We start from the raw sequence: 57,671 nt of genomic DNA, 5'->3' as shown, positions 1-57,671 counted from the left end.
TTCGCCAGCGGCATTGCCCACAACTTCAACAATATCGTCGGGGCGATCCTCGGTTACGTCGAGCTCGCCGACACCGGCATCAAATCGGGAACCCGGCCTGCGACGAGCCTCGCCGAGATCCGCCGGGCCGGCGAGCGGGCGAGCGAGCTTGTCGGCCAGATTCTGACCTTCGGCCGGCGTAGCCAGGGACGACAGGAGCGCATCTGCATGAGGACGCTGGTGGCGGAAACCCAGGCGCTGCTTGCCGCATCGTTGCCTGCGCATGTGAAGCTCGTGGTCAGCCAGCGCGCCGAAGGCATCACCGTCTCCGGCGAGCCGGCGCAATTGCAGCAGGTCATTCTCAACCTATGCAACAACGCCGCCCAGGCAATGGAACAGCCCGGCTTCATCGACCTGCAGATCGCCGAACGGGAGGTCACGCATCCCTTGTCGATGGGGCGAACCGAGTTGCTGCGTGGACGGTTCGCCGTCATCTCGGTCTCCGATCCGGGGCCGGGAATGGACGAAGCGACGCTGGAGCGGGCGTTCGAGCCGTTCTTCACGACGCGCTCGGAAGGCAACGGTCTCGGGCTTGCGACGGTCCGGGAGATCGTCGAGCAGCACGGCGGCGCCGTGGCCGTGCGGAGCACGCTTGGCGCCGGGACGCGCTTCGACATCTGGCTGCCGTGCGGATCGCCGGACGAGCCGATATCGGTGCAGCACGCGCCGTCGCTCGCGTTGCGCGGCACTGGGGAAACCGTTCTGGTGTTCGAAGCGGACCGCAAGCGACTGCTGCGCTACGAGGAAATTCTCGCCGCGCTAGGTTACGAGCCGGTCGGATTCTCGGTGCTGGCCGAGGCCGAAGCGGCCTGCCGCGCCGCGGGGACCCGTTTCGACGTGGCGCTGGTGTGCCACGTGCCGGGAGGCTCCTCGCTCGATCTTGCCTACCTGCTGCATGATGCGGCGCCGTGTCTGCCGATCATTCTCGCAAGCCCCTCGGTGCATCACTTCGCTGCGCCTTTGCTTGCGACCGCAGGCGTCACCGAACTCGTCCATCATCCGCTGATGTCGGCCGAGCTCGCCGCGGCGCTGTCGCGATGCCTCGCAGCGTCGGCAGGCAAACGAGTGAAGCGCATAGCCACCGCCGGCTAGCGATTGCCGAACGGTGCATCACCCGTTTCACCGGTAACGCGATATTGCGGGCGCGAAGCCTTCATGTAGCTCCGTCGTTCTATCCATCGCATCAGGTTGCTCGTCTCGAAGTGACCCAACCCAATGCGATAGGAGAATGATGATGTCCAACCGATGTGGTCCGATCGTCGTCGCCGTCTTGCTTTTGTTCGGCTCTTCCACCAACGGCGCAGATGCCGAAACGATGACAGGCGCGCGGATCCGCAAGATTGCGTCCGCCGGCGACATGGCTTCGGACGAGCGATCGCGGGCGCCGATAGGTCACCGGCAGCCGCGCCCAATTGACATTCCGCTGAGCGCCGGATTGTCATCGATCGACGCCGAGCTGCGGCGCCTCGACGCTGAGGTCGACAGGAAGCTGATCATCTGCCACGGCTGCTGACCCACGGTTGCCGGTGGCGGCCGAGGGCATTTTGCTTGCCGTGCGTCAGCCGGCGGTCGACGGACTGGTTCGCGGCGACAAGCCGGCCGATGGAAATCTGCTCGTCAAGGCTCGGGTCTTCGGCTGGACACGCGATCCGTCGATCACCTCGAGCCGGCCGCAGCGGTTCAGCGTGTGCAACTTCCGGCCCGGCCATGCCGGTCCGGGCTTGATGGAGTGGCGGATGACCTGCCTGAATGTCGTCGGCGACAGTTCGACGATTTCCGCAAGCGCGAGCGCTGCGCCGTAACCGGCGGCACAATCCTGAACCGGGCGCCACAATTTGTCATCGATGGTGACAAAATTCCCTGCCGGTCGCGTGCTCGCGCGATCAATCAGGACCGGGTTGCTGGCATGGGGCAACCAGGGGCCCAGGAGACGGTCGGCGTAATAGATCGCCAGCGAGTCCGAATAGCCGCCGGTTCCGTCGCGCCAGGCGCCAAACAGATAGTGCAGGCCATTGTGTCGCGTGATCGTGACATCGGCGAGTTCGAGGCCGGACAGCAGCGTCGCGTGCCGCTCCCATTTGTCCGGAAAACGAATGCATTTGTAGAGCGCGACGTCGCCGTGGACCGAACTCTCCGGGATCATCCACAACGCGCCGTCGTTCTCGATCAGGAACGGATAGGAGAGGTGCCAGGGCTCCTCCAGCACCGGGACGACCTCGCCGACCGGTCCGGCGGCACCGAATTCGATCGCCGAAATGATTCCTTTTCCGATCCGATGATCGAGATCCTCGAAGAAGACGAAGGTTCGTCCCCGCCAGGTGATCGGGAAGGGATCGGCGTAGAAATGATTTCCGGGATCGCCGAGGACGTTCCAGGGGGGCCCGGAGAGATCTCCGGTCTGCCAGACGCCGGCGCCGTCGTTGAAGCGCCATCCGACATGCCAGTGCGGCGCATAGCAGCAGAGGCGATAGATCTCCTTGGCGATCGATACGGCAAGGCCGCGCAGGACATAGGCCGCCGGCTGCCGGCCATTGCCGCCTGCTGCGGGGCGTGTGAGTTGCGGCACGATCCGCGGCCGCTCCGAGAGGATCGCGGCCACCATGGTCAGGGTTCGCGCCATCACCGTTTCGAGCGCGCCGCTCAAGCCTGCCGCGACTTCTGCGGAAGGATGGCCGCGATCAAGCACTGTGCCATCGACCTCGTTGACGATCTCGATGACCGGCAGATCGCCGGCGAGAATGGCGGCGAGTGCGGCGTTCTCGCCTGCTGCTCCATTGAACAGCGGACGGAGATACAGCCGGGCCGAGCAGTCGGCGGGTCGCGCTGCAGTCGTGAAATCGACGATCAGGTCGACTGTGCCCGTGCGAGCCTGCGTCCGTTCCGGAATGACCTTCAGCTTGCCGGCACCGCTGTGTTTGCCCCTGTGCAGCACCATGCGTTCGAGTTCGAACAGTGCGTCGAGACCGGTGGCGCGTGGCTGCGTCGTAACCGTCCAAGCAACTTGAACAGGGACATCCCTGCCGTCGATCGACAGCGTCTCGCGGTTCATCCACCGCCGCGCATGCTCACGTTCACAGCGAAACTCGATGATCATGTCGAGCCAATCTATTCCAACGCGTCCCGTCAAATGACTTGGCTGAGAAGTCGAACGTATTCCTCAACCATGGCATCGACCGAATAGCGCGATTTCAAGCCTTTGGCGTTTTGCCGCAGTTCGTCGCTCAGGGTTTGATCCGTCAGAATTTTCGAAACGGCTGCCGACAGCTTCGCATGATCGGAGGCGTCGACGAAGAGTGCAGTCGGTTTTCCCTCGAAAGACAACACTTCGCGCAACACCGGAAGATCGGTGACGACGGAGGGAACACCGGCGTTTGCAGCCTCGACCGCAGCCAGGCCGAAGGTTTCAGCCTGCGTCGGGAATACGAACACGTCCAGACAGGCGAGAAAGTCCGCCATCCGGCGCGGGGGGATTTCGCCGAGCAGATACAGCCTGTCCGATACGTTCAAGTCGTCGGCCAGCTGCCTCAGTCGGGCTTCATCGGCGCCCTGTCCGGCCAGTGCAAGGTGCCAGGATGGTTCATCCGGCAGCAGGCGTATCGCCGCATCAAGCCGCTTGTGCGGGTGCAGCCTTGCCGCGCAGCCGAGCAGGGTGCAGTCCGGCGGCAGATTGAATCGTTCTCGTGCTGCTTCCTTCGGCAAGGTGAGGGCCTTGTCGTCGAACCCGTGCGGGACATGGACCATGCGTGACCGATAGGCCGCAGGGTAGCGCGAATATTCGCACTGCATGTCCTTCGAATTGAGCGTGATGCGGTCGAAGAAGCCGAGGCTGCCCATGACGATGTCGGCGGTACGGACGGGCCAGCTCATCGAGAGCGCGGATGAAACCTGGTTGGCGATGACAGGCGCGCGGCAGACGAGGCGCGACACGCCGGCGCCGATGACGTTACCGAAATGCTGAAAGGTCAGAACGGCGTCGGGCCTGGTTGTTTTGATATGACTGCCGAGCGTCCACAACATTCGCAGCAGGGCCAGCGGATGTCCCGGCCGGCTCGGGGCGCAGTAGAGCGTATCGGGCGGCTCGTCGAACGAATCCGACTTGCGGAAGAAGAACAGATTGGTGACGCGGTAGCCGCGGGCGGAGAGGCCAGCTCCGAGCAGCCTGGAGATCTCCTGTGCACCGGCGTTTTCGGCCTGGGTCTGTACGAGAAGGACGTGCAACTTCCGTCCATCGCCGTTGGACGGGGCGAATGCTGTCGCAGTCGTCTCGCCCAACTCCTTGTTTGGCTGGTAGTGGAGCACGGATCCCGACCCGCTGAAGAACTAAAATTTTCACTTTCTTAACTCCGTACCTACCATGCGAGCATGGCGCGGACACCGACTAGCAACAAACGGAGTTAATGCGCGGCCTGCCGGAACAACATCGTTTGCGAGAGAATTCTGATGGCTCCGAAGGGAAGTGACGCGATCGCGTTAACCAATTGGTCATGCTCGCGCGAGAGGCGGGTAACCGCGGATTAACCATAGATATTTACGGTGGAGCAGGCCACTGAACAGTGTTCGCCAGTTGAATCCGAGTAAAGTCCATGACGTTCGGTCGCCGCGCAGACCCGACAAGTTCCGGATCGACCGGCGTCGCCGCGTCGTGGAGTCGGAATTCGTCGAACGGTGAGGCCGCCGGCACCGCTGCACGCTTTGGCGGTGCGCTCACCGCGGCCGGTGCGCTCGCCTTCCTTCGCGACAACGCTCGACGGATATTGACGCTCGCTCTCGCGATCTTCGCGTTGGGCGCCGTCGTTCTCCTGGTCATTCCGGTTCGGTTCGCAGCGACCGCGCTGGTCGTCGTCGATCCCCGCGAGCAACGCGTGACCACGGAGCAGGACGTTCTGCCGGGCATAGGGCAGGACAGCGCCGCGTTGCAGAGCCTGGTTGAAGTGGCGAAGTCCGACGGATTTCTCAAGCCGCTGATCGACGAGCTCAAGGTTCGCGACGACGAAGACCTTGCTCGCGGATCCACCGACCCCGGGCGCTTGCTCGAACGGTTCCGCAACCGTCTCGACATCTCCCGTCGCGGGCTGACCTATGTCATCGCCATCCGGTTCACCTCGAACCGGCCGGAGCGGGCCGCCTATTATGCCAATGCTATTGCCGAGGCGTTCGTCGCCAGGCAGAGCCGCATCCGCACCGAGGCGACCGACGAGGCTGCGGACTGGCTCGGCAGCCGGCTCAAGACGTTGAACGACCGGCTGAAGGCGTCGGAGGACGCCGTTGCCACGTTTAAGCTCGAGCACAGGATCGTCAACGCCGGCAAGGATGCCACGACCCAGCAATTGCGGGTGACCGAGCTGTCGCAGCAGGTGGCTGCTGCGCGCGCGCGGACCGAGGAGGCGAAGGCTCGCTACGAGCAGGCGCAACGCGACGTGAAGGCGAATGTCGAGAGCCCGGTCAAGCAGGATCTCCTGAGCGCGCTGCGTGCCCAACGATCGGCGCTCAACGATCAGATTGCGCAGAAGCGGGCGGTGTTCGGCGATCGTCATCCCGACCTCGTGATGTCGTACAGCCAGCTGAACGATCTGAACCGGCAGATCGAGGTCGAGCGAACCAAGGGCATCGCAACCGCCAAATCGGAATATGAGGCCCAGCGCGATCAGCAGAAGGCTCTGGAAGGCCAGATGAAGGCGGCTGAATCGCAGCTCCTGGTCGACGGACAGGCCCTGGTGAAGCTCCAGGAGCTGCAGCGCGACGCCGAGGCCAATAGGAACATCTACGAACAATTCCTCTCGCGGTCCAAGACGACGAACGAGCAGCGCCTGTTGCAGAGTTCTCAGACCAAGGTGGCCTCGCCCGCCATTCCACCGCTTCGCTCGACCCTTCCGCCGCTGCCTCTGCTGCTTGCCGCGCTCGCGATCGGTTCGCTGCTGACATCGACAGCGGTCGTTGCTGCGACGGGACGCCGATCAGAGAAACCCGTTCCAGACATTCGCGCCGCCGAACCGGCTCCGCGCCAGCCCGCGGCGTGGTCACGCCCGCCCGTGTGGGCGCGTGTTCCCGACCGCGTGCCCGGCGAAGTGACCCGGAACATCTGGCAAGGTCCGGTGTCCATGACCGAGCTCGATCTCGGTCCACATCTGCGGCCGCTACTCGACAGGCTCGAGAAGTTGCCGGGACCTATGGGTAAAGTCGTTCTCGTGCTGTCGGTCGGAAAGCGTGCCGGCGGCAACACCGTCGCGCGGTCATTGAACCGGTGGGCGGTGAACGGCGGAAAGCTGAGCGTCCTGATCCGGGTCGAACCGGATCTCGGCGGTGCTGGAACCAGCCTCGCCAAGGCGCCGGCGGATGGCACGACCACGGCGGATTTTCGCAGCATTGACGAGCTTCTGAGCGCCGGCAAGGGGCCCGGGCCGTCGCCTGCGGACGATATTCGGTCGGAGTTCGATCTGATCATCGTCCATGCGACGTCGCTTGCCTTGCAGCCCGAGGCGGCGGCGCTGGCCGCTCACGCCGATCTGGTCATCCTGGTTGGTCGCGAAGACGCAATCGATTCAGCTGCAATGCGCAGGGCGACGGCTTCGCTCTCTCGCTTCGGCGGCGTGCCGACAGGGATCGTCGTCAATCATGTGCCGGCTGACCCGTCGTCGGCTCAACGTCGGGGTAAAGCGCTCGGCTTGGCCGGTTGATGCTCGTTCGGCAATGCTGGCCGAACCGCGCCTGCGGCGGTTGAACTGGAACCTAGTCGGTCGCGTCAGCGCCGCGGACCGCATAGGTGCCGCGCTTCGATCCACCGAAGCGCAAGAGCACGAGAATTGAAGGATCAACCCCGGTTCGCCGGCGACAGAGTACGTTGAGCGCGATGGTCGCAAGCGCCAGCGATACCGTGGCAGAGATCGCCGCGCCAAGCACGCCGAGCCAGGGAATCAGCACGAGAAAACCCACCAGCCGCAACGCCACATTCGCGGCTACGACGGGAACATAGATGCGCTCATGGCCGGTGAGCTGCAATATCGCTGCAGATGGACCGCCCGCCGCCTGAAACGCCGTTCCGATGGCGAGCACGATCAGGACCCAGTGCTGCGCGGCGAAATGGGGCCCGAACAGGTTGAGAAGATGGGGGCCGCCGATCCAGATCAGGAAGAGCCCGCTGATCACGCAAAGGCCGGTCACCTCCGCCATCAGCTGCAACGTTCGCTCGAACTCCTGATGGTTCTTGCTGAAGTACAGCGAAGGAAGTCGGCGCGCGCCGAAACTATAGAGCGCTGCCGACAGCATGGCGAAGATATTGGCAAGGCGCGAGGCGGCGAAATAGATGCCGGCGGTCGCCGGATCCAGCATCCAGTAAACCAGAATGACGTCGAAATACTGGTTCGCGGCTTCGAGGACGGACGCAATCCAGAAATGAAGCGCACTGGATCTCCAGCGGGACGGCTCGAACCGCGCCGTGGTGCCGCGGAGATCCGGCAGAGCTCGCACAATCGAAACGATCTGTGCGGCCAGGCCCACCGACATGGCGATCGTCATGACTGCGAACAATTCGGCGGGGTCGAGCCGTGCATAGCCGAACATGATTGCGAGCAGAAACAGGACGACGCCGACCCGCCAGAAGAATTCCCTGTTTCCTTCGCCCATGAGAATGCTGACCAGCGAGCGGGCAATCTGGCTGCCGAGCATCAGCCCCGCATTCACGGCGGTGTAGGCGGACACGGCGAAGATCAGCAGCCACCAGTCGCCCTTCAGGCTCGCCGCGATCGCGATTGCGCCGATCACAATCAGCATTGCGACGGAGGAGATCTTCAGGCTCGATAGAAGCACACCCTTGGTGAGATCTGGCCGATTTCCCACCTGATACTCATTCAGGAAGCGCACGAGGAGCGATTCCTGGCCGACCAGACCCACGACCGATGCGATCTGGGCAACCGAAAGCCAGGTCGCAAAGATGCCGAACCCATCGGGCGACATCGTTCGTGCCGCAAGCGAGAACAATGCAAACGCAAGCGCGCCGCTACCAACCTTGAGAAGGATGGTCCCGACGACACCGCGCGTCACGTCGCGCCGCATGAACTGGATGATGGATTCGATCATGGACGTTAAGGGGCAACTCTCTCCTGAAGAGATGCGTTCCGGTACCGGCGCCAGCCTAGCATGCCGAAAAACTGCGAGTGTTAATGAGCGGTCTCCGGGATCTTGCCGGCGACGACGACGTCGCCGCCAGGTCGGTTGCTTCACGATGGTACATCGCCGTCTCCATTGTCCCAGATAGCCCGGCTCGACCGAATGGCGCCATAGGCCGCATCGACGTCGAAGAAGCCTCGATCGAACGTCGGATGCGGAATGGCGCGCCGGAATAGCCGCCGTTCTGCCAAAGCGCGGATTTTGCAGAGCCTCCTGAGCAAAGCCCGTGCCGGAACATCGCAGGTCCAGATCGGTGCTCCCAGTCATTAACCTCGATCTCCGGAAATGATCGCGTTCGGCCCTGTGATGCGACATCAGGCGAGAAAGTTGCACATGAAGCCACGTTAACCGTGGAGAGCCTGGACTATGACGGCGGACAGAACCGTGACCGAGCCGATCGCCGCTGCGGAGAGCGCGACGATCGCTACGGACATCGTGATCGTCGGCGGCGGCCTTGCGGGTTCGCTGGCGGCAGCTGTTCTTGCGCGGGCAGGGCATCGCGTTGCCCTGGTCGACAAGCGCGCGGTCTATCCGGACGAATTCCGGGTCGAAAAGATCGGAGGCCAGCAGCTGGAGGCGTTCCGCAGGCTGGGCTTCATCCGCGGTCTCGAGAGCGCGGCCTGTCCATACGACCGCGTGCTCAATATCAGGGAAGGCAAGGTGGTCGATGTCAGCGTCGGCCAGGCCTACGGACTTCCCTATGCCGATCTCGTCGCCATGGCGCGCAGCCAGTTGCCCGATCCATCCAGTCTGGTCGTCGACGAGGTCACTGCGATCAGCTGTAGCGACGACGTCCAACATCTCGAGCTCGCCTCCGGACGGCGCGTCACTGCGCGCCTCGTGGTTCTGGCTACGGGCATGGCGGGAGTTCTCGGCTACAAGCTCGGCATCAGGCGGCGCGTGCTGGCTGCGGGTCACTCGGTCTCGTTCGGCTTCACGATCGCCCGCCGCGACGGCGCGCCGTTCGATTTCAAGGCGCTGACCTGTTACGGCGAGCGCACGGCAGACGGCGTCGACTACCTCAGCTTGTTTCCCGTACGTGCGGGCATGCGAGCGAATCTCTTCATGTTCCGCGATCCGACCGATCCGATCATGCGCGATCTGCGTCGCGAGACGGAAGCGACGGTTCTGCGCCTGCTGCCGGGATTGCAGACCTATCTCGGCGATTTCCACGTAATCGACCGGATACGGAACTGGGTGATGGACCTTTCCATCGTCGAGGGACACCTTCAGCCCGGCGTCGTGCTCATCGGTGATGCGTTCCAGACCAACTGTCCTGCCGCCGGAACCGGCGTCGCGCGCCTGCTGGTGGACGTCGAGCGTCTTTGCACCGAATATGCACCGCGCTGGCTCATGACTCCCGGCATGGGCAGTAACAAGATCTCGGAATTCTACTCCGATCGCGACAAGGTCGCGGCAGACCAGCAATCACTGAAGATGGCGCGATTCCGCCAGGCTCTGACCTCGCGTGACGATATCGGCTGGGATGTGCGGCGGCGCTTGCACTTCCTGCGGCGCAGTATCAGTCATCGGGTCGATCAAATGCAGCCAGGCTGGCTCGCACAGGTCCGCAGCGCACTTCGTGCCTGAGGGCCGCAGCCGTCGGCGCCTCGCGCTCGTCAGCGTGTCGGAGTTGATGTGCGGGTTGGCAGGAGCCTGAACTCCGACATCCGCTTGGCGGCCAGTTTGAGCCAGGGAGCTTGCTTCAGCGCGAACAACGCCGCCGCGCCTGCGGTGCTGCCGGCTTGCGTGACCGTCCACATCGGCGATGGCTGCCCGCCGAACAGTTTCTTGTACGGCTCATCGCCAATGGTGAAATCGAGCATCTGATCGCCGCGCTCGATGCAATCCCTCGCCACCTGCTCGAACATCAGCGCTCCCAGGGACTGGCTCTTGTATCCGGCAATATCGAAGGCGCTCATGATGACGTGGAACGTGCCCTGATGGCACAATCCCAGCACGGCGGCGATCACGTCGCCGTCCATCTTCATGGCATAAAGCCGCACAAAGGAGCCGAGGCCGCGGAGCGCCACGTCGGAATAGAAACCGAAATATTCGGGGCGCTGGAGGAGGTCTCCGTCGCCCTGTGACTGAAACCGCGGACCGCGAAATTTCTTCATCACCTCCAGCGCCTCGAGCGTGGAGCCGGCGTCATTGCAGCACGAGAAGCTCAACGCGCCCTTCTTCTGGAGCTGGCGGGATTTTTTCGCGAGCTCTTTCTGATAGGAGCGATCCATCGCACTGGCCCGCCATTGCTCGAACGGTGCGATGAGGACGGTCGCATAGGCATTGGTGTCCATCGAGACGCGACGGGGCGCGGACAGGAGGCTCTCGATCGGAAGCCGCCCGTCGGGAAGCTTGGTCATTCGGAGCAGATCGAAAGGGCGGAGCAGGCGTCGAAGCTCCGCACATGCGCTCTCGTCCTCGAGCAGTTGAGAAAACACCCCCGGACTGCAAACCGGCGCCAGATAGTCCGAGACGCGGAGGTCGGCAAATTCGATGGTCCGCATCGGACCACGCCGGATCCGCAGCAGGGGCAGCACCATCGCAAGCGCGCGCGTCGCGCGATGGCGAACCACGACGATCAGAGGGGTTGCCCCCGCATGAGACGCCAGCCCGGCGTAGAGGCTGTGCAGCCAGAGTGGATGTTGGAACGCAGTGGCGGCAGAGTTGTCGAACAGCTCCGCGTATTGCGGAGACAGAAAGTCGAACGTCTGCTCGGTGGCAACATCGAATGTGCTGCTAGATCTGTTCATGCGCAACCAAGGAAACCAGCTAATTCGAGAAATTCGATCGAGCTCGATCCGCGCTTTATAGCAGGGTCGTTACGAGCGACACACTGTCGCGGTGCGATTTGCGTTAATGCAGCTCGCCCGGTCTCATATCGTTACCAAATCCTTAACGCACGCCTCGTATGGGCCGGGGGCGCCGGAGATCGACCCGCGCTAGCAAATTATTAACCGCGCTTAAGGAAGGTCGGCTCTATGGCCAGCCTGCAGACCGAGGTGGATTCCGGGGCACTCGAGAGCGCGTTCTGGGAGACGCGCAGCGTTGGCGTTGAGAAGATTGCCAAAATCGCGATCAGCTGCTCGATCACCGTCAACGTGGTCGCGTCGATGGGCATCTTCAACGCCGCACTCCTGCCGCCGGAACTGACCTTCGTGCAACAGGCCGTGGCGCTCCTGATGTGGGGCGTCCTCATCTACGCCAGTGCATTCGTGCGTCCGCGCCTGCGATTGCAGTTCAATCCCGATTTGATCGCGCTGCTGGCATTCTACACTTTCGCGGTCATCTCCGTGTTCTGGTCGAGCCTGAGCGCGGCGGCGCTCATGAAGAGCGCGGCGCTTGCGATGACGACCTTTGGCGCATTCTGTCTCATCACGCGCATCGACATCGATGACGTTGTGAGGGCCACCTCCCATGGGCTCTTCATATTGGTCGCGGCATCGGCCTTCTGTGCGCTTGCCGTGCCCGATATCGGGATAGACCAGACCTGGATGCACAGCGGCCAATGGCAGGGTGTCTATGAATCGAAGCAGACGCTCGGCTTCGTCGGCGCCTATCTGATGTTCTTTGCATGCTATCGCAAGATGACGGGGCAGGGCTGGTTGGCCTTCCTTGCCGTATTTCTCCTGGCCTCAACCTGCGTTCTCGCGTCGGAATCGCGCGGTGCCGGTGCCGTCGCCCTGGCGGCCTGTGCACTGCTCGTGACCTCGATGTGGTCGATCGGCTGCATGAGGATCTATGCGATCCTGCCGTTCGTCATGTGCATTCTAGCCGGTATCCTGTTTCTCTACTTCTACGTCACCGGATATGACTCTATCCATGTCGGCGATGCGACGATTGATTTCACCGAGCGGACTTTCATCTGGCACTACGCCATCAGCCATTTCAATGACGCGCCACTGCTCGGTTTCGGGATCAACGGTTTCTGGACGGTCCCGTCGATCTACGATTATTTCGAGCAGAACCACGGCTGGGTGCTCGACAACTACCACAGCGGCTACATCGCGATCCTGATGGAGACCGGATTCCTGGGATATTTGCTCTTCACCGCCGGCGTCCTTCTGTTCTCGAACAAGATCCTGCATCTGATTTCGACACGATCCATCGATCGGTCGCACTGCGCCCTGATCATCGGATTTGTCGTCCTCAGCTTTCAGACCAATTTTACGGAGACGACATTTCTTCGTTCGACGATGTTCACGTCGGTGCTTCTGGTGGCGTTCCTCCTTGCAACGTGCAGAGCCGTGCCCCAGCCGGCACTTCAATTCCCAGAGATGGACGTGAGATGACCGCCACCCGGGCGCCCTGGCCGCGAGGTCTCAATCTTCTCGCGACGGCATTCTTCCTTGCATCGCTGTTTTCCCCGGCCCTCGGGGCCGAGCAGGCAGCTTCCCGCAACGTCCCGAAACTGGGGCGCGGCATCAACATTCTCGGCTATGATGGAATCTGGGAGGGCGGTCGGAATGCGCCATTCCGCCTGGACAATCTGACGGCCATCAAGAAGGCCGGGTTCTCGCACGTCAGAATCAATTTCTTCGGGTTCAAGTTCATGAACCCCGAAAATGTCCTCGATGAGATCGTTCTGAGGCGGCTGGATGCCGTCATCGAGGAGGTCCTCGCGAGGGGCCTCATCCCCATCGTCGATGAACACGATACGCACATCTGCCAGCGCGACGTTTCTGAATGCGCTGGGAAGCTTAGGGCGTTCTGGCGGCAGATCGCCGAGCGGTATGCCGGAAGGTATCCAGCACTTGTCTTTGAGGTCCTGAACGAGCCTGGCGGACAAATGACGTCGTCGAGCTGGAATTCGATCCTCAACGAATGTCTCGAGATCATCCGTCGCACCAATCCCGACCGGCCGGTCATCGCCGCCGTTCTCAATATCGATGACATCCCCGTTGACGAACTGGCTCTGCCGGCTGATGACCGACAGCTCATCGTGACGTTTCACTATTACGCGCCGATACGGTTCACGCATCAGGGCGCCCCGTGGTCGCAAACGTTTTCGCGGATCGGGCCGCTGGATTGGGGCAGTCCGGACGACGAGGCGAAGGCGGCTGCCGATTTCAGGAAGGTGAGCCTTTGGGCGGAGAAAGAGAAGCGCCCGATCTATCTCGGCGAATTCGGTGTGTATGAGCGCGCTCCATCCGACAGTCGCCTGCGTTATCTGTCATTCGTCGCGAGAAGCGCCGACAGGCTTGGCTGGTCATGGGCCTATTGGCAGTTCGATCATGACTTCGCGGCCTTCGACAGCGCACGTCAGGCCTGGAAGCCGGACATCCTGCGTGCACTGGTTCCGTCGCCACGCTGAAGCGGATGCGCCGCTTTCCTTTTTGCACGGTGTGCCGGAGTCGCGATCCGAGCCGTGGCGGCTTTCGTAGTAACAACGCGCGCGACGTCGCAATTGTCGCATTTCATGCGAGTCGCGCTGCCGGCTTCATTACAGAACGAACCTCGCCGTTGCAGAAGAGCCACTCCGTGCAACATCTTTCGGCTCCGCGGTTCTGTGGGATGTCGGATGTTTTGGCTTCGGATCCGAGGCCACCATGCTTCTTTCCGGGGGACGCGCATCCAGCATGGCGTCAGCCGAGTTGCGGCCATCAGCGATGGGCCGACAGAAATTGATGCGGCCACATTCATGCGGTCGATACGTAACCAACTCGACTCAATCGGAAATTCGGGGGCGGAGCGACAGAGCGTCACGCGATGCCGCATGCGGATCGATGATTAGAACGATTAGAAAATAGAACATTTCAAAAAATTGGACGGCGTCGTTGGAGGCCGACATCGATCCTCCAATCGCGATGGTTTGCCGTACCGCCTTAGATGACTTCTAGTCCCGAGTCCCTTCTCGGAGCACCCTCGTATGTTAGGAGAGCGCGGGGATATGCTTGCGGATTTGGGGTGCAGGAATGACGCGTGAACTCTCGGCCGGGAAAATTGTGCGTACGCTATCTCTGGGAGCGGTGAGCTATCTTGCACTGTCGTTGGACTCTTCAGGCGAGCTTCAGCATGCGTTCGCGCAAACGAATCTGCCGCCGGTGACCGTCGATGCTCCCAAGCCGAGAGTCCGGCAGTCGGTTCAGAGATCGCAGTCGACGCGCGCATCGCGGGGACAGAGATCTGTCGCCGCGACGGCTCCCCGCCAGGCCGCGCCCGTTCCCTATGTCGTGCCGTCGACCGGTACGGTCGGCACGGCGCCGCCCGCCTATGCGGGCGGCCAGGTCGCAACCGGCGGAAGTCTCGGTCTTCTGGGCAATCGCGGCGTGATGAACACGCCGTTCAACCAGACCAGCTACACGGCCGAGCTGATCCAGAATCAGCAGGCGCGGACGATTCGTGACGTTCTTGCCAACGATCCCTCGGTCAGGGTCGTTCAAGCGGCGGGCGGTGGTGCGGATAGTCTCTTCATTCGCGGCTTCTACTATGACAGCGGCGACTATGGACTGAACGGTCTCTACGGAATCGCCCCATATTACTCCTCGGGTGCGAATTTCGTTGAGCGCGTCGAGGTGCTGAAGGGCCCGAGCGCATTGCTCAATGGCATGACGGCCGGTGGTACTGGCGTTGCGAGCGGCGGTGCGGTCGGCGGCAGCGTCAATCTGATCACCAAGCACGCGCCCGACGTCGACATTACGCAGCTCACGGCAACCTATGTTTCAAAATCGCAGTTTGGCGAGAATATTGACGTCAGCCGCCGGTACGGTGAGCACAAGGAGTGGGGCGTTCGGCTGAACAGCACCTACTCGAACGGCAAGACGCCCTGGAATCGTCAGACCGACGAATTCGGCAACGCGGTTCTGGGACTTGATTATCGCGGAGAGCGCGTGCGCGCGGCAGTCGATATCGGTTATCAGGCCGACAATCTGAACCCGCCGCTGCGCTTCTTTTCAGTTCCGACCACGACGACGATCATTCCTCCGCCGCCAAAAGCCGGGCTTAATTTCCAGGTCCCGTGGGCCTATTATGCTCCGACCGATTTCTTCACCACGGTGCGCAGTGAGGTTGATGTTACTGACTGGGCGACGGCCTATGCGGCGTTCGGCTATCATGACAGCAATATCAACTACACCTATCCATCACCCATTATTACGAACGCGAGCGCGCCACCCAGCGTGTTCCAATTGGGAGGCCTATCTTCCCAACCAATACGAGGCAAGGAAACGTTCGAAACGCTCGCCGGGGAGGCCGGTGTTCGGGCCAGCATTGACACTGGTCCCGTCAATCACGCCGTGAACGTCAATTACTCAATCAACGACCGAACCTATCGGCAGCAGGTCTGGAATCGTAGCGCAATTCCAGCTAGCAATCTCATTTTCTGGAACCTTTACAACGAACCGACAAATATTCCCCAACCAGCGCTGAATAATCTTGCTGCCAACCAGTGGACGAATGTCAATCTCACGAGCGTTGGAATTTCGGACACGATGTCGCTGTGGAATAAGCGCATCCAATTCACGGTTGGCGTTCGTCGCCAGACGGCGGGAACGGAGGTGACGAACTTCCTTAGCCCCGCCTTGAGCCGACCGGATCAAGATGCATCCGTCTGGAGCCCGGCATATGCGCTTCTCGTGAAGCCAATCGAGAACGTGTCGCTCTACGCAAATTATATCGAGGGACTGCAGACACCCGTTGTGGTCGGGGGCACATTTGCGAACGTCGGAACTGTTTTCCCGCCGTCGCAGACCAAGCAGGCCGAAGGAGGCATCAAGATCGACGCGGGTCGATTCACGACCACGCTGAGCGTGTTCGACATCAGCCAGCCCAGCATCATTTCGGTGGGCTCCGGCGTCACCGCGACCCAGCAACTCAACGGCAGGCAGCGCAATCGCGGCACGGAGCTCAACGTGTTCGGCGAGATCACTCCGGATATCCGCGTTCTCGGCGGCGTCGCCCTGATTGACGGTGTGCAGGAGCAAACTCAAGGCGGGATCAACAACGGAAAGAAGGCGGTCGGCGTGCCCGTTGTCAACGTCAATATGGGCGCGGAATGGGATACGCCGTTTGTGCGTGGTCTCACGTTCACGGGCAGGGTCATCTATACGGGCTCGCAGTACGTCAACGTCACGAACACGCTGACTTTGCCCGAGTGGACGCGTGTCGATATTGGGGCGCGATATACCTTTATTTCTCCCTGGAACGGAAAGCCGATCGTCGTGCGCGCCAATATCGAAAACGTCGGTAACAAGGCGTACTGGGCTTCGGCCTATAGCGGGGTCATCACGCTTGGTGCGCCTCGGACCTATCTGGTGTCCACCACCTTCAATTTCTGAAGCACTTGCTTTTCGGAATTCATGCCGCCGCGGTTGATCCGCGGCGGCATTGTTTCGTCGTGAGCCATTCAATGCAATTGATGACAGTGCGATGAAAGAGCGCCAGTGACAAAACGCGCGATCATGTCACATCGGAAAAGTTCCTGCGTGCGCTGTTAGAATTGCAGCAATCTGTGACGTGTTCTGAAATGCCGATGTTTTTCCGCGTGTTGGCACGCAAGCGCGGAGGTTGCATTATGCCCGTCCGTCGCCAGTTTTGAGCTCTTAAAAAAAGTGGTGTCGTTATTGCTTTGACCGTCGTCTGCTTCTGACCTAGTCAAACGTCTCTGCTTTCGCTTTCCGAAAAGGGGACCGAACCATGATGGTGTTCGACAGAGACGACGTCACCTTCACCGTCGTCGTCAATCACGAAGAGCAATACTCCATCTGGCCGACGTTCAAGGAAATTCCGGGCGGCTGGAAGGCGGTGGGCAAGACGGGCAGCAAGAAGGAATGTCTCGACCACATCGAACAGGTGTGGACCGACATGCGCCCGCTCAGCTTGCGCAAGTTCATGGACGCCGCGGCACCTCAGCGGTCGGCGTAGTCAGCGCGGATCCCGGTCTTCCGATGCGGCTTCTTTGTCTGCCTTACTCCGGCGGCAGCGCCATGTTCTATGCGCGGTGGCGCAGGTTGCTGCCGTCGTGGATCGATGTACGGCCGGTTGAGTGGCCCGGGCGCGGCGCGCGCATGGACGAGCCGCTGGCGACGGATCCGCGCGTGCTGGCAGCGCAGCTCGCCGGCGAACTCGGCGCGCAGCTCGATGGTCCCTACGCATTGTTCGGGCACAGCCTTGGTGCGGTGATCGCGTTCGAGCTTGCGCATGGCCTGCTCGATCGCGGAGCGCCTGCACCGTCTATTCTCTTTGCCTCGGGTGCGGAAGCCCCGGCAGTTCGGGACGGCAGCAAGTGGCGCCAGCCGCTGAGCGACGAGGCGCTGATGCAGGAGCTGCGCGATCTTCAGGGCACGCCCGACGAGGCGCTGTCGAACGCAGAGCTGATGCGATCCGCGCTGCCCGTGCTCCGCGCCGATTTTCTGATGTGCGGGGCCTATGTCTACCGGCCGCGGCGTCCGTTGCCATGCCCCGTGCACGTCTTTGGCGGAGCGGACGACGAGACCGGTCGCGAAGCGCTCGAGGCCTGGCGGCAGGAGACTTCTGGGTTATTCACGCTCGATATCCTGCCGGGGCATCACTTCTTCATTCACACGCAGCAGGCTGAGCTGATCGAGCGGATCGGCGCGGCGCTGGCCCGGCAATCGGGGCGATCGATTGGTTTGCATCGGAGCGAGGATCATGAGCGCGTTCTCCGTCCAGCCACTCATTGAGGGCAGAACTCTTCCCATGCTGCTCAAGGCAGATGCGGCCGGGGATCCGCTCGGCAAGGCACTTCCTATGCTGCGCGAGACGATCGATCGGCACCTGATCGATAGTGGTGGCATCGTATTTCGGGACTTCTCGCTCGATGGTCCCGATGCGTTTCGGGCCTTCGCGGCCGATTTCGGCCATCCGCTGCTCACCTACGAGTTTGGATCGACGCCGCGTTCGCAAGTCACCTCGGGGGTCTACACGTCCACGGAGTATCCGCCGCACCAGCACATCCCGCTGCATAACGAGCAGGCCTATACCCGCGATTGGCCGATGAAGATCTGGTTCTATTGCATGCAGCCGGCACTCGAAGGCGGGGAGACGCCGATCGCCGACAGCCGCGCCATCTATCGCGACATGCCGCCGGCCATTCGCGAGCGATTCGCCGACAAGGGCGTGATGTATGTGCGGAACTACGGCAATGGCCTCGACGTCGAGTGGCAGCAGGTGTTCGGCACCGACTCGAGGTCGGAGGTGGAGGCATACTGCGCGCGCCACGACATCGAATGCGAGTGGAAGGAAGATGGCGAGCTCCGCACGCGCCAGATCTGTCAGGGCACGGCGCGGCACCCGATCACGGGGGAGTGGGTCTGGTTCAACCAGGCCCATCTGTTCCACGTCTCCAATCTCGAGCCAGAGGTGCGCGAGAGTCTGCTCGACGTGGTCGACGACGAATCCGATCTGCCGCGCAACGTCTTCTACGGCGATGGTTCGGCGATCGAGGATGAGACGCTGTCAACCGTCCGGACCGTTCTCGAGACCCACAAGATTAGCTTTCCCTGGCAGGCCGGCGACGTCGTGATGCTCGACAACATGCTCACTGCGCATGCGCGTGCTCCGTTCAAGGGGCCGCGCAAGGTGATCGTCGCAATGGCCGAAGCTCATCGGCACGGGTGATCGGCAGCACGCATCATTCGAGTGGTGAGGATTTCCGGCCGGCGGCCGGACAAGGATTTTCGAACATGGACAGAGCCAACCTGGTCGAACGCTTGCGAGAGCACGCCGCCTTGCGACCGGAGAAGGTGGCGTTACGCTTCCTGGACGGCGACGACGTTGCCGATGAGCTGACGTTTGCCACGCTCGACGTTCGCATCAGGGCACTTGCTGCGTGGTTGCAGCAGAGGGGCGGTGCGGGCGAGCGGGCGGTAATCCTGCTTCCGAGCGGGATCAATTATGCGGTGGCATTTTATGCCTGCCTGTACTCGGGCGTGATCGCCGTTCCCGCGTATCCGCCGGAGGGCGGGCCCGAGCGCTATGCAGGACGTCTCAACGGCATCTTGCGGGACGCGGCGCCGCGCTTCATCCTGGTGGAGACGGCTCTGCGCGATCTCATCGAAGCGACGCTGCCCAAACTCGGCGACGTCCAAATCGTCGCGGTGGATACGATCCTGTCCGAACTCGCTTCGGAGTGGCGGGAGACGAGGCCCGCGGCCGATGCCATCGCATTCCTCCAGTACACTTCGGGATCGACTTCACAGCCGAAGGGCGTTTGCGTCACTCATGGCAATCTGGCGGCCAACGAGCGCGCCATTGAAGCGGTCGCTGGTGGAACGCCGGACGACGTCTTTGTGAGCTGGCTGCCGCTCTATCACGACATGGGACTGATCGGCGGGCTTCTGAATCCGTTGTTCACGGGCTTTACCGGCGTCCTGATGTCACCGCGGAATTTCCTCGAGCGGCCGCGACGCTGGCTCGAGGCCATCGACCGTCATGGCGGCACGTTGAGCGGCGGGCCCGACTTCGCGTACGCGCTGTGCGCCGATCGCATCTCGGATGAAACCATCAGCCGATTGGACTTGAGCCGGTGGAAATTCGCATTCTCGGGGTCGGAGTTTGTGCGCCGAACCACCCTCGAGAAGTTCGGTGACAGGTTTGCGCGAGCCGGGTTCAACCGACGGGCGTTGACGGCTTGCTATGGCCTCGCGGAGGCGACGCTGCTGGTCACGGCCGGCGATATCGCCGCCGAGACCGTCAGCCATACGTTCGTCACCGCGGAGCTGGCCGCAGGCCGTATCGCGAGCGCCAGCGAAGGCACCGACCTCGTGGCATGCGGTGGAACCGCTGCAGATCACACTGTGCGCATCATGCGTGTTGACGGATCGGCCGTGGCCGAGGCGAACGAGGTCGGTGAGATCTGGGTCGCGGGTCCCAGCGTCGCGCTCGGATACTGGAACAATCCTGAGGCTACGCAACAGGCCTTTGTCGAGCGGGACGGCGTCCGTTGGCTGCGTACCGGCGATATCGGTTTTGTTCGTGACGGCGCACTGGTCGTGGCCGGGCGTCTCAAGGACCTGCTGATCGTTCGCGGGCAGAACGTTTATCCGACTGATGTCGAGCAGGCGGTCGAAGCCGAGGTCGAATCCGTCCGCAGCGGGCGGGTTGCCGCTTTCCCGGTCGAAATGGACGGGCGTGAAGCCATCGGCGTGGCGGCGGAGTTCAGCCGCGCCGTGCTCAAGCGCAGCGATCCCGAAACGCTCGCGCATGCGATCGGCGAAGCAGTGCTGCGGCAGGCGCAGGAATATCCGGCCGTGATCGTTCTGCTGAACCCGCAGGCGATGCCGCTGACCACGAGCGGCAAGCTGCAGCGGTCGGTCTGCGCGGCGCGCCTCGCCGACAACACGCTCGACACGTTCATGGTGTTCGAGAGGGGCCGTCGCCGCGGCGTGGCTTCCCTGACGGTGCCGGTGACCGATACCGAGCGTGTCGTCGCCTCGATCTGGTGCGAGGCGCTTGGCGTCGCGGCGGTGCATCGCGAGGACGATTTCTTCGTGCTGGGCGGAAACTCGATCGCGGCCGGACAGGTCGCCGCAGGGATCCGCGACCGCCTGAATGTGGAAGTGGAGCTGCGCGCCTTCTTCGACGCGCCGACGCTGACAGCCTTCGCTGGCCGGATCGATACGCTGATGGTCGCCGGTGCCGGGCCGGCGTTGCCGCCGATCCCATGGGCCGCGCCCGCCGATCGCGCGATGCTGTCGCACGCGCAGGAGCGGCTGTGGTTTCTCTGGAATATGGATCCGGCCGGAACGGCCTATACGGTTGCAAGCGCGATCCGCCTGAAGGGGCGGCTCGACCGCGTCGTGCTGTCGCGCGCCCTCGGCGAGATCGTCCGTCGTCACGAGATATTGCGCACCACATTCATCGCAAGGGATGGCCGTGGAACGCAGCTCATTCACGATGTCATGCGTGTCGACATTCGGCACGAGGATCTCCGGTCCTACTCGGCGCGCGAACGCGCCGAGCGCGCGGGGAGGCTCAACCGATCCGAACTCGGCAAGCCGTTCGATCTCGCGAACGGGCCGCTGTTGCGCGCGGTGCTGCTTCAGTTCGCAGACGACGCGCACGAACTGCTGCTGCTCGCCCATCACATTATCGTCGATGGCTGGTCGCTCGACGTGCTGCTCGATGAACTGGCCGGTCTCTATCGCAGCGGTATCGGTCAGGGCGCGGGCGCGCCGCCGATTCCGGCGATTCAATACGCAGACTTCGCGGCCTGGCAGCGCAACTGGCTCTCGGACGGCGAGGGCGATCGGCAGCTCGCGTACTGGCGCGCCAAGCTTGGCGATGTTCACCCGGTCCTGGCGTTGCCGCATGATCGGCCGCGCCCGGCGAACCAGAGCCATGCCGGCGACACGATCGGTTTTGCCGTCGATGGCGCGCTCGCCGCGCGGCTCCGGGAGATCGCCGGAAAGCAGCGCGTCAGCGTCTTCATGCTGCTGCTCGGAGCATATCAAATGCTGCTGCATCGCTACACCGGGCAGAGCGATCTGCGCATCGGTGTGCCGATCGCTGGGCGTCGGCACACGCAGCTCGATCGGCTGATCGGATGCTTCGTCAATACACTGGTGCTGCGAGCCGAGATTGCCGGCGAATCGAGCTTCCCCAGCCTGCTGCAGCAGGTCAAGGACTCGGTGGTCGAGGCGCTGTCGCACCAGGATCTTCCCTTCGAAATGCTGGTCGACGGCCTCAGGCCCGAACGCAGCGGCGGCCACAATCCGTTGTTCCAGGCGAAGTTCAACTACATGACGGCGCCGGGCGGTTTCGCCGGCGTCGAAGGGCTCACTGCCGAAATCGACATCATCGACCTCGCAGGTTCGCATTTCGACCTCGCGCTCGACGTCATCGATGGCGCCGTCAGCATGAAGGTGACGTTCAACTACGCCGCCGATCTCTTCGATCGTCCGACCATTGCGCGGCTGGCGGCGCAGTTCGGTTCGATACTGCGCCAGATCGCGGACAATGCCGAGCGGCGGGTATCGGACTTCGTCATCGACCAAGGGCACCGGCAGACCGTGTCGAGGCAAGCATCGGCGTTCGGCTTCACCGATGTGCTCAGCCTTCACCGTGCATCGACCGCCGATAGGCGGAGCGCCGTAGCCGTCCGATGCGGCCAGGAGCAATTGACCTTTGCCGATCTCGAGCGCAGGTCGAACCGCATCGCGCATGTGCTCATCGCTGAGGGTGTGACGCGCGAGACACCGGTCGCGCTGTGGATCGAGCGCTCGCCGGCCTTTGTCACGGCCTTGCTCGGCGTGCTCAACGCCGGTGGGGCCTATGTCCCCCTGGATCCGAAATGGCCGCCGGAGCGCATCCGCCGCATCCTGAAGGACGGCGGCATCGATATCGTGCTAGCGGTGGGTGAGACATTGGCCGAAGCGCGTGGGCTCGGCTGCCTGGTGCTCGATGCCGAGGCGGAAGCCGCGCGCGAGGAGACACCGAGTCTGCCGACCGGCGCGCCGATTCACCCGGAGCAGGCCGCTTACGTCATCTATACGTCGGGGTCGACCGGCGCGCCGAAGGGCGTCAGCGTCTCGCACGGCGCCTTGGCCAATTATGTGCAGGCTCTGCTGCAACGCCTGGAGCCGCGTCCGTCAGCGAACATGGCGATGGTTTCGACCGTGGCGGCTGACCTCGGCCACACCGTCCTGTTCGGCGCGCTCGCGTCCGGCGGGACGCTGCATCTGATGCCTCCGGACGCCGTGTTTGACGCGGATGCGTTCGCGCAAGCCATGCGCGAGGGCGAGGTCGACGTTCTCAAGATCGTGCCGAGCCATCTGCGAGGGCTGCTGAAGGCTTCGCGGTCGGCTGACGTTTTGCCTCGCGACACGCTCATCCTCGGGGGAGAGGCTTGCGATGGCGCACTGCTGGACGAAGTCCGGCGCTTGCGGCCGGAATGCCGCATTCTGAATCACTATGGACCCACGGAGACGACCGTCGGCGCGGTGACGCATGAGTGCACGGCTGAAAGCGAGGCCGATCCCGTGCCGATCGGACTGCCTCTCGCCAATTTGCGCGCCCATGTCCTGGATGACGCGCTGAACGAGGTGCCGATCGGTGTCGCCGGCGAGCTCTATATCGGCGGTGCAGGTCTGGCACTGGGCTATCGCGGCGCCGGGGGGCTGACTGCGGAACGCTTCGTGCCGGATCAGTTCGGAGCACTAGGTGAGCGGCTCTACCGAACCGGGGACCGTGTCCGCTGCGACGGGGCGGGCCGGTTGATATTCCTGGGCCGCATCGATGATCAGATCAAGTTGCGCGGCTATCGCATCGAGCTCGGCGAGGTCGGGCGCGTCATCAAGGCGCTGCCGGGGATCAATGATGGGGTGGTGGTCCCGCGCGCGATTGGCGGGAGCGCAGAACGCCAGGAGCTGGTCGCCTATTGTGTGCCTGAGAGCAGCGCTGGTCCGCAGGCCGATGCGATCAAGCAACAGCTTGCTGCGATCGTGCCGGACTATATGGTGCCGTCGCACATCGTCGTATTGGCGCGCCTGCCGCTGACGCCCAATGGAAAGGTCGATCGTCGTGCGCTGCCTGAGCCGGCGCAAGACGATGCGTCCGCCGGATATGCCGCGCCCGCGGGAGATACCGAAGGAGCGATCGCCGCGGTCTGGCGCGAGGTGCTCGGGCGGGAGCGTATCGGTCGCGACGACAACTTCTTCGAGCTTGGCGGCGATTCCATCCTCAGCCTGCAGATCATCGCCCGCTTGCGCAAGCGCGGCATCCGACTGACGCCGAAGCAGATCTTCAGCCAGCAGACGGTTGCTGGATTGGCGACGGTTGCCGTCTTATCGACAGGGGCGACCGCGAAGAAGGAGAAGCGGGACGCGAAGACGTCGACCGACACTGATCCTGCATCCGGCATGCGACACCTGGTGCCGATCCAGGCGCGTTTTTTCGCCGAGGATATCGGAAACCGGGATCACTGGAATCAGGCCGTTCTGCTGCGGCCTCAGGTGCGCATCGACTGGGAGACACTGCGGCGCGCGCTCGCCGCCATCGTGGAGCATCACGATGTGTTGCGCCTGCGGTTCAAGCAAGTGGATGGTGCTTGGCAGGCGGAGCAGGGCCCGTCGCCGGCGCCATCGGAGTTACTATGGCTTCACACCACTGTCGATGGCACGGCGCAGATCACGGAGTTCGCCCACGCCGCGCAGGAGAGCCTCCGGCTATCTTCGGGGCCGCTGCTGCGCGCGGTCGGCATGAACCTAGTGGATGGCGGCCAACGGCTGCTGCTTGCGATCCATCATCTCGTTGTCGATGGTGTGTCCTGGCGCATCCTGCTGGAAGATCTCGCATCGGCATATGACCAACTGCAATGCGGCAGTTCGATCACGCTGCCTCCGAAGACGGACTCGTATGCTTCGTGGAGCGAGCGGCTGCATGCCTATGCGGCGAGCGCGGAGATCGCGGCCGAATTGTCCCACTGGCGCGATTGTGGGGCCGGCGCCCGCCTGCCATGTGACGATGACCATCGTGGTATCGATCGCGTCGGTGACGGCGACGAGGTGTCATTGGTGTTAGATGCTGACCTGACGTCGCGGCTGCTCGAACAGGCGCCTGCGGCGTATCGGACACAGGTCAACGACCTGCTGCTGGCTGCCCTCGTGCGCGCGGTGTCGTCCTGGAGCCGGCACGACGAGATCACGGTGGAGCTCGAGGGCCACGGCCGCGAGGACATTTTCCCGGACGCAGATGTATCGCGTACCGTCGGCTGGTTCACGACGGCATTCCCGGTCCGGCTGAGGGATGACGGCACCGGCGAGGCTTCACTGATCAAGGCGGTCAAGGAGAAGCTTCGCGCGGTTCCGAACCGCGGCCTTGGCTATGGCGTGCTGCGCCATCTCGGCACCGATCAGCAGCGCCACGCCCTGGCGCAACTGGCGGAGCCGCAGATCGTCTTCAATTATCTGGGCCGGTTCGACGGCAGCACAGGTACCACCCAGCGCTTCACCTTTGCACAGGAGAGCGCAGGTCCCTCGCGCAGCGCTACGTCGCCCATGCGCGGACGGCTGAACATCACCGGCCTCGTGCGTGAGGGTCGGCTGGAATTGTCTTTCGGATATGGACGCAAGCGTTATCGGTGCGCCACCGTCGAGCGGCTTGCGGCACTTTACGAGGATGCGCTGCGCGAACTGGTCGCGCATTGCTGCAGCGGAGCCTTCAGCCTCACGCCGTCGGATGTCCCGTTGTCCGGGCTCGCTCAGGCCGATCTCGATCGGCTCGCGGCGCCCTTGGATCTTCGCGGTATCGAGGACATCTACCCGCTCTCGCCAATGCAGCAGGGCATGCTGTTCCATGCGCTGCGTGACGGTGCCAACGATGCCTATGTAAACCAGGTCGGGTTCGAGCTGTTCGGCGTCGATGCTGGCAAGCTGCGAGCCGCGTGGCAGGCGGTCAGCGACCGGCATGCCGCGTTGCGGACCGGGTTTGTCTGGCAGAACCTGTCGGGCGCGCCCCAGCAGGTGGTGCACCGCCATGTGACGGTGCCCTTCGTCGAAGAGGATTGGCGCGACACCTCGCCTGTGGATCTGGAACCCGCGCTGGCCGAGATATCCCGACGTGACCGCGCGATGGGTTTCGACGTTTCGCAGCCGCCCCTTCAGCGCATTCGCTTGATACGTCTCGATAACGACCGTCATTGGCTGATCTGGACCCATCATCACATCTTCGTCGATGGTTGGAGCTCGGCCCGGCTGGTCGCGGAGGTGTTGCAGCACGTGAGCGGCGACACGCTGCCGGTCGTGCGGGGCAGCTATCGTGACTACATTGCATGGCTGCAGGATCGCGATCACGAAAGCGCAGAGAAATTTTGGCGCGCGGCGCTGGCAGGGCTCGAAACGCCGACGCTGCTCGCGAACGCGCTGGCGACCAGCAAGACCGCGGGGTCCGAGGAGCACGTCAGTGTCGCGCTTGCGGTGGACGCGGAGCTGACCGAGCGTCTGAAGTCGTTCGCAAAGCGCGAACGGGTGACGCTCAATACGCTCATACAGGGGGGGTGGGCCCAGTTGCTGCGTCGACATTCGGGGCGGTCCGCAGTCTCTTTCGGCGTGACCATATCGGGCCGTCCGGCCGAACTGCCCGGTTCGGAGGAGATTGTAGGCCTCTTCATCAATACGCTTCCCATCGTCGATGCGCCAAACCCGCGGGCCGCCGTCGGCGACTGGCTGCGTCAGTTGCAGGAACAGAACCTTTCTCTGCGCGAGCATGGCTGGACGCCGCTTTACGAAATTCAGCGCTTTGCCGGCCATGCCGGGCAGCCGCTGTTCGACAGCATCCTTGTGTTCGAGAACTATCCGATCGATGAGGGATTGCTGCGGGGCGGGGAGGGTCGCCCTCGGCTGGGGCGTGTGGCGCATGTGACGCCGACGAACTACGCGCTGGCAGTTGCGGTGTTCGCCGCAAGCGACCGGCTGAGTATCGAGTTCAACTATGATCGGTGCCGGTTTGACGAAGCGGCTATTCTGCGTCTTCGCGACATTCTGCACGGTCTGCTGGAACGTATTGTAGCGAGTGCGGAGCGTGCGCTCGGTGATCTCCGATCGGCATCTGATCAGGACGCGCGGCGAGCTCTCGAATGGAGCGGGGCAATGGGATTGCCGTCGGCATCTTCCTGCGCCGACGTCGTGACGCATATCGAGGCGCAGGCCGCGCAGGCGCCTTCCGCCGTTGCCATCGTCTGGGGCGATCAGCGCATCTTCTATGGCGAGTTGAACGCGCGTGCCAACGCGCTCGCGCGGCGACTTCGCCTCTGGAACCTCGGTCCGGATCGGCTGGTCGGCATTGCCCTGACGCGAAGCCCGGACACGATCATTGCGCTGCTCGCGGTCCTGAAGGCCGGCGGCGCCTATTTGCCGCTTGATCCGGACTATCCGGCCGAGCGCCTTGCCTACATGCTGCGTGACAGCGGCGCGGCGTTGGTCCTGACCCAAGGCGTGCTGCTGGAGCCGCTCGCGCCGGTGCTGCGCGAAGCCGGGGTCGAGGCCTTCTGCATCGACGAACCGTCGCCGCCCGTCCGCGAGGACAGCGGCAACCTCGACGTCGAAGTGCATCCGGACAGCCTGGCCTATGTCATCTACACGTCGGGATCGACCGGAATGCCGAAGGGTGTGGCTGTTGCGCGCGGGCCGCTCGCCATGCATTGCGAGGCGATCGGCCGGCTGTACCGCATGACCTCCCGCGATCGGGAGTTCCAGACGGCATCGATCAATTTCGATATCGCCCATGAGCGATGGCTGGTGCCTCTGATGACGGGCGGATCGCTCGTGCTGCCCTCGAAGCCCGGCCTCTTGGTCGACGACCTCGTCAGCGAGATCGCCCGCAACTCAGTGACCTCGATCTTTCTTCCGCCAGCCTATGCGGATCAGTTGAGCGCGGTGTTGCGGCAGAGCGGGCGAAGGCTTGCGCTCAGGGCGTGTATCGTCGGCGGCGAGGCCTGGTCGGATACCGGGATCAAGGCATTCCGCGGGGTTGCCGATGTCGATCTTCTGGTCAACGCCTACGGCCCGACCGAAACGGTGATCGCGCCGACGGCGTGGCTCGTCGACGACGCCATGCTGATACCTCGCCAGTCCGCCCCGATCGGGCGGCCCGTCGGCGCGAGGTCCGCGCATATCCTCGATTCCGACCTCAACATCGTTCCCGCTGGCGTGACCGGCGAGCTGTTCATCGGCGATGTTGGCCTGGCCCGCGGCTATCTGAACCGGGGGGTGCTGACCGCGGAGCGATTCGTCCCCGATCCGTTCGGCGACAGCGGCATGCGGGTCTATCGGACTGGCGATCTCGCGCGCTGGCGGGACGACGGCGTGATCGAATATGTCGGGCGCGCCGACCAGCAGGTGAAGGTCCGCGGCTTCCGCATCGAGCTCGGCGAGATTGAGGCGCGCCTGCTCGAGCAGCGCGGTGTGCGTGCGGCGGCCGTCGTGGCCGGCGAGGGCAGGACCGGGCGGCAATTGTTCGCTTATGTGAGCGGTGAACCGTCGCTCGACGGCCGCATTTTGCGTGACGCGCTGTCCGCCGTCCTGCCTGATTACATGATGCCATCGACGGTGACGGTACTGGAGCAACTGCCGCTCACGCCGAACGGGAAGATCGATCGGCGGGCGTTGCCCGCGCCGGGCGAGGATGCGTTGACGCGCCGCGCCTATGAAGCCCCCGAGGATGAGATCGAGCTCGCACTTGCCGGGATCTGGGCGGAGTTGCTCGATGTCGACCAGGTCGGACGCAACGATCACTTCTTCGAGCTTGGCGGGCATTCCTTGCTTGCCGTGCGGGTGCTCAGCCGGGTGTCGCACGAGATCGGCGTGCCGATCGCGGTCTCGGATCTGTTCGCTCATCCCGATCTCGCATCATTTGCACGTGTCGTGTCGATCAGGCTGATCGAGCAGGAGTTCGACGCCGAAGAGCTCCAGGAACTGGTCGGAGCGGAGCAGTGAGCATGGCTGACACGGCAAAGCCGAGTTTGCGAGATCTGGATTCCGCGCAGATGAGGAAGCTCGTCTCGCTCGCCAGGGACCGCGGGAGGAATGCCGGCAGGAGTGGAGCTGAAGCGATTCCCGTGGTGGCGCGCGACGGATCACTGGAGATGTCCTTTGCGCAGCAACGGCTTTGGTTGTTGGCGCAACTCGATGGTGCCAATTCCAGCTATCACATTCGAGGCGCGTTGCGGCTCTCGGGCGAGCTCGACGTCGAAGCGTTGCGGCGGAGCGTCGACCGCGTATTCGCGCGCCACGAAGCGCTGCGCAGCGTCTTTCGCGTGGTTGACGAACAGCCACGTGTGATGCTGCTGCCCGCTCACGAACGCGTGCCCCTGCTCGAAGAAGATCTGCGTGGCCGGGACGACCGCGAGCAGGAGCTCGCGCGCCTCTGCCGCGAGGAGGCTGCGACGCCGTTCGATCTCGCGGTGGGACCGTTGATCCGTGGCCGGCTGATCCGGACGGAAGAACGGGAATATCTCTTCCTGCTCACCCAGCATCACATCGTGTCCGACGGCTGGTCGATCGGTGTGCTCGTGCGCGAGCTGGGTGCTCTCTATCGAGCTTTCGCCGCCGGCAAGGACGAGTCGCTGCCGCCATTGGCGATCCAGTATCCCGACTATGCCGCCTGGCAGCGGAAATGGCTGTCCGGTGAGCGATTGCAGCGGCAGGTCGACTATTGGAGACAGGCGCTCGCGGATGCCCCTGCCGTGCTCGAATTGCCAACGGACAGGCCGCGGCCGCCGGTCAGGTCACTCGCCGGGGCGTCCTTCCCGATCGAGATCGATGCGGAGCTGGCATCCGGCGTCCGGCGGCTGGGCCAGTCGCACCGCGCCAGCCCATTCATGATCGTGCTGGCGGCCTGGGCGGCGGTGCTGTCGAGGCTCTCCGGGCAGACGGATATCGTGATCGGTACGCCGACCGCCAACCGAAACAGGCCCGAGATCGAGGGCCTGATCGGGTTCTTCGTCAACATGCTGGCTGTCCGCGTCGATCTCTCGGCCGAGCCCAGCGTCGCCGAACTGCTCCGCCGCGTGCGCGCCGCGGCGCTTGCCGCGCAGGATCACCAGGATCTTCCGTTTGAGCAGGTCGTCGAGATCGCTCAGCCGCTGCGACGGCTGGAGCAGACGCCGGTCTTTCAAGTCGTGTTCGCCTGGCAGAGCAACGAGACGATGGCCATCGAGCTGCCCGGCCTCAAGGCCGAGGCCGCCGATATCCCGCTTCAGCAGATCAAATTCGATCTCGAGCTTGGCCTCGGCGAGATGGACGGACGTATCGTCGGCTCCCTGAACTATGCGACGGCGCTGTTCGACGAGGCGACGATCAGGCGCCACCGGGACTATCTGTTGTCTTTGCTACGGGCCATGGTTGCCGATGCGGACCAGGTGCTCGATCGCATTGATATCGTTGGTGCGGAGGAGCGCAGGCGCGTTCTCGATACATGGAACGAGACCGCCGCGCCGTTTCCCTCCGAACGCTGCATTCATGAATTGTTTGCGGAGCAGGCGAGAAGGACGCCGGAAGGCGTCGCGCTGGTGTACGATGGCGTTCGCCTGAGCTATGGCGACCTCGATGCCAGAGCGAGCCGGCTTGCGCAGCGCTTGATGGCCTTGGGCGTGGTGCCGGACCAGCCTGTCGCAATCTGTCTGCCGCGCGGCATCGCCATGGTGGTGAGCCTGCTGGCCGTGCTGAAGGCGGGCGGTGTCTACCTGCCGCTCGATCCCGCCTATCCGGCGGAGCGGCTGCGCCAGATTGTCGACGACGCCAGGCCGAAAGTGCTGATCGCTGACGAAGCGGGAAGCGCGATATTCGCGCACGGGACCTGCGAGATCGTCGACCCCCAAACGAGCGCAACCGCCGTCGCAGCGCAGGCGGATCCGACCGACTTTGTCAAAGGACTGACCTCGCGAAGCCTCGCTTACATCATCTACACCTCCGGCTCGACCGGCAGGCCGAAGGGGGTGATGATCGAGCACCGTGGCCTGGTGAATCTGGCGTTGGCGCAACAGACGCTATTCGAGGTCAGTTCGCACAGTCGCGTCGTGCAATTTGCATCGTTCAGCTTCGATGCCAGCATCTGGGAAATTGTCATGGCGCTGTGCTCGGGCGCCACGTTGTTTCTGGCCGGCTCGCGAGAACATCAGGACACCTCGGAATTGCTCGGGTTCCTCGCCGAGAACGCGATTACGCATGCGACCTTGCCGCCGGCGATGCTGCACGGGCGTGCCGATCTCGACCGCTTGGCCTCGCTGCGGGTTCTGGTTCTCGCCGGTGAATTGCCCAGGGCCGAGCTGATCAAGGGATTGCCTCCCGGCACCGCTGTCTTCAACGGCTATGGGCCGACGGAGGCAACGGTCTGCGCCACGAGCTGGCTGCGGCCGCCGGGCTTCGACGGCGACGCTGCCCCGATCGGTCGCCCGCTGCCGAATGCGCGGATCTATCTTCTGGACCGCTTCGGTGCTCCCGTTCCGCTCGGCGCGGTCGGCGAAATCTGGATCGGCGGGGTCGGGGTTGCGCGCGGTTATCTCAATCGCGCCGACCTGACGGCGGAGCGCTTCGTGCGCGATCCCTTCCACGGAGATGCCGATGGGCGCATGTATCGCACCGGCGATCTCGGGCGTTATTTGCCGGATGGCAATATCGCGTTTCTCGGCCGCAATGACCATCAGGTCAAGATACGGGGCTTCCGCATCGAGCTCGGCGAGATCGAGTTTCGGCTCAACGAGCACGCCGACGTGGCCGATTCCGTCGTGTTGGTGCAACGGGATCATGGGGGCGAGATGCGGCTGGTCGCCTATGTGGCCGCGCGTCACGGCGACGGGGCCGGGCTCGATGCCGGTGAATTTGCCGGCGCGATGCGCGAGCATCTGCGTGCGTGCCTGCCGGACTACATGGTGCCGTCAGCCTTCGTACGCCTCGATGCGCTGCCGCTTACACCGAACGGCAAGGTCGACCGCAAGGCGCTGCCGGCGCCGGAGGACGATGCGTTTGCGCGACGCCGCTTCGAGCCGCCGCGAGGCGAGGTCGAGAAAATCGTAGCGAACGTCTGGGCCGAGCTCTTGGGCGTCGAACGGATTGGGCGCAGCGACCACTTTTTTGAGCTCGGTGGCCACTCGTTGCTTGCGGTTCGCATGCTGGAGCGGTTGCAGCGGCATGCGCTGAGAGCGGATGCGCGCACGCTGTTCGCAAAGCCGGTGTTGGCGGATTTTGCCGCCAACCTCGATGGCGGCGGCGAAGCCGACATTCCGGTCAACCGGATCACGCCGCAGACGACGGCGATCACGCCCGACTTGTTGCCGCTGATCGCGTTGACGCAATCCGACGTCGACAGCATCGTGGCCGACGTTCCCGGCGGCGTCGCCAACATCCAGGACATCTACGGCCTGTCGCCGCTTCAGGATGGTATCCTCTTCCACCACCTGCTGTCGAAGGAGGGCGATCCATATCTGCTGGTTGGTCGGATGGCATTTGCCAACCGCGACCTGCTTGATCGCTATCTCGACGCGGTTCGGCAGGTGGTTGGCCGCCATGACATCTTGCGAACGTCCATCGTGTGGAACGGCCTGTCCACGCCGGCACAGGTGGTTTGGCGGCGCGCGCCTTTGGTTGTCAGCGAGGTCGTGCTGGATGGCGAAGGCCCGGCAGATGAGCAGCTCGCGCGACGGTTCGACCCGCGTCTCCAGCGGATCGATCTCGGCCAGCCGCCGCTGCTGCGATTTGCCGTCGCCGCCGATCCCGAGGGCGGGCGCTGGTTGCTCTTGGTCCTGCTGCATCACCTGATCGGCGACCACTCCACGCTCGAGGTGATGCACGACGAGGTCGGAAAGATCTTGTCCGGGCGCAGCCACGAGTTGCCGTCGCCATATCCGTTCCGGAGCTTGGTGGCACAGTCGCGCGGCTCGGCAGCAACCGTGGAGCATGAGCGCTTCTTCCGCGGCATGCTCGCCGACATCGATGAGCCGACCGCGCCGTTTGGTCTCGACCGGGTGCACGGCGATGGCGGTGGCGTTGTGGAAGCCCGGCGGATGCTGCCCGACCAGCTGAGCGCAAGGCTTCGTGCTCAAGCGCGACGGCTCGGCGTCAGCCTCGCCAGCCTTTGTCATCTCGCCTGGGGACAGGTGGTGGCGCGAACCAGCGGGCGCGAGTGCGTCGTGTTCGGCACCGTCCTGTTCGGTCGCATGCAGGCTGGCGCCGGCGGCGATCGCACCATGGGCCTGTTCATCAACACCTTGCCGCTGCGGCTCGATCTCGATGATACCGCGGTTGAGGACAGTGTTCGTGATGCACATCGCCGATTGACCGGACTGATGGCGCACGAACACGCCTCGCTGGCGCTTGCGCAGCGATGCAGCGGCGTCGCGGCGCCGGCGCCTCTGTTCAGCTCGATCCTGAACTATCGGCACAATGCCATGCCGGCCGATTTGGCCGCCGACAGGGATAGCTCCGGCATCGAATGGCTTGGTGGCGAAGAGCGCACCAATTATCCCCTGATGCTGGCCGTCGAGGATTATGGTCAAGCGCTTGGCCTGACCGCTCAGATCGTTCGCCCGCTCTCGGCCGATCGCATCTGCGCCTTGATGCAGCAGGCGCTTGATCGCTTGGCGGAGGCGCTGGACCACGCGCCGCGCGCGCCGGTCCGACAGCTCGACATCCTGCCTGCCGAGGAGCGCCAGCTCTTGCTGGGGGCTTGGAATCGGACGCAGGCGCATCTTCCGCAAGATTCGTTCGTCGCACAATTCGAGACACAGGTCCGGACGTCACCCGATGCAGTGGCGCTGGTGTTCGGCGAGACAGAGCTGAGTTACGCCGCGCTGAACGCGCGTGCCAACCGGCTGGCGCGGCGATTGCGGGACCGCGGTGTCGGGACCGATATCGTGGTCGGGCTGGCACTCGACCGCGGCGTCGAGATGCTGGTCGCGCTGCTGGCGGTGTTGAAGGCGGGCGGGGCCTATCTGCCGCTCGATCCGGATTATCCGGCGGAACGGCTGGCGCACATGCTGCGCGACAGCGGCGCGGCGCTGGTGCTGACGCAAAGGGAATTGCGCGGTCAGTTCGTCGCGGTGCTGGCAGAGACCGGGGCCGAGGCCTGGCTGCTCGATGGCGAGGGCGGGGATGCCGCCGATCTCGATGTCGCCGTGCACGCCGAGAGCCTTGCCTATGTGATCTACACCTCGGGCTCGACCGGCCTGCCCAAGGGCGTGATGGTCCGCCACGACGCCGTGACGAACTTCTTGGCGACCATGGCGGAGCAGCCGGGCATGACGGCCTCTGACCGCATGCTCGGGCTGACCTCGCTGTCCTTCGACATCGCGGTGCTGGAGCTGTGGCTGCCGTTGACGATCGGCGCCTGCGTGGTGCTGGCCGATCGTGCGGCTGCGCATGATCCTGCGCGACTGAAAGCGATGGTGGAGCGGCACGGCGTGTCGCTGATCCAGGCAACGCCATCGACCTGGCGCATGCTGGTCGATCACGACGGCGCTTCGCTGCCGGCAAGCTGCCGGGTGCTGTGCGGCGGCGAGGCGCTGCCGCCGGATCTGGCGCGGCGGCTGGTGGGGCAGGCCGGCGAGGTCTGGAACCTCTACGGCCCGACCGAGACCACGGTGTGGTCGGCCCGCCACCGGCTCGATGCGGCGGACGATCGGCCGCTGCTCGGCGGCCCGATCGGCAACACCACGCTTTACGTTCTCGACGGGGACCTCAACCTGGCCCCGGTCGGCGTGGCCGGTGAGCTCTATATCGGCGGCGCCGGGCTGGCGCGTGGCTATTGGCAGCGCGGCGCCCTGACGGCCGAGCGCTTCATCCCCGATCCGTTCGGTGCACCGGGCTCGCGGCTGTATCGCACCGGCGACGTGGCACGGTGGCGCTCCGACGGCGTGCTCGACTATGTCGGCCGTGCCGATCATCAGGTGAAGATCCGCGGCTTCCGCATCGAGCTCGGCGAGATCGAGGCGCGGCTACAGGCGCAAGATGGCGTCCGCGCGGCCGTGGTGGTGGCGCGCGAGGCCGGTGCCGGCCGCCAGCTGGTCGGCTATGTCAGCGGCGAAGCGCTGGATGGGGCGGCGCTCAAGACGGCGTTGTCCTCGATGCTCCCGGACTACATGGTCCCGGCGCGGGTCGTCGTTCTAGAGCGTTTGCCGCTGACGCCGAACGGCAAGATCGATCGCAAGGCGCTGCCGGCGCCGGATCAGCTCGCGGCGTCCATCGAACATGTCGCGCCGCGCACGCCGGCCGAGGCGGCACTGGCCGCGATCTGGGCCGATCTGCTGCGCCAGCCCAAAATCGGCGTCACCGACAATTTCTTCGAGCTCGGTGGCGATTCCCTGATCGCCGTCCAGCTCGTCAGCCGCATCAAGCGCGATCTTGGCCACGACCTGCCGCTCAACCGTCTGTTTGAAATGACGACCGTTGAAACCATGGCGGCTGCGTTGGGCCTGGGGAGCGAGACTGACAAGCGCAGCGACGACATCGCTGCGATGCTCGACATGTTGAAGGAAGTCGAACTGTCCGATGAGTGACACGGCAAGCACGCAAAAGCAGCAGCTGCGCGACATCTCACAGCGCCTGATGCGCCTTGATGCCGGCAAGCAGCGCGCATTCCTGTCGCAGCTCGGGGCAAAGGGCGTCAATCTCGCCATGCTGCCGATCGTGCGCCAGGAGCGCCAGCGGGCACCGCTGTCCTTTGCACAATCGCGCCTCTGGTTCTTGTGGCGGATGGATCCGGGCAGTGCCGCTTACAACATCTCGGCGACGGTGCGCGTGCGCGGCAGGCTGCGACCGGACGCGTTGCAACAGGCGTTCGATGCGCTCGTTGCCCGTCACGCTGCGCTTCGCACCGTGTTTCGGCAGGAAGGCGAGATAGCCGAGCAATTCATACGCGACCCGCAACCAGTCATATTGCGGCATGTGCCCCTCGACGGCGATGACCGCGAAGGGCAGGCGCGTTCGCTGGCGCGGCAGGAAGCCTCGCTGCCGTTCGATCTCGAAGCCGGCCCGCTCATGCGCGTGACGTTGCTGACGCTGAACGAGGGCGATCACTTCCTGGTCGTCAGCCTGCACCATATCGTCACCGACGGCTGGTCGATGGGGGTCCTGGTCGACGAGTTCTGGAAGCTGTACGCAGCATTTACAGGCGGTGAAACACCGGCCTTGTTGGAGCCGGAGATCGACTATGCCGACTACGCCGAATGGCAGCGGCTCTGGATGAGCGCGGTCGACGGCGAGCGACAGGTCGACTACTGGACCAGGCGTCTCGCCGATCCGGCCGTGCTCCAGCTACCGATCGACCGGGCGCGGCCGGCGGTCCCGGACCTTGCGGGGGCAGCACGCCGCATTCCGCTCGATCCGGCGCTGGCCGATGGCTTGCGCGGCCTGGCGCGGCGACACCGCACGACACTGTTCGTCGTCTTGCTGGCGAGCTTCAAGCTGCTGCTCTATCGCTACACGGGCCAGTCCGACATCAATATCGGCGTGCCCGTCGCCAATCGGCACCGCGACGAAACGCGCGGTGTGATCGGCTTGTTCGTCAACACCCAGGTGCTTCGTACGCAGATCGACGGTCGGGCTGGGATCGCGGACTTCATTGCGGCGGTCCATTCGGCCACGATCGAGGCACAGGAGAACCAGGATCTTCCGTTCGAGCGACTGCTCGAGATCCTGCAGCCCACGCGCAGCTTGAGCCAGAATCCGCTCTTCCAGGTCCTCTACAATCACCAGCGCCGTCGGGCCTCGGGCAATCCGCCCGACCGGACCGGCCTCCAGATCGAGAAGATCGACACCGAGGTCGATACGGTCAAGTTCGACCTCGCGCTCGACACCGACGAGGGGCCGTCGGGTGAAATCCGCGCCATCTTCACCTACGCGACGGCGCTGTTCGAGGCGGCGACGATCGAGCGTCTTGCTACGCATTGGACCACGATCCTGAAGGCGATGGTCAATGACGACACACAATCGGTCGCCGATGTGGCGCTGCTCTCCGTACAGGAGCTGGAGCGGCTACGCCAATGGAACGACGCGGTGGGTGGAACGACAGACACAGAGTTCACGCCGGTGCACCGGACGGTTGCACGGCTGGCTGCCGAGACGCCCGATGCGCCGGCGCTGGTCTTCGGCGACGATGAAATCACCTATGTCGAGCTCAACCGCCGCGCCAATTGCCTCGCGCACTACTTGATGCGCCTCGGCGTCCGGCCCTCCGACCTCGTCGGCGTTTCGGCACGGCGCTCGCCACGTCTCGTTGTGGCCCTGCTTGCCGTCTTGAAGACGGGCGCCGCCTATTTGCCGCTCGATCCTGAGCATCCGGTGAGGCGGCAGGCCGGCACCATGCGCGATGCCGGCGCGCGTATCGTGCTGGTCGATGCGGATGGTTCGGCATTGATGCCGCCGCCATCAGGCATCGAGGTCGTTCCGCTCGATGCGATCGACCTTGCGCGCGGGAGTGAAAGCGATCCCGAAGTCGCGGTGTCCGCGACCGGCCTTGCCTATGTGATCTACACCTCGGGCTCTACCGGCATCCCCAAGGGCGTCGCGGTCGAGCACGGACCGTTCGCGATGCATTGCGAGGTGACCGCTGGGCTCTACGACATGAACCGGCAGTCGCGCGAGCTGCACTTCCTGTCCTTCACCTTCGATGGTGCCCATGAGCGGCTCTGGACCGCGCTGACCTGCGGCGCAGCGCTCGTGATGCGCGACGCTGATTTGTGGTCGGCGGAGCAGACCATCGACGTTCTGCGTCGGCAGCGCGTCACCAACGCCGGATTCCCGCCCGCCTATCTGCAACAGCTCGCCGACTTTGCGATGTGGCGTGGCGATCCGCCACCCGTGGAGCTCTACTCGTTCGGCGGCGAGGCGATGCCCAAGGCAGGTTTCGACAAGGTCAAGCGCGCGCTCAAGCCGCGGACCTTGATCAACGGTTACGGGCCGACCGAAACCGTGGTGACGCCGCTGGTCTGGAAGGTCGATGCCAGCGAGGAGATCGACGGCAATTACGCGCCGATCGGTCGTCCGGTAGGTCGTCGCTCGGCCTACATTCTGGACGGCGATCTCAACATCGTTCCGGTCGGCGTGACCGGCGAGCTGTTCATCGGCGGCGAGGGGCTGGCGCGCGGTTACTGGCGGCGCGCCGAACTGACGGCCGCCGGCTTCATCCCCGATCCCTTTGGCGCATCGGGCGCGCGGCTCTATCGCACCGGCGATCTGGCGCGGTGGCGCGCCGATGGCGTGATCGAATATGCCGGCCGCTCCGATCATCAAGTCAAGATCCGCGGCTTCCGGATCGAGCTCGGCGAGATCGAGGCATGGCTGATGCGGCAGGTCGGCGTGCAGTCGGCTGTCGTCGTTGCCCGCGAAGCCGGCGTCAGCCGTCAGCTGGTCGGCTATGTCGCCGGCGATGGACCGTTCGACGAAGCGGCGATGCGCGCGGCACTCTCGGCCGAGCTGCCCGACTACATGGTGCCGGCCCGTATCGTACGGCTCGAGGGTCTGCCGCTCACCGCGCACGGCAAGGTGGACCGCGACGCCCTGCCGGCGCCCGAGATGCCCCCGGCGACCGCCGCACATATCGCGCCGCGCTCGGCGGCGGAGACGGTGCTCGCCGCGATCTGGGCCGAGCTGCTCGGCCAGCCCGTCATCGGTGTCGAGGACAATTTCTTCGAGCTCGGCGGCGATTCCATCATCTCGCTGCAACTCGTTGGCCGCGCCCGCCAGGCGGGCCTGCCGATCGAACCGCGCGACGTCTTCCGGCATCAGACCTTGCAGGATCTGGCGCGGGTGGCGCGGAGTGAAGGCCGGGCGGAAGATGTCGCCCCGGAAGGCGATATCGAGGGCCGCGAGCATCCGTTGCTGCCGATCCAGTTGCGGTTCTTCGGCGAGGATGTGGGGGACCGCCATCACTGGAATCAGGCCGTCCTGTTGATGCCGAAGTCGCGGCTCGATTGGCGAATCGTCGAACGTACGGTCGCCGCTCTCGTGGCCCATCACGCGGCGTTGCGCCTGCGCTTCGAGGACGTTGATGGCGTCTGGCGTGCGACCTATGGCTCGCCGCCGGCGACGTCGGAACTGCTGTGGATTCGCAGTGACGTCCGTGACGCTGCCGCAATCACGAAAGTCGCCTCTGAAGCCCAGGCCAGCCTGGCGCTGGCCGGGCCGCTGCTCCGTGTGGTCGGTATGGACATTGCGGACGGCAGCCAGCGACTTCTGGTGGTGGTGCATCACCTCGTCATTGATGGCGTGTCGTGGCGCGTGCTGCTCGAGGATTTCGCGTCGGCGTACGATCATCTCCACCAAGGCGCGGCTGCGGTCGCGCTGGCGAGGAGCGAGCCCTATGCATCCTGGGGCGCGCGATTGCAGGCTTATGGCCGCACCGACGAGCTGGCGGCCGAGCTTGGCTATTGGCTTGAACGCCAATCGCATTCCGAGTTTCCCTGCGACGATGATCATGGGGGGGTCGACCGGGTTGCCGACGGCGAGGAAATCCTGCTGACATTCGACGCGGGGTTGACCGCGCGGCTGCTGAAGGAAGCACCATCCGCCTATCGCACCCAGGTCAATGATCTCCTGCTGGCAGCGCTTGCGCGAGCCGTATCGCGCTGGAGCGGCATAGAGGATGTCGTCGTCGAGCTTGAAGGCCATGGCCGCGAGGACGTCTTCGCGGGCGTGGACGTGTCCCGCACCATTGGCTGGTTCACCACGGCTTTTCCGGTGCGCCTGCCGGGCGGTTCCGGCGACGATGCTGCGCTGATCAAATCCGTCAAGGAGGAGCTTCGCGCCGTTCCCAACCGCGGGCTGGGTTACGGCGTCCTGCGTCATCTCGGCACCGACGCACAGCGCAGCGCGCTGGAGGCGCTTCCTGAGCCGCGCATCGTCTTCAACTATCTCGGCCAGTTCGATTCCAGCATGGGTGAGAGCGCGCCGTTCCGCCTCGCGCCCGAGAGTTCCGGGCCGATGCGCAGCGAGCGCGCGCCGCTTGGCCGCTGGGTGAGCATCAACGGCCAGGTTGGCGAAGGACAATTGCGCTTGTCGTTCAGCTATGGCCGCAGGCGTTATCGGCGAGCAACGATCGAACGTCTTGCGGAGCATTATGCTGCGGCCTTGCGCGAACTCGTGGGCCACTGCACGGGTGGCGCCCGCGGTGTGACGCCGTCGGACTTCGCATTGTCGGACTTGAAGCAGGCTGATCTCGACGCGCTGGTTGCAACGATCGACTGCCGTGAACTCGAGGATATCTATCCGCTGTCGCCGATGCAGCAGGGCATGCTGTTCCATGCTCTGCGTGACGGCGAGAGCGGCAACTATGTCAACCAGATCGGCCTGGAGGTCCGCGGCCTCGATGCCGGCCGGCTGCAAGCAGCCTGGCACGAGGTCAGCGCGCGGCACGCCGTGCTGCGAACCGGATTTGCGTGGCGGGACCTGTCGGGGGCGGCGCAGCAGGTGGTCTACCGCTCTGCGGTTTTGCTCTTTGAGGAAGAGGACTGGCGCGCGCAGGCGGCCGCCATGGACGACGAAGAGCTCCGGGCCGCGCTGGCGCGCGTCTCGCAAGCCGAGCGCGCCAAGGCATTCGATTTGTCGCAGGCGCCGCTGCAGCGGGTGCGGCTGATCCGGCTCGACGACGCACGCCACTGGCTGATCTGGACGCACCACCATATCCTGCTCGATGGCTGGAGCGCGGCGCGTCTCGTGGCCGAGATCTTGCAGCACGAGCGCGGCGAGCGCTTGCCTGCCGTGAAGGGCCGCTATCGCGATTACATCGAGTGGCTGCAAAAGCAGGACCACCAGGCGTCGGCGGCGTTCTGGCGCTCCGCGCTGGTCGAATTGGAGGAGCCCAGCTTCCTCGCGGACACGCTGGGAGGGCCGGCAACCAGGGGGGCATCCGGCCATGGCTCGCTGGACCTGCTTCTCACGGCCGAGCTCACGACAAGCCTGCAAGCGTTCGCAAGGCGCGAGCGCGTCACGCTGAACACGCTGGTGCAAGGCGCGTGGGCTCTGCTGTTACGTCGCCACACTGGCCAGCGCGTGGTCTGCTTCGGCGCGACGGTATCGGGCCGACCTGCCGAGATCAACGGGGCCGAGGACATGGTCGGCTTGTTCATCAACACGCTGCCCGTCGTCGATCAGGCAAGCCCGCAAACCGAAGGAGGGGCGTGGCTGCGCGACCTCCAGGCGCACAACACGGACCTGCGCGATCACGGCTGGATGCCACTCTACGAAATTCAGCGCCTCGCCGGGCGATCCGGGCGCGCGCTGTTCGACAACATTCTCGTGTTCGAGAACTACCCGATCGATCAGGCGCTGCGAGGCGAGAGCGAAGGCGGCCGCCGGTTCGGCCGGGTCGACCAGGTCTCGATCACCAATTATGCGCTGACGGTGGCCGTGTTCGCCAAGTCCGACGGCATCAATCTGGGCTTTCGCTACGACCGCAGCCGTTTCGATGACGACCAGGTCAGATATCTGCAAGCCTCGCTGTCGCGGCTGCTGGCCAGGATCGCCGCGGACGCGTCGCGGCCGCTTGGCGTGCTCGATGGTCTCGATGCCGACGAGACGCAGAAAGTGCTCGGCTGGAGCGGCAGCGTCGAGAGGGCTCCGACATATGACGGCAGCATCGTCGCGCAGATCGAAGGGCGGGCCACGGCTTCGCCGTCGTCGATCGCGTTGGTATTCCGCGACCAGCAGATCAGCTATGGCAAACTGAACGCGCGTGCCAATGGCCTGGCGCGGCGGTTGCGAGATCACGGGATTGGTCGCGACCGGTTGGTCGGCTTGGCGCTCGAGCGCAGTGTCGAACTGATCGTCGGTGTCCTGGCCGTGCTGAAGGCCGGTGGCGCTTATTTGCCACTCGATCCCGATTACCCGTCAGATCGCCTGCTTCACATGCTGCGCGACAGTGGGGCAGCGCTGGTGCTGACCCAGGAACGGTTGCTCCCGCACCTGGCGCAGGTGATCGCGGATGCGGGCACCGAGGCCTGGACCATCGATGGAGAGGGTGTATCTCGCATCGAGGAGTCCGCCGACAACCCTGATGCCGCGCGTCATCCGGACGACTTGGCCTATGTAATGTACACCTCGGGTTCGACCGGCGTACCCAAAGGCGTGGCCTGCTCGCATCGCGCGCTTGCGGCTCGGCTCGGCTGGATGCAGGCAGAGTATCGTCTCGATACCTTCGAGACCTTGCTGCACAAGACGCCGTTCAGCTTCGACGTCTCGGTCTGGGAGATTCTGTGGCCGCTCGCGACCGGCGCGCGGCTTGCGATCGCGGCCCCGGGGGCACATCGCGAGCCGCGGCTGCTGGTGGATGCCGTCATCGCCCATGACGTGACGACGCTGCATTTCATGCCGCAGATGCTCGAGCATTTCGTGACCGAGCCCGGCGCGACACGCTGCACCTCGCTCAAGCGCCTCTTTGCCGGCGGCGAGGCGCTGTCGCTCGACCTGATGTCGCGCGTCTTCGCGGCGTTGCCCGACGTCCGGTTCGACAATCGCTATGGTCCGACCGAAGCCCTCATCAACGCCACCTACTGGAATTGCCATGACGAGGGTGCGGCGCGCGTGCCGATCGGACGGCCCATTCCCGGCGTGACGATCCGCATCCTCGACGCCGATCTGAACATGGTTCCGGCAGGCGTGACCGGCGAGTTGTTCATAGGCGGGGCAGGGTTAGCGCGAGGCTATTGGCGGCGCGAAAAGCTGACGGCGGAGCGCTTCATTCCCGATCCTTTCGGCAAGACCGGCGAGCGGCTCTATCGATCGGGAGATCTGGCGCGCTGGCGGACCGACGGTGCGATCGACTATGTCGGCCGCGCGGATCATCAGATCAAGATTCGCGGCTTCCGCATCGAGCTCGGCGAGATCGAGGCGCGGCTGCTCGCGCAGCCCGGCGTTCGCTCCGCCGTCGTGGTGGCGCGAGAGGTTGGCGCCAGCCGCCAGCTCGTTGGCTATGTCAGCGGCTCGGGTGAATTGGAAGAGACCGCGTTGCGGATGGCACTGTCGGCCGTCTTGCCCGATTACATGGTGCCGCCGAGAATTGCGGTGCTGGAGCGGCTGCCTCTGATGCCGAGCGGCAAGGTGGATCGCGAAGCGCTGCCGGTGCCCGACATGGGCTATGGAAATGCGGAACATCAGGCGCCACGCACTCCAGCCGAGACGGCCTTTGCGGCGATCTGGGCCGAACTGCTCGGCCGGTCGGCCGTCGGCCTCACCGACAATTTCTTCGAGCTTGGCGGCGATTCCATCATCTCGCTCCAGATGGTGAGCCGCGCCCGGCGCGCCGGATATTTGATCGAGCCCCGCGACGTGTTTCAGCATCAGACGCTGGAAGCTTTGGCGCTCGCGGCGCGGACCGAGCAGCGCACCGGGACGCTCGCGGATCAGGGGCAGGTCACAGGACCGCATCCGCTGCTGCCGATTCAGTCCCGCTTCTTTGCGGAAGACATGGAAAAGCGGGATCATTGGAACCAGGCGGTGCTGTTGCAGCCGAGAGATCGCCTCGACTGGGACCTGATGCGGCGCGCACTCGCCGCCGTGGTCGATCATCATGACGCGCTGCGCCTCCGCTTTGAGGAGAGCCAGGGGGGCTGGCGCGCCGAGCACGGTGCTGCTCCGGCCGCGGATGCGCTGCTCTGGGTCCGGGGCGCGGCGGACCGGGACGCCGTGACGGCGCTGGCATCCTCGGCGCAGGCAAGCCTGTCGATCTCCGGCGGGGTGCTGTTGCGGGCGGTCGGGATAGATGTCGCCGATGGCAGCCAGCGCTTTCTGATCGTGATCCACCATCTGGTGGTCGACGGCGTGTCATGGCGCATTCTGCTCGAGGACATCGCGGCCGCGTACGCGCAGCTTGCGCAGGGCGATGCCACGGTCGCGCTTCCGCCGAAGAGCCACGCCTACGCCCTTTGGGGACAGCGCTTGCAGGCTCACGCTGCATCGCCAGAACTGGCGACGGAACTGTCCTACTGGACCGGCCGCGGCGCGAATGCGGAGATTCCCTGCGACGACGATCATGCCGGCATCGATCGCATTGCGGATGCCGATGAAGTCCTGCTGTCGTTCGATGGCGAATGGACGCATCGGCTGCTGACGGATGCGCCGTCGGCCTACCGCACGCATATCAACGACCTTCTTCTTGCCGGCCTCGCACGCGCCGTCTGGCGGTGGAGCGGGCAGGATGATGTTCTGGTCGAACTGGAGGGGCATGGCCGCGGGCACCTCTCTGGCGATCTCGACCTCTCGCGCACGGTCGGCTGGTTCACGACGGCCTTTCCGGTGCGGCTGGCCGGCGGCTCGCAAGAGTCCTCGCTATTGATCAAGGCCGTGAAGGAGGAGCTCCGCGGCATTCCCGGTCGCGGGCTGGGTTACGGCGTATTGCGCCATCTTGGCTCCGAAGAGCAGCGCATGGCGCTGTCGAATGTCAGTGAGCCGAAGATTGCCTTCAACTATCTCGGCCAGATCGATGGCGGTGTCGATGAGGCGGCGCTGTTCACGATGGCGGCGGAAAGCGCCGGTCCGTCGCGCGATGCAGCAAGCGCGCTACGACGCTGGCTGAGCGTGAACGGCACGGTGCGTGATGGCCGGCTACAGCTGTCGTTCGGCTTCGGTCGCAAGCGCTATCGGCGCGAGACGGTCGAACGACTGGCCGCCTTGTACGAGGCTGCATTGCGTGAACTGGTCGATCACTGCACCGGCGGCGCCTGCGGCCTGACGCCGTCCGACGTGGCATTGTCGGGGCTCGGTCAGGCCGAGCTCGACCGGCTCGCGCTCGATTGGCGCGAGATCGAGGACATCTATCCGTTGTCGCCGATGCAGCAGGGCATGTTGTTTCATGCGATGCACGACGGTGAGAGCGGGCTCTACGTCAATCAGGTCGCAGCGGAGATCCGCGGCCTGGACGCAGGAAAGCTGCGCCGCGCCTGGCAGGCGGCCAGCGATCGCCATGCGGTGCTGCGGACCGGGTTCGTCTGGCGTGATTTGTCCGGCGCGCCGCAACAGGTCGTCTATCGACGGGCTGAAGTGCCCTTTGCCGAGGAAGACTGGCGGGCGCGGGTTGCAGCATGGGACCAGGCGCAATTGGACGCGGCGCTGGCCGACATCTCGCGGCAGGAGCAGGCCGCGGGATTCGACCTGTCACGGCCGCCCTTGCAGCGGGTCCGCTTGATCCGGCTCGGTGACAAAAGGCATTGGCTGATCTGGACGCACCATCACATCCTGCTTGACGGCTGGAGCTCGGCGCGGTTGATCGCCGAGGTGATGCGGCACAACGGCGAGGGACGTCTGCCGGCATTGCAGCACCGTTATCGCGACTACATCGCGTGGCTGAAGAGCCGCGATGGCGACGCGTCAATGGCGTTCTGGCGCAATGCGATGGCAGGATTGGACGAGCCGAGTTTCCTGGCCGACGGCCTGGCCGAACGGGCGGGCACGGAATCGTCTGGCCACGGCATGCTTGCGCTGGAGCTCGATCCTGCCCTGACTGGACGGTTGCAGGAGTTTGCGGCGCGCGAGCGGATCACGATGAACACGCTGGTGCAGGCGGCATGGGCGCAGTTGCTGCGACAGCAGACCGGGCAGCGCACGGTTTGCTTCGGTGTCACCGTATCGGGCAGGCCGCCTGAGCTCGCCGGCGCCGAAGAGATGGTCGGCTTGTTCATCAACACGTTGCCGGTCGTCGACCGTGTCAGCCCGCAGCAAACTGTTGGAGCATGGCTGCGCGAATTGCAGGATCGCAATCTGGCCTTGCGCGACTTCGGCGCGACGCCGCTCTACGAAATCCAGCGCCTGGCGGGGCGTCCCGGACGGCCGCTGTTCGACAGCATCCTCGTGTTCGAGAATTACCCGGTTGATCACGCGCTGAACGGGACGAATCGGCAGATCCAGGTCGGCGAGACCCGAATCGTCGAGACCAGCAATTATCCGTTGTTCGCAAGCGTCGGCGTCGATGACCGCCTGCGCCTCGTCTTCAACTATCAGCGCAAGCATTTCGACGAGGCACAGATCGCGCGGTTACAGCGGGCCTTTGTGCGGCTGATGGAAGCGCTGAGCATCGATGCCGATCGACCGGTCGGCATGATCGCGGCCCGCGATCCCGCGGATGTCGTCCTGCTCGCACGGGCGAACGACACGCGACGAGATCAACCGCGCGAGGGAATTGTCGCACAGTTCGAGACACAGGTCCGGAAGTCGCCCGAGGCGGTGGCGCTGGTGTTCGGCGGGACGGAGCTGAGTTACGCCGCGCTGAACGCGCGTGCCAACCGGCTGGCGCGGCGATTGCGCGATCACGGCGTCGGGACCGATACCGTGGTCGGGCTGGCGCTCGACCGCGGCGTCGAGATGCTGGTCGCGCTGCTGGCGGTGCTGAAGGCCGGCGGGGCCTATCTGCCGCTCGATCCGGATTACCCGCCGGAGCGGCTGGCGCACATGCTGCGGGACAGCGGCGCGGCGCTGGTGCTGACGCAAAGGGAATTGCGCGGTCAGTTCGCCGCGGTGCTGGCAGAGACCGGGGCCGAGGCCTGGCTGCTCGACGCGCAGGACGGCGAGGGCGGGGATGCCGGCAATCTCGATGTCGCTGTTCACGCCGAGAGCCTTGCCTATGTGATCTACACCTCGGGTTCGACCGGCCTGCCCAAGGGCGTGATGGTCCGCCACGACGCCGTGACGAACTTTCTGGCGACCATGGCGGAGCAGCCGGGCATGACGGCCGGCGATCGTGTGCTCGGCCTGACCTCACTGTCCTTCGACATCGCCGTGCTGGAGCTGTGGCTGCCGCTGACGATCGGCGCCTGCGTAATGCTGGCCGATCGTGCGGCTGCGCATGATCCTGCGCGGCTGAAGGCGCTCGTGGCGCGGCATGGCGTGTCCTTGATCCAAGCGACGCCATCGACCTGGCGCATGCTGGTCGATCACGACGGCGCTTCGCTGCTGGCAAGCTGCCGGGTGCTGTGCGGCGGCGAGGCGCTGCCGCCGGATCTGGCGCGGCGGCTGGTGGGGCAGGCCGGCGAGGTCTGGAACCTGTACGGCCCGACCGAGACCACGGTGTGGTCGGCACGTCACCGGCTCGATGCGGCGGACGATCGGCCGCTGCTGGGCGGCCCGATCGGCAACACCACGCTGCTCATTCTCGACGGCGATCTCAACCTGGCGCCGGTCGGCGTTGCCGGCGAGCTCTATATCGGCGGCGCCGGGCTGGCGCGCGGCTATTGGCGACGCGCCGCCCTGACGGCGGAGCGCTTCATCCCGGATCCGTTCGGTGCACCGGGCGCGCGGCTGTATCGCACCGGCGACGTGGCGCGGTGGCGCTCCGACGGCGTGCTCGACTATGTCGGCCGTGCCGACCACCAGGTGAAGATCCGCGGCTTCCGCATCGAGCTCGGCGAGATCGAGGCGCGGCTGCAGGCGCAGGATGGCGTCCGCGCGGCCGTGGTGGTGGCGCGCGAGGCCGGTGCCGGCCGCCAGCTGGTCGGCTATGTCAGCGGCGAAGCGCTGGATGGGGCCGTGCTCAAGACGGCGTTGTCCTCGATGCTCCCGGACTACATGGTCCCGGCGCGGGTCGTCGTCCTGGAGCGTTTGCCGCTGACGCCGAACGGCAAGATCGATCGCAAGGCGCTGCCGGCGCCGGACCAGCTCGCGACGTCCATCGAACATGTCGCGCCGCGCACGCCGGCCGAGGCGGCACTGGCTTCGATCTGGGCCGACCTGCTGCGCCAGCCCAAAATCGGCGTTACCGACAATTTCTTCGAGCTCGGTGGTGATTCCATCATCTCGCTGCAAATGGTCAGCCGCGTGCGGCGCGAAGGCGTGCTCATCGAGCCGCGCGATGTGTTCCGGTATCAGACGATCGAGGCGCTTGCGGCGTTGTCGCGCGACGTCGGCCCCGGCAGGAACGAGGCATCAGAACGCGGCTCGCTCGCGGGATTGTCCAGCGAGCAGCTCGAGCGGCTTGGTCTTGACTGGAGCCGCATCGAGGACGTCTATCCGTTGTCGCCCATGCAGCAGGGCATGCTGTTTCACAGCCTGCGCGATGCCGGCAGCGGCGTCTACGTCAACCAGGTAAGTGTCGAGATCCGTGGCCTCGACCCCGAACGCCTCCGCAAAGCCTGGCGCGAGGTGAGTGCGCGCCATCAGATGCTTCGGACCGGCTTCCTGTGGCGCGAGCTCTCCGGCTCTCCGCTGCAAGCCGTCTATCGCGACGTCGTCACGCCGTTCGAGCAGGAGGACTGGCGCGGTCAGACGACCGACGACGAACGGATTGCGGCAGCCCTTGCCGAGGAGCGCGCCGCCGAATTCGATCTCCAGGCGCCGCCGCTCCAGCGGGTGCGGCTGCTGCGGCTCCAGGACGACTTCTACCGGCTGATCTGGACCTATCATCACATTTTGATGGACGGCTGGAGCTCAGCCAGGTTCGTCGGAGAAGTCCTGGAGTGCTATTACGGCGGCGCTCCCGCTGGGAACGCGACGCGCTATCGCGACTACATCGCCTGGCTGCTGGCGCAGGACGCCGGGGCTGCCGAAGCTTTCTGGCGCGAACAGCTCAAGGGCTTCGATCAGCCGACGCAACTCGCCGACGCCTTCGGTGCGCGCCGCCATCAGGCGTCCGGCCACGAACGCTGTTACACGCGTCTCGAAGAGACGGCGACCGCGGAGCTGAAGGCGTTTGCGCGTCGCGAGCGGATCACATTGAACACCATCGTCCAGGGCGTGTGGGCGCTGCTGTTGCAGCGCTATACGGGCCAGAGCACCGTCACCTTCGGCGTGACGGTGGCCGGTCGCCCGGCCAGCCTCGACGGATCGCAGCAGATGCTCGGACTCTTCATCAATACGCTGCCCGTGATCGAAACGTTTACGCCCACCAGTTCAATCGGAAAATGGCTGCGGGCGCTTCAGGATCGCAATGCGGCGATCCGGGATTACGAGCATACGCCGCTCTATGACATCCAGGGCTGGGCCGGCCGCGCCGGTCAGACGATGTTCGACAGCATCATCGTCTTCGAGAACTATCCGATCGAACGCAGCATGCACCGCGGGGCCGGCGCGTTGCAGTTCAGCGGCCTGAAGAATGTCGACGTGACGAACTATCCGATGGACCTGTCGGTGCTCGTCGAAGATACGCTTCAGGTCGAATACACCTATATGCCGAGCCATTTCACCGCGGCGCAGGCGATTCAGGTAAAGACCCAGTTCGAGCATTTGCTGGCAGCGCTGACGCAGGACGCGACGGCTTTGCTCGGCGGCATCGATCCCGTCACGGAGGTCGACACGGCGCTTGCGGATCGTTGCAATCGCAGCGCCACGTCAAGTGCTCCGATGCCGGCGGTGCACGCGGCGATCAGCAGTCATGCGCGGCGCCATCCGGAGCGAACGGCGCTGACCATCGGCAGCTCGGTGCTGTCGTTCGGGGACTTCGAGCGCAGGGCCAACCGCCTGGCCCATCACCTGATTGCCCGCGGGCTCAGACCCGAGCAGCGTGTCGGCGTGGTGGTCGAGCGAACCGAGATCACGATGATCGCGCTGCTGGCCGTGCTCAAGGCAGGCGGTGCTTACGTTCCGCTCGATCCTGAGCTGCCATCCGAGCGGCGTGCGTTCGTCATGCGCGATGCCGCAATTGCGTTGCTGTTGACCGGACGGCTCGAGATCGAGGACAACCCGGATGGTGTCGAGAGAATCTCGCTTCCCACATTCGATTTCGACGCAGGACCCGACCATGCGCCGCAACTCGAGCTGCATCCAGAAAACCTTGCCTATCTGATCTACACCTCGGGCTCGACCGGGACCCCGAAGGGCGTCGCCGTCGCGCATGGGCCGCTGGCGATGCACTGTCACGTCACGGGCAGTCTCTACGAGATCGACGAAAGCTCCTGCGAGCTGCATTTCCTGTCGTTGGCCTTCGACGGCGCCCATGAGCGCTGGCTGACGGTTCTGTCGCATGGCGCGCGGCTGTTGATGCGTGACGCCGAATTGTGGACGCCGGAGCAGACGGTTGAGCAACTGCACGCCCATCGCGTCAGCCATATCGGATTGCCGCCGGCCTATCTCCAGCAGGTCGCGGAATGCGTCGAGCAGAACGGCAACCCGCCGCTGGTCAAGCTCTATTCGTTCGGCGGCGAGGCGATGCCGAAGGCCGGGTTCGACAAGGTCAGACGCGTTCTCAAACCGGGCATCCTGATCAATGGTTATGGCCCGACCGAAACCGTCGTTACGCCGCTGGTCTGGAAGGTCGATGGCACGTCCGAATGCGACACGCCTTATGCGCCGATCGGCGTCCCCGTCGGCGATCGCCGCGCCTACATTCTCGATGGTGCGCTCGACATCATTCCTGCCGGTGTCGCCGGCGAACTCTATCTGGGCGGCTTCGGGCTGGCGCGCGGCTATCACGGCAAGGCCGGCATGACAGCGGAGCGGTTCGTGCCTGATCCATTCTCGGCAGTGCCGGGAGCGCGGCTCTACCGCACCGGCGATCTGGCGCGATGGCGCGAAGACGGCACCGTCGAATATCTCGGCCGCAGCGACGACCAGGTGAAGGTCAACGGCTTCCGGATCGAGCTCGGAGAGATCCAGACCTCGCTGCTTCGCTTTGAGGCGGTCGCGCAGGCGGCGGTCGTGGCGGTGCCGGGCGCGTCCGGAAATCAACTCGTCGCTTATGTTGCGCCGAAGTCGGCCGGCGATGCCGCGCCCGATGCGGCCGAGGCGCTGGCCGAGCGCTTGACCGGCTTCCTGAAGCAGATCCTGCCGGCCTATATGGTGCCGGCACGGATCATGGTGCTGGAGCGGCTGCCGACATTGTCGAGCGGCAAGATCGACCGGCGTGCATTGCCGGCCCCCGACGCGACGATGCGAAGCTTCGTCGCGCCGCAAGGCCAGGCAGAGACGGCGATGGCGCGTCTGTGGTCCGAGATTCTGAAGGTGCCGCAGGTCGGCGTGACCGACAATTTCTTCGAGCTCGGCGGAAATTCGATTCTGTGCCTCAAGGTCGTGGCACGGCTCCGCCAGGACAAAGCGTTCGGAATCGAGATTAAATTGCGTGACCTGCTTCAGAAGCCGACGATCCGCGCGCTGCTCGCCGGCCGCGCCACCGCGGCATCCGCCGTCGCGCCGGCGCCATCGGCGCTGCTGCCGTTGAATGCTGGGGTTCGCGGCGTCGATCCGGTGTTCTGCGTGCATGGCGGCTTCGGCACGGTGTTCGACTATGGGCCGCTGGCGCGCCGCCTCGAAGGGCGGCGGCAGGTGATCGGCCTGCAGTCGAGGATGCTGGTCGATCCGTCGTGGACCGACAGCTCGCTCGAAGCGATGGCCGTGGACTACGCGGCGGAGATCAGGCGGATGCAGCCACGCGGCCCCTATAGCTTGGTCGGCTGGTCGCTGGGAGGGCTTCTGGCCAGTCTCGTCGCGGCCGAACTCGAACGCGGCGGTGCGCGCGTCGATTGTCTTGCCATGGTCGACAGCTTCGTGCCGCGGCAGCCGGATGGATCGAGCGGGCAAGAGACGATCGCTCACTGGGCCGATGACCTCGCCGGATTGTTGTCGGCGGTTCTTCCGAATGCTGCGGCCTCTGGCATCAAGGCCAAGGTCGAGGCAGCGAAGGGCGCCGACCTTGCGGAGACGCCGGAGAGCATTCGCGATCTTGTCGCGGCGATCATGGAGCAGGACAGGAGAGTGCGGGCCGACGACGCATCGCTCGGCGCGGACGACCTATCCGCCGCCTTCGCCGTCGGACGGCATCTCAACAGGCTGGCGCAAAACGCCACGCTGCCGCGTGGCCTCGAAGCCACGCCGCTCTGCTGGTGGACGTCGGTTCGCCTGGCGCAGCGCGATCGGCTGAGCGTGCAACTGCCGAAGGCAATCGACCGCGGCGTCGCAGGTGACAACCATTTCACGATCCTGAAGCATGCCGGCCTGCTCGACGAGATCTGCGGCCTGCTCGTGCCGGCGACGGCGTCGACGACCACGCAGGACACGGTTCCGGAACCGGCGGAGTAAGCCCTTGAGTCTCGATCCAGACATTGCCGCACTGCTCGAGATGGTGCAGGCCGGTACCGAAAGCGGCGCGCGCATTCCATTTCCGCAATTGACCGCTGCGCAGGCGCGGGCCGACTTCGATGCGTCCTCGCCGCTGCTCGATGTCGATCCGCCGGCGCTCGCCTGCGAGCGGCGTCTTGCGCTGCCGACGCGGGATGGCGCGACGATCGAGGCGCGGCTCTACGCGAGCGAGGCGCAGAGCGATCGCAATCCGGTCCCGGTCCTTCTCTACATGCACGGCGGCGGCTTCGTCGTCGGCAGCCTCGATTCGCATCAGCCATTGTGCCGCGGTCTGGTCGAGGACAGTGGCGCGGCCGTGCTGTCGGTCGGCTACAGGCTTGCGCCGGAGCACAAGTTTCCGACCGCCTTCGAGGACGCCGTCGATGCGCTGGCCTGGATCGGCCGCGAGGGCCGCGCGATCGGGCTCGATGCGCGCCGCGTTGCCGTCGGCGGCGACAGCGCCGGCGGGACGCTTGCCGCCGCGCTCGCGATCGAAGCCCGGACAAACAGGGATCTTCCGCAGCCGGTGCTTCAGGTTCTCGCCTATCCCGGCCTCAGCTCCCGGCAGACCTCCGCGTCCTACGACCGATATGGCACCGGCCATCTCCTGGAGCGCAGCACCGTCGATTGGTTCTTCCGGCAATATCTCCGCGACGATGCCGATCGCGACGATTGGCGCTTCGCACCGCTCGCCGTGAAGGATTTATCGGGCTTGGCTCCCGCGTTCATCGTCCTCGCCGAGTTCGATCCCTTGGTAGATGAGGGGCGCGACTATGCGACACGCCTCAGCGCGGCCGGCGTTCCCGTCGACCTGCGCGTCTATCCGGGCATGATCCATGAATTCCTGCGGATGGGGAATGTCGTGGCCGATGCCTTGCAGGCGAGGGCGGCGATCGGGCAGGCGCTGGCCGGTGCTTTTCGCTCCGCTGGAGAAAGGGCGGCTTGATATGGAAATGCGGCGTGAACGAGGGTATGTCATGACTGTCATAGTCCCGCGGCCTCTCTGCAAGGGGCTCCTGAAACGCATCCCATGAGCAAATTTGTCCCAGACCACAGGCTGTCCCGCCGCGCGTTTCTCGGCACGGGTGCGGCGATTGGCGGAGCCGCACTTGCCGGTGCATGGCCGATGGCATTTGCCCAGACCGGCGGGCCGCAATCCGGGCTCCGCGTTGCCGCGCTCGGCTGGGCCTGCGCGCAGACGATACTGGCGCTCGGCGTGGTGCCGCTGGTGATTCCGGAAATCGAACGCTATGGTCGGCTCGTCGTCGAGCCGGCCATTCCGTCCAGCGTGCAGGAGATCGGTCTGCGCTCGGAGCCAAATCTCGAGCTGCTACAGAGCTTCGCGCCAGACGTCATCGTCATCGATCCCAGCATCGCGGCCGCCACACCCCGCCTCAAGCTGGTCGCGCCGGTCGAGATGTTCACGATCTTCAGACCCGGCGGGCATCCTCTCGACACGGCACGCCGTTCGACGATGGAGCTTGCGAAGCGTCTCGGGGTGCAGGGGGCGTGCGAAGCCTATTTCGCGCGCTTCGACGTCGCCATGGCCGACTACCGTGAGCGGCTTCGAGACCGCGGAGGTACGCCGCTCTATCTCGTCAGCGAGATCGCGCGCAATCGTGCGCTCGTGTTCGGTCCGAACAGCCTCTATCAGGAGGTGCTCGATCAGTTCGGATTGAAGAATGCCTGGACCGGACAGAGTGGTCCGTGGGGATATACCAGTGTGGGGCTCGAAGTGCTCGCCGCGGTTCCGGACGCGCGACTGGTCCTGATGACCTCGCGGGTCGCCGACGTCGAGGCCTTGCTGAAGGCAAGCCCGGTGCTCCAGACCCTGCCGTCGCTTCGGTCGCATCGGCTGACGGTCCTGGGCAATCAGTTCTTCTATGGCGGCGTGCCGGCGGCCGAACGTTTCGCCCGTCTTCTCGCCGAACGTCTGCCGCGGGAAACTCATGAGCAAGGTTGATGCGCTGCCGGCGCGGTCCGGCTTCGACATGCATCCGGTGATACTGATCGGGTTGTTAGTGGCGGCCGCGGCCGCGCTCACGTGGCGCAATCTGTCCGGATATCTGCCCGCCGGCGCTTGGTTGCCGGTGTTGTGGCGGCCCGAGATCACCGATCCGCAGCAGATGCTCGTGCACTACACCGTGTTTCCGCGCGTCGCGGTGGCGCTGCTGGCCGGCGCAGCCCTCGGTCTCGCCGGCACCGTCTGTCAGCAGGTGCTGCGCAATCCGCTCGCCGAACCGAGCACCATCGGTGTCCTGAATGGCGCCTATCTGGCGCTGGCCGTGACGACGCTGTGGGCGCCGTCGCTGCTGGCCTTCGGCCGGGAGTCGATTGCGCTGTTCGGCGGATTCGCCGCGTTCCTGTGCGTGTTCGGGCTGACCTGGAAACGTGCGCTGTCACCCGTCGTCCTGGTCCTCGCGGGGTTGATCGTCAGCTACTACTGCGCTGTGACCACCCAGGCGCTGGTGTTGCTCAACCACGAATATCTGATCGGGCTGTTCATCTGGGGCGCCGGTTTCCTCAACCAGCAGGACTGGAGCAACGTCACGTTCCTGGCGCCGCGGCTCCTGATTTCGATCGTCCTGATCGCGGCGATGGTTCGTCCGCTGACCTTGCTCGGCTTCGACGACGAGACCGCGCGCAATCTGGGTCTCGGATTGACGAGAGCACGGGTCTGCGCGCTCGTCATCGCGATCGCGCTCAGCGCTTCGGTGGTCAGCGTGGTCGGCGTCATGGGATTTGTCGGCCTGTCCGCACCGGCTATCGTCATGCTGTCAGGCGCGCGCCGCTTTCGCGACCGGTTGATCTGGGCGCCTCTTTGCGGTGCCCTGCTGCTGTGGCTGACGGATCAACTGGTGATGTTGATTCCGCCGGGGTATCGCGAAATGCCGGCCGGCGCGGTGACGGCCCTGATCGGCGCACCGATGTTGCTCGTGTTGCTGCCACGGCTGCGGGCCGCCATGCCGATGGGAAGCCTTACGCCATCCGCCCCGCCGCGTCTCGATCACCCCTGGCGCGTGATCCTGTTCGCGCTCGCCTTGCTGCTGCTCGCCGTCTGGATCGCGCTCGCCCTCGGGGTCGGCTCAGACGGCTGGCATTGGAGCGGGCTGTCCGGCTTGCAGGAATTCTGGCCGTGGCGCTGGCCGCGCGTGGTGTCGGCGCTGGCCGCGGGCGCGACGCTGGCGGTCGCCGGCACGCTGCTGCAACGAATGACCGGAAACCCGATGGCTGCGCCGGAGGTCATGGGCATCAGCTATGGCGCCGCGATGGGCGTGATCGTTCTGCTCTATCTCTTTCCCGCGCACACACGGCTGGCGCAGATCGCGGCGGCCGGGATCGGCGCCTTCATCGTGCTGGCGCTGGTGCTGCTGTTCAGCAGGCGGTCCGAGTTCAGTCCGGAACGCGTGCTGCTGGCCGGCGTCGCCATGAGCGCGGCGTTCGGCGCGGTCATCGCCATGGCGCTGGCGACCGGTGATCCACGCATCGGCACGTTGCTGTCGCTGCTGACGGGGTCGCTCTACCAGATCGGTCCGGCCGAGGCCGCGATCCTTGCCGCTGCGGCGCTCATTCTGCTGATCATGGTGCCGATGCTGTCGCGCTGGCTCGACATTCTGCCGCTCGGACCGGCAACCTCGCGATCGGTCGGCATCTCGCTGGCGAGGAGCCGCATCATCATCATGCTGCTGACGGCGCTGCTGACGGCAACGGCGACGCTGATGGTGGGTCTTCTGAGCTTGGTTGGATTCATCGCGCCACACATGGCGCGGATGATGGGCGCGCAGCGCGCGCTGCATCAGGCGGCGCTGGCCGCGCTGATCGGGGCGACCTTGATGGTTACGGCGGATTGGGCCGGACGCATGGTGATCTTCCCGTTCCAGATGCCCGCCGGCATTTTCGCAATGATGCTTGCCGGGCCCTATCTCATCTGGCTGCTGCGGCCGCAGCGCGGCTGACCGCCCTCATCGCGCAAAGCTGATGAGATGGCCGTGATCCGGCGATGGCATCACGCCCATCGGGATGCCGTAAATGGTTTCGAGCTCGGCCGGCGTCATGATCTTGTCCGGAGCGCCGCGGGCAATCAGCTTTCCGGAATGGAGCGCGATGATCTCGTCGCAGAAGCGGGCGGCCATGTTGACGTCGTGGAGCACGACGACCACGCCGAGATTGCGCTCGCGGGCGAGCTGCTTGACCAGCGACAGCACTTCGATCTGATGGGCGATGTCCAGCGCCGAGGTCGGCTCGTCGAGCAGCAGGTATTCGGCATCCTGCGCAACCAGCATGGCGATCCAGACCCGCTGGCGCTCGCCGCCCGACAACGTATCGACCAGCCGGTCCGCGAATGGCTCGATATGGGTTAACGCCATCGCGTTTGCGACCTTGTCGCGGTCGATGTCGCTGAAACGCCCGAGCGCGCCATGCCAGGGATAGCGGCCGAGTGCAACCAGCTCCTTGACCAGCATGCCGGCGGCGGGCGGGGTTTGCTGTGGCAGATAGGCGACCTTGCGGGCATAGTCCCGATCGCTCCACGCGCGCAGCGCGCGGCCTTCGAAACGAATTGTTCCTGACGAGCTCGGCTGCTGGCGCGCCAACAATTTCAGCAAGGTCGACTTGCCGGAGCCGTTGTGCCCGATCAGGCCGACGACGCTGCGCGCGGGAAGCGACAAGGTGAGCGGTTCGAGCAGTGCGCGTCCGGCCACCGCGAAACCGACCTGGTCGAGCTCGAATAAGGATGCGGGCGCATCGGGTGAGGTCTGCGCGATGTCGGTCGATAAGGCGAGCGTCCTTTCGCCCGTTTGGGCCTGTTGGAACGTCATGGTTGGCGCAGGCTCCAATAGGCGACGGCCAGATGCTGGTCACGCGCGAGCTTTCTCTCGTCGCGCAGATGGTTGCGCAGGGCTTTCAGCGCCTGTGCCTCACACGCGACCCAGGCGAAGACCTCTCGATGGTCGGGCCATCGCACCGCCTTGACGGCATCGATCAGCAGCTGCGTCGTCCCGGCCGGACGGCCCTCGCGATGCAGCCAGCGGATCTCTACGCCGCTCGGCGCGACCAGCGGAACTTCCTCGCGCCGATCGGCGACCTCGATGAAGGCCTCGCCCGTCGTCGTCGCCGGTAGCGTCTCGAGAATTCGCGCGATGGCGGGCAGGGCGGTTTCGTCGCCCGCCAGCAGCAACCAGCGCGCCGGACGGATGCCGCGGCCGAGCGGGCCGGCCATGCCGCAGATGGCGCCGGTCTTCGCGTCGACGGCGAACGCCGAACCCGGTCCGGCGTGATCATGAACCACGAAATCGATATCGATCTCGCGGCTCTGCAGGTCGATGCGGCGGATCGTGTAATAGCGGGTGAGGGGCCTGCGGTCGGGCTCTGGCCACAGGATACGTCCATCCGCGGCGGGCCACGGCCATTCGGGCTTGGCGAGGCCTGTGGGTGGGAAGTACAGCCGCACGTGCAAGTCATCGTCGTTCACGAAACGGGCGATGTCGTCGCCGGTGAAGGTCAGCCGGCGCATGTGCGGCGTCAGGGTGATCGCGGCCTTCAGCCGCACCTCACGGAAGTTGGCCAGCATGCCGCCGTTGGATTCATGACCGGACCAAACGATGGTCGGGGCAATGTCGCCCGCGAACTCGATCACATGCGAGGCGACGACCGAGCGCAGCATTTCCAGATTGCCCTTGTCGTTGGCTTCGACGCGGATCCTGAGCGCTTCGGCCTCGACGGCGAGGGAACTGGTGCCGAACGGCAGTTTCGCCACCATGAGGCCGTCCCGGTCCTCGAAGGCAATGTCATGTTCGGCCAGATGATCGACCATCCGCGCAGCGAGTCCGGCGGCATCGGGAAGCGCGATGCGGGTTTCTGAGATTAGCGGGTCCAAAGTCATTCTCCATCGGGCCTGTCCGATGCGGGCCTACAAGCGCTTCGATGTCGGGATGTCGCGGCCTGGCACGGCGCTGGATAAAAATCCTGCTCGCTCGCCGGCTGCGATGCAAAAGCGATACTACCCGCATCATATTAAAGGCATAGCCGATCCCAAATTAGAATCCATCGAAA

General features: G+C 64.8%; 22 protein-coding genes (1 of these 22 running past the window's edge). 16 read left to right on the top strand and 6 right to left on the bottom strand.

Features of this window, described 5'->3' with window-relative positions:
- Positions 1-1,131: the end of a two-component system VirA-like sensor kinase gene (locus tag NLM27_RS18515; RefSeq protein ID WP_254144674.1), read on the top strand. Its footprint begins 1,371 nt before the window's first position; 1,131 of the gene's 2,502 nt are visible here — the last part of the coding sequence; the start codon falls outside the window, past its left edge; its stop codon occupies positions 1,129-1,131.
- A 142-nt stretch (positions 1,132-1,273) separates the two neighbouring features.
- Positions 1,274-1,552, top strand: a complete 279-nt coding sequence (locus NLM27_RS18510; protein WP_254144673.1) for a hypothetical protein — start codon at positions 1,274-1,276, stop codon at positions 1,550-1,552.
- A 45-nt stretch (positions 1,553-1,597) separates the two neighbouring features.
- On the opposite strand, the gene NLM27_RS18505 is transcribed toward NLM27_RS18510, so the two are convergent.
- A complete protein-coding gene (locus NLM27_RS18505; protein WP_254144672.1) occupies positions 1,598-3,133 on the bottom strand; it encodes a hypothetical protein in 1,536 nt (511 codons plus the stop codon).
- Between the two features lie 29 nt (positions 3,134-3,162).
- On the bottom strand, positions 3,163-4,338 hold the full coding sequence (locus tag NLM27_RS18500) for a glycosyltransferase family 4 protein (protein WP_254144671.1): 1,176 nt from the start codon (positions 4,336-4,338) through the stop codon (positions 3,163-3,165).
- Positions 4,339-4,622: 284 nt separating this feature from the next.
- Between NLM27_RS18500 and NLM27_RS18495 the strand changes: the two genes are divergently transcribed.
- Positions 4,623-6,713 carry a GumC family protein gene (locus NLM27_RS18495; RefSeq protein ID WP_254144670.1) on the top strand — a complete coding sequence of 697 codons (2,091 nt, stop codon included), beginning with the start codon at positions 4,623-4,625 and terminating at the stop codon, positions 6,711-6,713.
- A gap of 52 nt (positions 6,714-6,765) precedes the next feature.
- On the opposite strand, the gene NLM27_RS18490 is transcribed toward NLM27_RS18495, so the two are convergent.
- Complete coding sequence (locus tag NLM27_RS18490) at positions 6,766-8,112, bottom strand: lipopolysaccharide biosynthesis protein (protein ID WP_254144669.1); 1,347 nt, start codon at positions 8,110-8,112, stop codon at positions 6,766-6,768.
- Between the two features lie 456 nt (positions 8,113-8,568).
- On the opposite strand from NLM27_RS18490, the gene NLM27_RS18485 reads away from it, so the two are divergent.
- Entirely contained in the window at positions 8,569-9,792 is a 1,224-nt protein-coding gene (locus NLM27_RS18485) for an NAD(P)/FAD-dependent oxidoreductase (RefSeq protein WP_254144668.1), read from the top strand.
- Between the two features lie 29 nt (positions 9,793-9,821).
- On the opposite strand, the gene NLM27_RS18480 is transcribed toward NLM27_RS18485, so the two are convergent.
- Complete coding sequence (locus tag NLM27_RS18480; protein WP_254144667.1) at positions 9,822-10,958, bottom strand: GNAT family N-acetyltransferase; 1,137 nt, start codon at positions 10,956-10,958, stop codon at positions 9,822-9,824.
- A gap of 228 nt (positions 10,959-11,186) precedes the next feature.
- Between NLM27_RS18480 and NLM27_RS18475 the strand changes: the two genes are divergently transcribed.
- The 12 genes from NLM27_RS18475 (at position 11,187) to fhuB (ending at position 55,576) form a co-directional block, all read left to right on the top strand.
- Positions 11,187-12,497 carry an O-antigen ligase gene (locus NLM27_RS18475; protein ID WP_254144666.1) on the top strand — a complete coding sequence of 437 codons (1,311 nt, stop codon included), beginning with the start codon at positions 11,187-11,189 and terminating at the stop codon, positions 12,495-12,497.
- Positions 12,494-13,519 carry a glycoside hydrolase family 5 protein gene (locus NLM27_RS18470; RefSeq protein ID WP_254144665.1) on the top strand — a complete coding sequence of 342 codons (1,026 nt, stop codon included), beginning with the start codon at positions 12,494-12,496 and terminating at the stop codon, positions 13,517-13,519. The genes NLM27_RS18475 and NLM27_RS18470 overlap by 4 nt, the downstream gene beginning before the upstream one ends.
- Positions 13,520-14,120: 601 nt before the next feature.
- Positions 14,121-16,481, top strand: coding sequence for a TonB-dependent siderophore receptor (locus tag NLM27_RS18465; RefSeq protein ID WP_254144664.1), 2,361 nt, complete (start codon positions 14,121-14,123; stop codon positions 16,479-16,481).
- Positions 16,482-16,839: 358 nt separating this feature from the next.
- Positions 16,840-17,067, top strand: coding sequence for an MbtH family protein (locus NLM27_RS18460; RefSeq protein ID WP_254144663.1), 228 nt, complete (start codon positions 16,840-16,842; stop codon positions 17,065-17,067).
- A gap of 23 nt (positions 17,068-17,090) precedes the next feature.
- Positions 17,091-17,846, top strand: a complete 756-nt coding sequence (locus tag NLM27_RS18455) for a thioesterase II family protein (RefSeq protein WP_254144662.1) — start codon at positions 17,091-17,093, stop codon at positions 17,844-17,846.
- Between the two features lie 16 nt (positions 17,847-17,862).
- A complete protein-coding gene (locus NLM27_RS18450) occupies positions 17,863-18,783 on the top strand; it encodes a TauD/TfdA family dioxygenase (protein ID WP_254144661.1) in 921 nt (306 codons plus the stop codon).
- Between the two features lie 65 nt (positions 18,784-18,848).
- On the top strand, positions 18,849-28,595 hold the full coding sequence (locus NLM27_RS18445) for a non-ribosomal peptide synthetase (protein ID WP_254144660.1): 9,747 nt from the start codon (positions 18,849-18,851) through the stop codon (positions 28,593-28,595).
- A 2-nt stretch (positions 28,596-28,597) separates the two neighbouring features.
- On the top strand, positions 28,598-35,149 hold the full coding sequence (locus NLM27_RS18440; protein ID WP_254144659.1) for a non-ribosomal peptide synthetase: 6,552 nt from the start codon (positions 28,598-28,600) through the stop codon (positions 35,147-35,149).
- Positions 35,142-51,581, top strand: coding sequence for a non-ribosomal peptide synthase/polyketide synthase (locus tag NLM27_RS18435; protein WP_254144658.1), 16,440 nt, complete (start codon positions 35,142-35,144; stop codon positions 51,579-51,581). The genes NLM27_RS18440 and NLM27_RS18435 overlap by 8 nt, the downstream gene beginning before the upstream one ends.
- Positions 51,582-51,585: 4 nt before the next feature.
- Complete coding sequence (locus tag NLM27_RS18430) at positions 51,586-52,566, top strand: alpha/beta hydrolase (protein ID WP_254144657.1); 981 nt, start codon at positions 51,586-51,588, stop codon at positions 52,564-52,566.
- Positions 52,567-52,650: 84 nt separating this feature from the next.
- A complete protein-coding gene (locus NLM27_RS18425) occupies positions 52,651-53,583 on the top strand; it encodes an ABC transporter substrate-binding protein (RefSeq protein WP_254144656.1) in 933 nt (310 codons plus the stop codon).
- A complete protein-coding gene (gene fhuB / locus NLM27_RS18420; RefSeq protein WP_254144655.1) occupies positions 53,570-55,576 on the top strand; it encodes a Fe(3+)-hydroxamate ABC transporter permease FhuB in 2,007 nt (668 codons plus the stop codon). The genes NLM27_RS18425 and fhuB overlap by 14 nt, the downstream gene beginning before the upstream one ends.
- Before the next feature lie 6 nt (positions 55,577-55,582).
- On the opposite strand, the gene NLM27_RS18415 is transcribed toward fhuB, so the two are convergent.
- Positions 55,583-56,437 carry an ATP-binding cassette domain-containing protein gene (locus tag NLM27_RS18415; protein WP_254144654.1) on the bottom strand — a complete coding sequence of 285 codons (855 nt, stop codon included), beginning with the start codon at positions 56,435-56,437 and terminating at the stop codon, positions 55,583-55,585.
- Positions 56,434-57,501 (bottom strand): siderophore-interacting protein, encoded by a 1,068-nt coding sequence (locus tag NLM27_RS18410; RefSeq protein WP_256569990.1) that lies wholly within the window; start codon positions 57,499-57,501, stop codon positions 56,434-56,436. The genes NLM27_RS18415 and NLM27_RS18410 overlap by 4 nt, the downstream gene beginning before the upstream one ends.
- Positions 57,502-57,671: the final 170 nt, after the last annotated feature.

Source organism: Bradyrhizobium sp. CCGB12 (assembly GCF_024199845.1).
GTDB lineage: Bacteria > Pseudomonadota > Alphaproteobacteria > Rhizobiales > Xanthobacteraceae > Bradyrhizobium.
This window is presented reverse-complemented; position numbering and strand designations above follow the sequence as displayed.

Excerpts from the sequence above, each read along its gene's own strand:
- NLM27_RS18510 (WP_254144673.1), top strand. The coding sequence starts at position 1,274 with ATGTCCAACCGATGTGGTCCGATCGTCGTCGCCGTCTTGCTTTTGTTC.
- NLM27_RS18505 (WP_254144672.1), bottom strand. The coding sequence starts at position 3,133 with ATGATCATCGAGTTTCGCTGTGAACGTGAGCATGCGCGGCGGTGGATG.
- NLM27_RS18495 (WP_254144670.1), top strand. The coding sequence starts at position 4,623 with ATGACGTTCGGTCGCCGCGCAGACCCGACAAGTTCCGGATCGACCGGC.
- NLM27_RS18490 (WP_254144669.1), bottom strand. The coding sequence starts at position 8,112 with ATGATCGAATCCATCATCCAGTTCATGCGGCGCGACGTGACGCGCGGT.
- NLM27_RS18485 (WP_254144668.1), top strand. The coding sequence starts at position 8,569 with ATGACGGCGGACAGAACCGTGACCGAGCCGATCGCCGCTGCGGAGAGC.
- NLM27_RS18480 (WP_254144667.1), bottom strand. The coding sequence starts at position 10,958 with ATGAACAGATCTAGCAGCACATTCGATGTTGCCACCGAGCAGACGTTC.
- NLM27_RS18475 (WP_254144666.1), top strand. The coding sequence starts at position 11,187 with ATGGCCAGCCTGCAGACCGAGGTGGATTCCGGGGCACTCGAGAGCGCG.
- NLM27_RS18470 (WP_254144665.1), top strand. The coding sequence starts at position 12,494 with ATGACCGCCACCCGGGCGCCCTGGCCGCGAGGTCTCAATCTTCTCGCG.
- NLM27_RS18465 (WP_254144664.1), top strand. The coding sequence starts at position 14,121 with ATGACGCGTGAACTCTCGGCCGGGAAAATTGTGCGTACGCTATCTCTG.
- NLM27_RS18460 (WP_254144663.1), top strand. The coding sequence starts at position 16,840 with ATGATGGTGTTCGACAGAGACGACGTCACCTTCACCGTCGTCGTCAAT.
- NLM27_RS18455 (WP_254144662.1), top strand. The coding sequence starts at position 17,091 with ATGCGGCTTCTTTGTCTGCCTTACTCCGGCGGCAGCGCCATGTTCTAT.
- NLM27_RS18450 (WP_254144661.1), top strand. The coding sequence starts at position 17,863 with ATGCTGCTCAAGGCAGATGCGGCCGGGGATCCGCTCGGCAAGGCACTT.
- NLM27_RS18445 (WP_254144660.1), top strand. The coding sequence starts at position 18,849 with ATGGACAGAGCCAACCTGGTCGAACGCTTGCGAGAGCACGCCGCCTTG.
- NLM27_RS18440 (WP_254144659.1), top strand. The coding sequence starts at position 28,598 with ATGGCTGACACGGCAAAGCCGAGTTTGCGAGATCTGGATTCCGCGCAG.
- NLM27_RS18435 (WP_254144658.1), top strand. The coding sequence starts at position 35,142 with ATGAGTGACACGGCAAGCACGCAAAAGCAGCAGCTGCGCGACATCTCA.
- NLM27_RS18425 (WP_254144656.1), top strand. The coding sequence starts at position 52,651 with ATGAGCAAATTTGTCCCAGACCACAGGCTGTCCCGCCGCGCGTTTCTC.
- fhuB (WP_254144655.1), top strand. The coding sequence starts at position 53,570 with ATGAGCAAGGTTGATGCGCTGCCGGCGCGGTCCGGCTTCGACATGCAT.
- NLM27_RS18415 (WP_254144654.1), bottom strand. The coding sequence starts at position 56,437 with ATGACGTTCCAACAGGCCCAAACGGGCGAAAGGACGCTCGCCTTATCG.
- NLM27_RS18410 (WP_256569990.1), bottom strand. The coding sequence starts at position 57,501 with ATGACTTTGGACCCGCTAATCTCAGAAACCCGCATCGCGCTTCCCGAT.